Annotated in this window: 53 protein-coding genes and 1 riboswitch; of the genes, 44 read left to right on the top strand and 9 right to left on the bottom strand. The window is 72.9% G+C overall.

The window, feature by feature from the left end:
- The 6 genes from ACZ6KF_RS28520 to nusB all read left to right on the top strand — a co-directional run.
- The coding region (locus ACZ6KF_RS28520; protein ID WP_356636083.1) for a shikimate kinase at positions 1 to 138 on the top strand (138 nt) is incomplete at its 5' end.
- Complete coding sequence (gene aroB / locus ACZ6KF_RS28525; RefSeq protein ID WP_469160144.1) at positions 135 to 1,223, top strand: 3-dehydroquinate synthase; 1,089 nt, start codon at positions 135 to 137, stop codon at positions 1,221 to 1,223. The genes ACZ6KF_RS28520 and aroB, both read left to right, overlap by 4 nt.
- 132 nt (positions 1,224 to 1,355) lie before the next feature.
- Entirely contained in the window at positions 1,356 to 2,246 is an 891-nt protein-coding gene (locus ACZ6KF_RS28530; RefSeq protein WP_469160143.1) for a Pro-rich N-terminal domain-containing protein, read from the top strand.
- 102 nt (positions 2,247 to 2,348) lie between these two features.
- Positions 2,349 to 3,458: an aminopeptidase P family protein gene (locus tag ACZ6KF_RS28535; protein ID WP_469160142.1), complete on the top strand. Its 1,110-nt coding sequence runs from the start codon at positions 2,349 to 2,351 to the stop codon at positions 3,456 to 3,458.
- A gap of 58 nt (positions 3,459 to 3,516) precedes the next feature.
- A complete protein-coding gene (gene efp / locus ACZ6KF_RS28540) occupies positions 3,517 to 4,083 on the top strand; it encodes an elongation factor P (protein ID WP_043498973.1) in 567 nt (188 codons plus the stop codon).
- 2 nt (positions 4,084 to 4,085) lie between these two features.
- Positions 4,086 to 4,514, top strand: a complete 429-nt coding sequence (nusB, locus tag ACZ6KF_RS28545) for a transcription antitermination factor NusB (RefSeq protein ID WP_356636071.1) — start codon at positions 4,086 to 4,088, stop codon at positions 4,512 to 4,514.
- A 116-nt stretch (positions 4,515 to 4,630) separates the two neighbouring features.
- Here the strand turns inward: nusB and bldD are convergent, their stop codons facing one another.
- The gene (bldD, locus tag ACZ6KF_RS28550) at positions 4,631 to 5,131 is read right to left on the bottom strand and encodes a transcriptional regulator BldD (protein WP_356636069.1); all 501 of its coding nucleotides are present in this window, start codon (positions 5,129 to 5,131) and stop codon (positions 4,631 to 4,633) included.
- Positions 5,132 to 5,408: 277 nt separating this feature from the next.
- Between bldD and pyrR the strand changes: the two genes are divergently transcribed.
- The 14 genes from pyrR (at position 5,409) to ACZ6KF_RS28620 (ending at position 22,012) form a co-directional block, all read left to right on the top strand.
- Positions 5,409 to 5,981, top strand: coding sequence for a bifunctional pyr operon transcriptional regulator/uracil phosphoribosyltransferase PyrR (gene pyrR / locus ACZ6KF_RS28555; protein ID WP_356636067.1), 573 nt, complete (start codon positions 5,409 to 5,411; stop codon positions 5,979 to 5,981).
- 94 nt (positions 5,982 to 6,075) lie between these two features.
- Positions 6,076 to 7,074, top strand: a complete 999-nt coding sequence (locus tag ACZ6KF_RS28560) for an aspartate carbamoyltransferase catalytic subunit (protein WP_469240969.1) — start codon at positions 6,076 to 6,078, stop codon at positions 7,072 to 7,074.
- A 6-nt stretch (positions 7,075 to 7,080) separates the two neighbouring features.
- Positions 7,081 to 8,367 (top strand): dihydroorotase, encoded by a 1,287-nt coding sequence (locus tag ACZ6KF_RS28565; RefSeq protein WP_356636063.1) that lies wholly within the window; start codon positions 7,081 to 7,083, stop codon positions 8,365 to 8,367.
- A complete protein-coding gene (locus ACZ6KF_RS28570; protein ID WP_356636061.1) occupies positions 8,364 to 8,933 on the top strand; it encodes a PH-like domain-containing protein in 570 nt (189 codons plus the stop codon). The genes ACZ6KF_RS28565 and ACZ6KF_RS28570 overlap by 4 nt, the downstream gene beginning before the upstream one ends.
- Positions 8,930 to 10,072 carry a glutamine-hydrolyzing carbamoyl-phosphate synthase small subunit gene (carA, locus tag ACZ6KF_RS28575; protein WP_356636059.1) on the top strand — a complete coding sequence of 381 codons (1,143 nt, stop codon included), beginning with the start codon at positions 8,930 to 8,932 and terminating at the stop codon, positions 10,070 to 10,072. The genes ACZ6KF_RS28570 and carA overlap by 4 nt, the downstream gene beginning before the upstream one ends.
- Positions 10,065 to 13,373 (top strand): carbamoyl-phosphate synthase large subunit, encoded by a 3,309-nt coding sequence (gene carB, locus ACZ6KF_RS28580; protein ID WP_356636057.1) that lies wholly within the window; start codon positions 10,065 to 10,067, stop codon positions 13,371 to 13,373. Before carA ends, carB begins: the two co-directional genes overlap by 8 nt.
- A 71-nt stretch (positions 13,374 to 13,444) precedes the next feature.
- The gene (locus tag ACZ6KF_RS28585) at positions 13,445 to 14,554 is read left to right on the top strand and encodes a quinone-dependent dihydroorotate dehydrogenase (protein WP_469240972.1); all 1,110 of its coding nucleotides are present in this window, start codon (positions 13,445 to 13,447) and stop codon (positions 14,552 to 14,554) included.
- A complete protein-coding gene (pyrF, locus tag ACZ6KF_RS28590; RefSeq protein ID WP_469240974.1) occupies positions 14,551 to 15,396 on the top strand; it encodes an orotidine-5'-phosphate decarboxylase in 846 nt (281 codons plus the stop codon). Before ACZ6KF_RS28585 ends, pyrF begins: the two co-directional genes overlap by 4 nt.
- Positions 15,397 to 15,706: 310 nt before the next feature.
- A complete protein-coding gene (locus tag ACZ6KF_RS28595) occupies positions 15,707 to 16,030 on the top strand; it encodes an integration host factor (RefSeq protein WP_003977346.1) in 324 nt (107 codons plus the stop codon).
- Positions 16,031 to 16,091: 61 nt separating this feature from the next.
- The gene (gene gmk / locus ACZ6KF_RS28600; RefSeq protein ID WP_356636051.1) at positions 16,092 to 16,649 is read left to right on the top strand and encodes a guanylate kinase; all 558 of its coding nucleotides are present in this window, start codon (positions 16,092 to 16,094) and stop codon (positions 16,647 to 16,649) included.
- A 53-nt stretch (positions 16,650 to 16,702) separates the two neighbouring features.
- Positions 16,703 to 16,975: a DNA-directed RNA polymerase subunit omega gene (gene rpoZ / locus ACZ6KF_RS28605; RefSeq protein ID WP_003988945.1), complete on the top strand. Its 273-nt coding sequence runs from the start codon at positions 16,703 to 16,705 to the stop codon at positions 16,973 to 16,975.
- A 120-nt stretch (positions 16,976 to 17,095) separates the two neighbouring features.
- Positions 17,096 to 18,298 carry a bifunctional phosphopantothenoylcysteine decarboxylase/phosphopantothenate--cysteine ligase CoaBC gene (gene coaBC / locus ACZ6KF_RS28610; RefSeq protein ID WP_469240975.1) on the top strand — a complete coding sequence of 401 codons (1,203 nt, stop codon included), beginning with the start codon at positions 17,096 to 17,098 and terminating at the stop codon, positions 18,296 to 18,298.
- Positions 18,299 to 18,537: 239 nt separating this feature from the next.
- A complete protein-coding gene (gene metK / locus ACZ6KF_RS28615; RefSeq protein ID WP_356636047.1) occupies positions 18,538 to 19,746 on the top strand; it encodes a methionine adenosyltransferase in 1,209 nt (402 codons plus the stop codon).
- Positions 19,747 to 19,846: 100 nt separating this feature from the next.
- Positions 19,847 to 22,012, top strand: a complete 2,166-nt coding sequence (locus ACZ6KF_RS28620; protein ID WP_356636045.1) for a primosomal protein N' — start codon at positions 19,847 to 19,849, stop codon at positions 22,010 to 22,012.
- Positions 22,013 to 22,651: 639 nt separating this feature from the next.
- On the opposite strand, the gene ACZ6KF_RS28625 is transcribed toward ACZ6KF_RS28620, so the two are convergent.
- The gene (locus ACZ6KF_RS28625; protein WP_356636043.1) at positions 22,652 to 23,182 is read right to left on the bottom strand and encodes a hypothetical protein; all 531 of its coding nucleotides are present in this window, start codon (positions 23,180 to 23,182) and stop codon (positions 22,652 to 22,654) included.
- 193 nt (positions 23,183 to 23,375) lie between these two features.
- Here ACZ6KF_RS28625 and fmt point away from each other — a divergent pair, with 193 nt between their 5' ends.
- The 11 genes from fmt (at position 23,376) to ACZ6KF_RS28680 (ending at position 35,005) form a co-directional block, all read left to right on the top strand.
- Positions 23,376 to 24,308, top strand: coding sequence for a methionyl-tRNA formyltransferase (gene fmt / locus ACZ6KF_RS28630; RefSeq protein ID WP_469240977.1), 933 nt, complete (start codon positions 23,376 to 23,378; stop codon positions 24,306 to 24,308).
- Positions 24,309 to 24,375: 67 nt separating this feature from the next.
- Positions 24,376 to 25,794 carry an RsmB/NOP family class I SAM-dependent RNA methyltransferase gene (locus ACZ6KF_RS28635; RefSeq protein ID WP_356636039.1) on the top strand — a complete coding sequence of 473 codons (1,419 nt, stop codon included), beginning with the start codon at positions 24,376 to 24,378 and terminating at the stop codon, positions 25,792 to 25,794.
- Positions 25,795 to 25,878: 84 nt separating this feature from the next.
- Entirely contained in the window at positions 25,879 to 26,565 is a 687-nt protein-coding gene (rpe, locus tag ACZ6KF_RS28640; RefSeq protein ID WP_356636037.1) for a ribulose-phosphate 3-epimerase, read from the top strand.
- An 89-nt stretch (positions 26,566 to 26,654) separates the two neighbouring features.
- Complete coding sequence (locus tag ACZ6KF_RS28645; RefSeq protein ID WP_356636035.1) at positions 26,655 to 27,698, top strand: sugar-binding transcriptional regulator; 1,044 nt, start codon at positions 26,655 to 26,657, stop codon at positions 27,696 to 27,698.
- A 40-nt stretch (positions 27,699 to 27,738) separates the two neighbouring features.
- The gene (locus ACZ6KF_RS28650; RefSeq protein WP_356636033.1) at positions 27,739 to 28,113 is read left to right on the top strand and encodes a guanyl-specific ribonuclease; all 375 of its coding nucleotides are present in this window, start codon (positions 27,739 to 27,741) and stop codon (positions 28,111 to 28,113) included.
- Positions 28,110 to 28,463: a barstar family protein gene (locus ACZ6KF_RS28655; protein ID WP_469240980.1), complete on the top strand. Its 354-nt coding sequence runs from the start codon at positions 28,110 to 28,112 to the stop codon at positions 28,461 to 28,463. The genes ACZ6KF_RS28650 and ACZ6KF_RS28655 overlap by 4 nt, the downstream gene beginning before the upstream one ends.
- A 108-nt stretch (positions 28,464 to 28,571) precedes the next feature.
- Positions 28,572 to 30,014, top strand: a complete 1,443-nt coding sequence (locus ACZ6KF_RS28660) for a GuaB1 family IMP dehydrogenase-related protein (protein ID WP_356636081.1) — start codon at positions 28,572 to 28,574, stop codon at positions 30,012 to 30,014.
- A gap of 229 nt (positions 30,015 to 30,243) precedes the next feature.
- Positions 30,244 to 31,713, top strand: a complete 1,470-nt coding sequence (locus tag ACZ6KF_RS28665) for an amino acid permease (RefSeq protein ID WP_469240982.1) — start codon at positions 30,244 to 30,246, stop codon at positions 31,711 to 31,713.
- Between the two features lie 10 nt (positions 31,714 to 31,723).
- A complete protein-coding gene (locus ACZ6KF_RS28670) occupies positions 31,724 to 32,176 on the top strand; it encodes an Lrp/AsnC family transcriptional regulator (protein ID WP_356636027.1) in 453 nt (150 codons plus the stop codon).
- Positions 32,177 to 32,468: 292 nt separating this feature from the next.
- On the top strand, positions 32,469 to 33,257 hold the full coding sequence (locus ACZ6KF_RS28675) for a carbon-nitrogen hydrolase family protein (RefSeq protein ID WP_356636025.1): 789 nt from the start codon (positions 32,469 to 32,471) through the stop codon (positions 33,255 to 33,257).
- Positions 33,258 to 33,307: 50 nt separating this feature from the next.
- The gene (locus ACZ6KF_RS28680; protein WP_469160137.1) at positions 33,308 to 35,005 is read left to right on the top strand and encodes a flavin monoamine oxidase family protein; all 1,698 of its coding nucleotides are present in this window, start codon (positions 33,308 to 33,310) and stop codon (positions 35,003 to 35,005) included.
- On the opposite strand, the gene ACZ6KF_RS28685 is transcribed toward ACZ6KF_RS28680, so the two are convergent.
- On the bottom strand, positions 34,966 to 35,703 hold the full coding sequence (locus ACZ6KF_RS28685; protein ID WP_469160136.1) for a DUF5995 family protein: 738 nt from the start codon (positions 35,701 to 35,703) through the stop codon (positions 34,966 to 34,968). The genes ACZ6KF_RS28680 and ACZ6KF_RS28685 overlap by 40 nt on opposite strands.
- A gap of 246 nt (positions 35,704 to 35,949) precedes the next feature.
- Between ACZ6KF_RS28685 and ACZ6KF_RS28690 the strand changes: the two genes are divergently transcribed.
- A complete protein-coding gene (locus tag ACZ6KF_RS28690; protein WP_356636019.1) occupies positions 35,950 to 36,408 on the top strand; it encodes an acyl-CoA thioesterase in 459 nt (152 codons plus the stop codon).
- Here the strand turns inward: ACZ6KF_RS28690 and ACZ6KF_RS28695 are convergent.
- Complete coding sequence (locus ACZ6KF_RS28695) at positions 36,368 to 37,579, bottom strand: MFS transporter (RefSeq protein WP_469240984.1); 1,212 nt, start codon at positions 37,577 to 37,579, stop codon at positions 36,368 to 36,370. The two genes, ACZ6KF_RS28690 and ACZ6KF_RS28695, sit on opposite strands and share 41 nt — an antisense overlap.
- Positions 37,580 to 37,730: 151 nt before the next feature.
- Here ACZ6KF_RS28695 and ACZ6KF_RS28700 point away from each other — a divergent pair, with 151 nt between their 5' ends.
- Positions 37,731 to 38,918 (top strand): ROK family transcriptional regulator, encoded by a 1,188-nt coding sequence (locus tag ACZ6KF_RS28700; RefSeq protein ID WP_356636015.1) that lies wholly within the window; start codon positions 37,731 to 37,733, stop codon positions 38,916 to 38,918.
- A 354-nt stretch (positions 38,919 to 39,272) separates the two neighbouring features.
- Here the strand turns inward: ACZ6KF_RS28700 and ACZ6KF_RS28705 are convergent, their stop codons facing one another.
- The 3 genes from ACZ6KF_RS28705 to ACZ6KF_RS28715 form a co-directional block, all read right to left on the bottom strand.
- A complete protein-coding gene (locus ACZ6KF_RS28705) occupies positions 39,273 to 40,025 on the bottom strand; it encodes an SDR family oxidoreductase (RefSeq protein WP_469160133.1) in 753 nt (250 codons plus the stop codon).
- 5 nt (positions 40,026 to 40,030) lie between these two features.
- On the bottom strand, positions 40,031 to 41,002 hold the full coding sequence (locus ACZ6KF_RS28710) for an RNA polymerase sigma-70 factor (protein WP_469240986.1): 972 nt from the start codon (positions 41,000 to 41,002) through the stop codon (positions 40,031 to 40,033).
- A gap of 95 nt (positions 41,003 to 41,097) precedes the next feature.
- The gene (locus ACZ6KF_RS28715) at positions 41,098 to 43,431 is read right to left on the bottom strand and encodes a chitinase C-terminal domain-containing protein (RefSeq protein WP_469240988.1); all 2,334 of its coding nucleotides are present in this window, start codon (positions 43,429 to 43,431) and stop codon (positions 41,098 to 41,100) included.
- Positions 43,432 to 43,592: 161 nt separating this feature from the next.
- Positions 43,593 to 43,723: riboswitch (FMN riboswitch) on the top strand.
- 144 nt (positions 43,724 to 43,867) lie between these two features.
- On the opposite strand from ACZ6KF_RS28715, the gene ACZ6KF_RS28720 reads away from it, so the two are divergent.
- From ACZ6KF_RS28720 to ACZ6KF_RS28760, 9 genes are all read left to right on the top strand, one after another.
- Positions 43,868 to 44,470 (top strand): riboflavin synthase, encoded by a 603-nt coding sequence (locus ACZ6KF_RS28720; RefSeq protein ID WP_469240990.1) that lies wholly within the window; start codon positions 43,868 to 43,870, stop codon positions 44,468 to 44,470.
- On the top strand, positions 44,467 to 45,108 hold the full coding sequence (locus ACZ6KF_RS28725; protein ID WP_356636005.1) for a nicotinamide mononucleotide transporter family protein: 642 nt from the start codon (positions 44,467 to 44,469) through the stop codon (positions 45,106 to 45,108). The genes ACZ6KF_RS28720 and ACZ6KF_RS28725 overlap by 4 nt, the downstream gene beginning before the upstream one ends.
- Positions 45,105 to 46,394, top strand: a complete 1,290-nt coding sequence (locus ACZ6KF_RS28730; protein ID WP_356636003.1) for a bifunctional 3,4-dihydroxy-2-butanone-4-phosphate synthase/GTP cyclohydrolase II — start codon at positions 45,105 to 45,107, stop codon at positions 46,392 to 46,394. Before ACZ6KF_RS28725 ends, ACZ6KF_RS28730 begins: the two co-directional genes overlap by 4 nt.
- A 44-nt stretch (positions 46,395 to 46,438) precedes the next feature.
- A complete protein-coding gene (ribH, locus tag ACZ6KF_RS28735) occupies positions 46,439 to 46,924 on the top strand; it encodes a 6,7-dimethyl-8-ribityllumazine synthase (protein ID WP_356636001.1) in 486 nt (161 codons plus the stop codon).
- A 34-nt stretch (positions 46,925 to 46,958) separates the two neighbouring features.
- Entirely contained in the window at positions 46,959 to 47,231 is a 273-nt protein-coding gene (locus ACZ6KF_RS28740) for a phosphoribosyl-ATP diphosphatase (protein WP_055636932.1), read from the top strand.
- Positions 47,232 to 47,278: 47 nt separating this feature from the next.
- Positions 47,279 to 48,127 (top strand): ATP phosphoribosyltransferase, encoded by an 849-nt coding sequence (gene hisG / locus ACZ6KF_RS28745; protein ID WP_356635999.1) that lies wholly within the window; start codon positions 47,279 to 47,281, stop codon positions 48,125 to 48,127.
- Positions 48,128 to 48,141: 14 nt separating this feature from the next.
- Complete coding sequence (locus tag ACZ6KF_RS28750; protein ID WP_356635997.1) at positions 48,142 to 48,585, top strand: PH domain-containing protein; 444 nt, start codon at positions 48,142 to 48,144, stop codon at positions 48,583 to 48,585.
- 225 nt (positions 48,586 to 48,810) lie between these two features.
- Positions 48,811 to 50,145 (top strand): hemolysin family protein, encoded by a 1,335-nt coding sequence (locus tag ACZ6KF_RS28755; protein ID WP_469160126.1) that lies wholly within the window; start codon positions 48,811 to 48,813, stop codon positions 50,143 to 50,145.
- A complete protein-coding gene (locus ACZ6KF_RS28760; protein ID WP_469240993.1) occupies positions 50,142 to 51,224 on the top strand; it encodes a hemolysin family protein in 1,083 nt (360 codons plus the stop codon). The genes ACZ6KF_RS28755 and ACZ6KF_RS28760 overlap by 4 nt, the downstream gene beginning before the upstream one ends.
- A 142-nt stretch (positions 51,225 to 51,366) precedes the next feature.
- On the opposite strand, the gene ACZ6KF_RS28765 is transcribed toward ACZ6KF_RS28760, so the two are convergent.
- Positions 51,367 to 53,229, bottom strand: a complete 1,863-nt coding sequence (locus tag ACZ6KF_RS28765; RefSeq protein WP_469176347.1) for an AAA family ATPase — start codon at positions 53,227 to 53,229, stop codon at positions 51,367 to 51,369.
- A 433-nt stretch (positions 53,230 to 53,662) separates the two neighbouring features.
- On the bottom strand, positions 53,663 to 54,286 hold the full coding sequence (locus tag ACZ6KF_RS28770; RefSeq protein ID WP_469241018.1) for a uridine kinase family protein: 624 nt from the start codon (positions 54,284 to 54,286) through the stop codon (positions 53,663 to 53,665).
- Between the two features lie 233 nt (positions 54,287 to 54,519).
- Between ACZ6KF_RS28770 and ACZ6KF_RS28775 the strand changes: the two genes are divergently transcribed.
- On the top strand, positions 54,520 to 55,875 hold the full coding sequence (locus ACZ6KF_RS28775; RefSeq protein ID WP_469240994.1) for a peptidase C39 family protein: 1,356 nt from the start codon (positions 54,520 to 54,522) through the stop codon (positions 55,873 to 55,875).
- A 169-nt stretch (positions 55,876 to 56,044) separates the two neighbouring features.
- A complete protein-coding gene (locus ACZ6KF_RS28780) occupies positions 56,045 to 56,185 on the top strand; it encodes an SCO1431 family membrane protein (protein WP_356636244.1) in 141 nt (46 codons plus the stop codon).
- Positions 56,186 to 56,557: the final 372 nt, after the last annotated feature.

Raw genomic sequence — 56,557 nt, forward strand, 5'->3', positions numbered from 1 at the left:
AAGCAGTGGAGGGAGTTGATGGAGGCCCGGCGCCACCTGTACGAGGAAGTGGCCAGCGCGGTCGTATCCACCGACGGCCGCACCCCCGAAGAGGTTGTCCGAGAAGTGCTCAACGCCCTGGAGTTGAAGGAAGCATGAGCGAGACGACGCGGATCCGGGTCGGCGGCACGGCGGGCTCCGACCCCTACGACGTCCTGGTGGGCCACCGGCTGCTCGGGGAACTCGCCGGGCTGATCGGCGAGAAGGCCCAGCGGGTCGCCGTCATCCACCCCGAGGCGCTCGCGGAGACCGGCGAGGCGCTCCGCACCGACCTGGCCGATCAGGGCTTCGAGGCCGTCGCCATCCAGGTGCCCAACGCCGAGGAGGCCAAGACCGCCGAGGTCGCCGCCTACTGCTGGAAGGCGCTCGGGCAGTCCGGCTTCACCCGCACCGACGTCATCGTCGGCGTCGGCGGCGGCGCCACCACGGACCTCGCCGGGTTCGTCGCCGCGACCTGGCTGCGCGGGGTGCGCTGGATCGCCGTACCGACGACCGTGCTCGCCATGGTCGACGCGGCCGTCGGCGGCAAGACCGGCATCAACACCGCCGAGGGCAAGAACCTCGTCGGAGCCTTCCACCCGCCCGCGGGCGTGCTGTGCGACCTCGCGGCGCTCGACTCCCTCCCGGTCAACGACTACGTCTCCGGACTCGCGGAGATCATCAAGGCCGGATTCATCGCCGACCCGGTCATCCTCGAACTCATCGAGAGCGACCCCGAGGCCGCCCGCACCCCGTCCGGCCCGCACACCGCCGAGCTGATCGAGCGGTCGATCCGGGTCAAGGCCGACGTGGTCTCCAGCGACCTCAAGGAGGCCGGACTGCGGGAGATCCTCAACTACGGCCACACCCTCGGGCACGCCATCGAGAAAAACGAGCGCTACAAGTGGCGGCACGGCGCCGCCGTCGCCGTGGGCATGCACTTCGCCGCCGAACTCGGCCGCCTCGCGGGCCGGCTGGACGACGCGACCGCCGACCGGCACCGCACCATCCTGGAGGCGGTCGGCCTGCCGCTGCACTACCGCTACGACCAGTGGCCCAAGCTGCTCCAGAACATGAAGGTCGACAAGAAGTCCCGCGGCGACCTGCTGCGCTTCGTCGTCCTGGACGGCCTCGCCAAGCCCACCATCCTGGAGGGCCCCGACCCGGCCGTACTTCTCGCCGCCTACGGCGAGGTCGGCCAGTAGCCCGCGCCGCCAAGGCCGACTCCCCGGCCGCCGTTCACCAAACGGCGGCCGGGGACGGTACCGTTCGGTAGGAAGCGGGGCAGGCGCCCCGCTGCCAGCGCCAATCGCCTGTACGAGACGGAGTGGCACCGGATGCAGCACGCAGTGGGGTCTCCGCTGCCGCCGCCCCATCAGCCGGGGCACGGACCGGACGCCGGCTGGTCGCCGGCCGCACATCACCCGGACCACCGGCAGCCGGGGGCGCCGCCCGGGCCCCCGCACCCCGGCGCCGTGCCGCCTCCGCCCTCCCCGCCCGGCTTCGCCGTACCACCGCCCACCGGACCCGTCCCGCCGGTCCCGCCCGCGCCGGGGCACACCGTCGCGGCCCCGGTCCCGCAGGACGCCACCGGCCACGTACCGCTGCCGCCCGGCGGCCCCGTCGGCGTGCCGAGCGCCCCGCCCGCCGTGGCCGCCCCCGACCCGGCGACCACGACCCTCGCGGTGCTCCTGATAGGCCCGGCGGGCGCCGGCAAGACCAGCGTCGCCAAGTACTGGGCCGACCACCGCCGGGTGCCCACGGCCCACATCAGCCTGGACGACGTCCGCGAATGGGTGCGCTCCGGCTTCGCCGACCCGCAGTCCGGGTGGAACGAGAACTCCGAGGCCCAATACCGCCTCGCCCGCCGCACCTGCGGCTTCGCCGCCCGCAACTTCCTCGCCAACGGCATCTCCTGCATCCTCGACGACGCCGTCTTCCCCGACCGCCCGGTCGTCGGCCTCGGCGGCTGGAAGCGGCACGTCGGACCGGGCCTGCTCCCCGTCGTCCTGCTGCCGGGCCTCGACATCGTGCTGGAGCGCAACGCCGAGCGCAGCGGCAACCGTCGCCTCAGCGACGAGGAGGTCGCCCGGATACACGGCCGCATGGCCGGCTGGTACGGCTCCGGGCTGCCGATCATCGACAACTCCCAGCTCGACGTCGAGGGCACGGCCCGGGTCCTGGACGAGGTGCTGGCCCGGTCGATCGCCAGCCCGCCGCAGTGGTAGGAGCACGCTGACCCCGGCCGGTCCGCCGCCCGGCGTCCGGCCGCTGCTCCACTCGGCCCCTCCCGACCGGCGCGGCCCCGGCCGAGCTCTTACGCTCGGCACATGTCAGAGGTGTACGCGGCCCGCCGGACGCGGCTACGTGAGCGGTGCAACGCGGGAGGCAGCGCGGCGGCGCTGGTCTCCCGACCCGCCAACGTGCGCTACCTCGCGGGCGCCGCGCCGCACGGCGCCGCGCTGCTGCTGGGCAGGCGCGAGGACCTGCTGGTGGTCGCCGGCCCGCCCGACGACCGTACGCCGCCGCAGGGACGCCCAGACGAGAACCTGCGGGTGCACACCCTGCCCGGCCCCGGCGGCGACCCGGCCGTCGCGGCCGCCGGCCTCGCCGCGGAGCAGGGCGCCGACTCCCTCGCGGTCGAGGAGCACCACCTCACCGTGGCCAGACACCGGGCCATCGGCTCCGTCGCGCCCGCGCTGCGGCTGGCCGACCTCGGCGGCGCGGTCGAGCAGCTGAGGGTGGTCAAGGACGAGGAGGAGATCTCCTGTCTGCGCATCGGCGCGGAGATCGCCGACCAGGCCCTCGGCGAACTGCTGGAGTCCATCCTCGTCGGGCGCACCGAACGCCACCTCGCCCTCGAACTCGAACGGCGGCTGGTCGACCACGGCGCCGACGGCCGTGCCTTCCCCACCTCCGTCGCGACGGGCCCGCACTCCGGCCGGCGCGGCCACCGGCCCACCGACCGGCGGGTGGAGGAGGGCGACTTCCTCACCGTCTGCCTCGGCGCCGCCTACCGGGGCTACCGCTGCGAGATCGGCCGCACCTTCGTCATCGGCACCAGCCCCGCCGACTGGCAGATCGAGCTGTACGACCTGGTCTTCGCCGCCCAGCGCGCCGGACGCGAGTCGCTGGCGCCGGGCGCCGCCCACCGCGACGTCGACCGCGCCGCACGCCAGGTACTGGCCTCGGCGGGTTACGGAGAAGGGCTGCCGGAGCTGACCGGACACGGCGTCGGACTCGAAATCCACGAGGACCCTCGGATCGCCCCCACAGCCATGGGTAAACTGGACGCTTGCGTGCCGGTCACCGTCGAACCGGGGGTCCACCTCCCGGGCCGGGGCGGTGTCCGGATCGATGACACGCTCGTCGTGCGCCCCGAGGCGGACGGCGGACCCGAGCTACTCACCATCACGACCAAGGAGCTGCTCGCGCTCTAGCCTCGCGCTGGGCGCCTGCCCCGGGGTCGTCCACGTCAGTCCAGGAGATTCCGCAACCGTGGCTTCCACGAACGACCTCAAGAACGGCATGGTGCTCAAGCTCGAAGGCGGCCAGCTCTGGTCCGTCGTCGAGTTCCAGCACGTCAAGCCCGGCAAGGGCCCGGCATTCGTGCGCACCAAGCTCAAGAACGTGCTTTCCGGCAAGGTCGTCGACAAGACCTTCAACGCCGGCGTCAAGGTCGAGACGGCCACCGTCGACAAGCGCGACATGCAGTTCTCCTACATGGACGGCGAGTACTTCGTCTTCATGGACATGGAGACCTACGACCAGCTCATGGTCGACCGCAAGGCCGTCGGCGACGCCGCCAACTTCCTGATCGAGGGCTTCACCGCCACCGTCGCCCAGCACGAGGGCGAGGTGCTCTTCGTCGAGCTGCCGGCCGCCGTCGAACTGACCGTCCAGGAGACCGAGCCCGGCGTCCAGGGCGACCGCTCCACCGGCGGCACCAAGCCCGCCACCCTGGAGACCGGCCACCAGATCCAGGTCCCGCTCTTCATCACCACCGGCGAGAAGATCAAGGTCGACACCCGTACGAGCGACTACCTCGGCCGGGTGAACAGCTAACCGTGGCTGCCCGCAACACGGCCCGCAAGCGCGCCTTCCAGATCCTCTTCGAGGGCGACCAGCGCGGAGCCGACGTCCTCACGGTCCTCGCGGACTGGATCCGGCACTCCCGGACCGACACCCGGCAGCCGCCGGTGAGCGAGTACACGATGCAGCTGGTCGAGGGGTACGCGCAGCACGCGGGCCGCATCGACGAGCTGCTCGGCCAGTACTCGGTCGGGTGGACGCTCGACCGGATGCCGGTCGTGGACCGCAACATCCTCCGCCTCGGCGCCTACGAGCTGATCTGGGTCGACGAGACGCCGGACGCCGTCGTGCTGGACGAGATGGTGCAGCTGGCCAAGGAGTTCTCCACGGACGAGTCGCCGGCGTTCGTCAACGGCCTGCTCGGACGGCTCAAGGAACTCAAGCCGTCCCTGCGGCGGGACTAGTCCCGCCGCAGGGCCCCGGCCCGAGCGACGACGCACAGGAAACCGCCGGGGTGGTCCGGACCGAGTAGGTCCGGACCACCCCGGCGGTACGTTTCTGCGGGCTGCCCGTGTCGCGGTCAGCTGTCCTCGTGGGTCACCGCGCGGCGCGCGTCCGCGTCCAGCACGCCCCAGCTGATCAGCTGCTCGGTGAGGACCGAGGGGGACTGGTCGTAGATGACGGCGAGTGTGCGCAGGTCGTCCTGGCGGATCGAGAGGACCTTGCCGTTGTAGTCACCGCGCTGGGACTGGATCGTCGCGGCGTAGCGCTGGAGCGGGCCCGCTTTCTCGGCCGGCACCGTGGCCAGCCGCTCCAGGTCCAGGACCAGCTTCGGCGGGGGCTCGGCCGCGCCGCCGGGGGTGGTGCCCGGGAGGAGCTCCTGCACGGGAACGCCGTAGAAATCCGCCAGCTCGGCGAGTCGCTGCACGGTCACGGCGCGGTCGCCGCGCTCGTACGAACCGACCACGACGGCCTTCCAGCGTCCCTGGGACTTCTCCTCGACACCGTGGAGGGAAAGGCCCTGCTGGGTGCGGATGGCCCGGAGCTTGGCCCCGAGCTGTTTGGCGTATTCGCTGGACATATGGCTCCCCGGACACTGTGTCGACGCGGCCTGCAGTGTTGCGAGCCGCGCGGCTGGTAACTCACTGTGAGGTTACGCAGCGTTACTCTGCCGCGTCAAGCCGAATGGTCCGCACCGACGCTTCCGCGCTCCTCGGACCCCATTGCGCCGTCCGGGTGACTGGACACCGGCCCTGGGGCCCCCTGAGCGCGGCCCCGGCGGCCTGCTACCGTGGAGGACGCAATCCCGACGTCCTTTAAGGTCCGTCCCGTGAGGCGGAGAAGGAGGTCCGTTTCGTATGGACACGCAAGCGTCCGATGCCAGGCCCGTGCTCGAAGGGCCCGACATCGCGCGGGTACTGACCCGCATCGCCCACGAGATCGTCGAGCGCGCCAAGGGCGCCGACGACGTGGTGCTCCTCGGCATCCCCACCCGCGGCGTCTTCCTCGCCCAGCGGCTCGCCGTCAAGCTCGAGCAGATCACCGAGCGCAAGGTGCCCTGCGGTTCGCTGGACATCACCATGTACCGCGACGACCTGCGCATGCACCCCCCGCGCGCGCTGGCCCGCACGGACATCCCCGGCGACGGCATCGACGGCAGGCTGGTCGTCCTCGTGGACGACGTGCTCTTCTCCGGCCGCACCATCCGCGCCGCCCTCGACGCCCTGAACGACATCGGGCGACCGCGCGCCGTGCAGCTCGCGGTCCTGGTCGACCGGGGCCACCGCGAACTGCCCATCCGCGCCGACTACGTCGGCAAGAACCTCCCCACGTCGCTGCGGGAGACGGTCAAGGTCCAGCTCGCCGAGGAGGACGGTCGCGACACCGTGCTGCTCGGCGTCCAGCAGGCCGCACCGGGCGAGCGGCAGTAACACCCGAAGCGCGCGCGGCGCCGCCGCGCGCCCGTTCGGCACGCCCTCGCACGCCCGAAATCTCCTCAATGAACTGCCTTACGGAGCCTGACAGATGCAGCGTCATCTCATCTCGGCCGCCGACCTCACCCGCGACGACGCCGTCCTGATCCTCGACACCGCCGAGGAGATGTCCCGGGTGGCCGACCGGCCGATCAAGAAGCTGCCGACCCTGCGCGGCCGCACCGTCGTGAACCTCTTCTTCGAGGACTCCACCCGGACCCGGATCTCCTTCGAGGCCGCGGAGAAGCGGCTGTCGGCGGACGTCATCAACTTCTCCGCCAAGGGCTCCAGCGTGTCCAAGGGCGAATCCCTCAAGGACACCGCGCAGACCCTGGAGGCCATGGGCGTCGACGCCGTCGTCATCCGGCACGGCGCCTCCGGGGCCCCGTACCGGCTGGCGAACTCCGGCTGGATCGACGCGGCCGTCATCAACGCCGGCGACGGCACCCACCAGCACCCCACCCAGGCGCTGCTCGACGCGTTCACCATGCGCCGCCGCCTCGTCGGCCGGGACGCCGGGCTCGGCCGGGACCTCGCCGGCAAGCGCGTCACCATCGTCGGCGACGTCCTGCACAGCCGGGTCGCCCGCTCCAACGTCGACCTCCTGCACACCCTCGGCGCCGAGGTCACCCTGGTCGCCCCGCCGACCCTGGTGCCGGTCGGCATCGAGAGCTGGCCCTGCGAGGTCTCCTACGACCTCGACAGCACCCTGCCCAAGTCCGACGCGGTGATGATGCTGCGCGTCCAGCGCGAACGGATGAACGCCGCGTTCTTCCCCACCGAGCGCGAGTACTCCCGCCGCTACGGCCTCGACGGCGAGCGCATGGCGCGGATGCCCGAGCACGCCGTCGTGATGCACCCCGGCCCCATGGTCCGCGGCATGGAGATCACCGCCGAGGTCGCCGACTCCGACCGCTGCACGGTCGTCGAGCAGGTCGCCAACGGCGTCTCCATCCGCATGGCCGTCCTCTACCTGCTGCTCGGCGGCGCGGTCTTCGACTCCAGAAACGTCCCCGCCGCCACCCCCGCCCGTTCCACCGAGGAGAAGTAACCGACCATGAGCAAGATCCTGATCCGTGGTGCGCGGGTGCTCGGCGGCGAGCCGCAGGACGTCCTGATCGACGGCGAGACCATCGCGGCCGTCGGAGCCGGACTGCCCGCCGAGGACGCCGAGGTCGTCGAGGCCGGCGGCAAGGTGCTGCTGCCGGGCCTGGTCGACCTGCACACCCATCTGCGCGAGCCCGGCCGGGAGGACTCCGAGACCGTCCTCACCGGCACGCGCGCGGCGGCGAGCGGCGGTTACACCGCGGTGTTCGCCATGGCCAACACCTTCCCGGTCGCCGACACCGCCGGCGTCGTCGAGCAGGTCTGGCGGCTCGGCCGGGAACACGGCTACTGCGACGTCCAGCCCATCGGCGCCGTCACCGTCGGCCTGGACGGCCAGAAGCTCGCCGAGCTGGGCGCCATGCACGAGTCCGCGGCCGGCGTCACCGTCTTCTCCGACGACGGCAAGTGCGTCCACGACGCCGTGATCATGCGCCGCGCGCTGGAGTACGTGAAGGCCTTCGGCGGCGTCGTCGCCCAGCACGCGCAGGAGCCGCGGCTGACCGAGGGCGCCCAGATGAACGAGGGCGTCGTCTCCGCCGAGCTGGGGCTCGGGGGCTGGCCGGCCGTCGCCGAGGAGTCGGTCATCGCGCGGGACGTGCTGCTCGCCGAGCACGTCGGCTCCCGCGTGCACATCTGCCACCTGTCCACCGCCGGCTCCGTGGAGATCGTCCGCTGGGCCAAGTCCCGTGGCATCCAGGTCACCGCCGAGGTCACCCCGCACCACCTGCTGCTCACCGACGAGCTGGTGCGCACCTACAACCCCGTCTACAAGGTCAACCCGCCGCTGCGCACCGAGCGGGACGTGCGCGCGCTGCGCGAGGCCCTCGCCGACGGCACCATCGACATCGTCGCCACCGACCACGCCCCGCACCCGCACGAGGACAAGGACTGCGAGTGGGCCGCCGCCGCCATGGGCATGGTCGGCCTGGAGACCGCGCTGTCGGTGGTGCAGGAGACCATGGTCGACACCGGTCTGCTGGACTGGGCGGGCGTCGCCGACCGGATGTCCTTCAAGCCCGCCGAGATCGGCCGGGCCGCCGGACACGGCCGTCCCGTCTCGGTTGGTGAGCCCGCCAACCTCACGCTCGTGGACACGGCATACCGTGGGCCGGTGAACCCCGCGGGCTTCGCCTCGCGCAGCCGCAACACCCCCTACGAGGGTCGCGAGCTGCCGGGCCGTGTCACGCACACCTGGCTGCGGGGCAAGGCCACGCTCGTCGACGGGGAGCTCACATGACATCCGTAATCCTGCTGGCCGCCGAGAAGGAATCGGCGGAAGTGACCGACTGGGCCGCCCGCATCGGCTGGGTCGTCGGGCTCGCCCTCTTCGTCGCGCTCGTCTACTGGCTGATGCGCGAGGGCTGGAAGTGGCGCGGCACGCTCCAGAGCGACCTGCCCGAGCTGCTCACCGCGCCGGAAGAGACGGGCCCGGTGAAACTGAGCATGAGCGGCCGCTACCACGGCTCCACCACCGCCGGCCAGTGGCTCGACCGCATCGTGGCGCACGGCCTGGGCACCCGCAGCAGGGCCGAGCTCACGCTGACGGACGCGGGACTGGACGTCGTACGCCCCGGCGCGGCCGACTTCTTCGTCCCGGCCTCCGCACTGCGCGAGGCCCGGCTCGACAAGGGCATCGCCGGCAAGGTGCTCACCGAGGGCGGACTGCTCGTGGTGACGTGGGCCCACGGCGACCGGCTGATCGACTCCGGCTTCCGCTCCGACCGGGCGGCCGAGCACCCCGAGTGGGTCGCCGCGATCAACTCCATGACCAAGACCAACGACACGGAAGGCGCCGAACGATGACGACCTCCACCCGGGGAACCGCCCAGGCTCCCGCCGTACTCGTCCTGGAGGACGGCCGGATCTTCCGTGGCCGCGCCTACGGGGCCGTGGGGGAGACCTTCGGCGAGGCCGTGTTCTCCACCGGCATGACCGGCTACCAGGAGACCCTCACCGACCCCTCGTACCACCGCCAGGTCGTCGTGATGACCGCCCCGCACGTCGGCAACACCGGCGTCAACGACGAGGACGCCGAGTCGAAGCGGATCTGGGTCTCCGGCTACGTCGTGCGCGACCCCGCGCGCGTGCCCTCCAACTGGCGCTCCCGCCGCTCCCTCGACGAGGAACTGGCCGCCCAGGGCGTCGTCGGCATCAGCGGCGTCGACACCCGCGCCCTCACCCGGCACCTGCGCGAGCGCGGCGCCATGCGCGTCGGCATCTTCAGCGGCGACGCCGTCCGCGACGACGCCACCCTGCTCGCCCGCGTGCAGGAGGCGCCCGAGATGAAGGGCGCCGACCTCTCCGCCGAGGTCGCCACCACCGAGCCGTACGTCGTCCCCGCGATCGGCGAGAAGAGGTTCACCGTCGCCGCCGTCGACCTCGGCATCAAGGGCATGACCCCGCACCGCATGGCCGAGCGCGGCATCGAGGTGCACGTCCTGCCCGCCACCGCGACCGTGGACGACGTCTACGCCGTGAACCCCGACGGCGTCTTCTTCTCCAACGGCCCCGGCGACCCCGCCACCGCCGACCACCCCGTCTCCGTGATGCGGGGCGTCCTGGAGCGCGGCACGCCCCTGTTCGGCATCTGCTTCGGCAACCAGATCCTGGGCCGCGCGCTCGGCTTCGGCACCTACAAGCTGAAGTACGGCCACCGCGGCATCAACCAGCCCGTGCAGGACCGCACCACGGGCAAGGTCGAGGTCACCGCGCACAACCACGGCTTCGCCGTCGACGCCCCGCTCGACCAGGTCTCCGAGACCCCCTACGGGCGCGCCGAGGTCTCCCACGTCTGCCTCAACGACAACGTGGTGGAGGGCCTCCAACTGCTCGACAAGCCGGCTTTCAGCGTCCAGTACCACCCCGAAGCGGCAGCCGGCCCGCACGACGCCGCCTACCTGTTCGACCGCTTCGTTTCCCTGATGGAGGGCCAGCGTGCCTAAGCGCACCGATATCCAGTCCGTCCTGGTCATCGGCTCCGGCCCGATCGTCATCGGCCAGGCCGCCGAGTTCGACTACTCCGGCACCCAGGCGTGCCGCGTGCTCAAGGCCGAGGGCCTGCGCGTCATCCTGGTCAACTCCAACCCGGCGACGATCATGACCGACCCGGAGATCGCCGACGCCACCTACGTCGAGCCGATCACCCCCGAGTTCGTCGAGAAGATCATCGCCAAGGAGCGCCCCGACGCCCTGCTGCCCACCCTGGGCGGCCAGACGGCCCTGAACACCGCCATCTCGCTGCACGAGAACGGCGTCCTGGAGAAGTACGGCGTCGAACTGATCGGCGCCAACGTCGAGGCCATCCACAAGGGCGAGGACCGCGACCGGTTCAAGGAGGTCGTCGAGGAGGTCCGCAAGAAGATCGGGCACGGCGAGTCCGCCCGCTCGGTCATCTGCCACTCCATGGACGACGTCCTCGCCGGCGTCGAGACGCTCGGCGGCTACCCCGTCGTCGTCCGCCCCTCCTTCACCATGGGCGGCGCCGGCTCCGGCTTCGCCCACGACGAGGAGGAGCTGCGCCGCATCGCCGGTCAGGGCCTCACCCTCTCGCCGACCACCGAGGTCCTCCTGGAGGAGTCCATCCTCGGCTGGAAGGAGTACGAGCTGGAGCTGATGCGCGACAAGCACGACAACGTCGTGGTCGTCTGCTCCATCGAGAACTTCGACCCCATGGGCGTGCACACCGGCGACTCCATCACCGTCGCCCCGGCGATGACGCTCACCGACCGCGAGTACCAGACCCTGCGCGACATCGGCATCGCCGTCATCCGCGAGGTCGGCGTCGACACCGGCGGCTGCAACATCCAGTTCGCGGTGAACCCCGAGGACGGCCGGGTCATCGTCATCGAGATGAACCCGCGCGTGTCCCGCTCCTCGGCGCTCGCCTCCAAGGCGACCGGCTTCCCCATCGCCAAGATCGCCGCCAAGCTCGCCGTGGGCTACACCCTGGACGAGATCCCCAACGACATCACGCAGGAGACCCCGGCCTCCTTCGAGCCGACCCTCGACTACGTGGTCGTCAAGGCACCCCGCTTCGCCTTCGAGAAGTTCCCGCAGGCCGACTCCACGCTGACCACCACCATGAAGTCGGTCGGCGAGGCCATGGCCATCGGCCGCAACTTCACCGAGGCGTTCCAGAAGGCGCTGCGCTCGCTGGAGAAGAAGGGCAGCCAGTTCGCCTTCACCGGCGAGACCGGTGACAAGGAGGAGCTGCTGCGCGCCTCGGTCCGGCCGACCGACGGCCGGATCAACACCGTCATGGCGGCCATCCGCGCGGGGGCCACGCCCGAGGAGGTCTTCGCCTACACGAAGATCGACCCCTGGTTCGTGGACCAGCTGTTCCTCCTCAAGGAGATCGCCGACGAACTGGCCGAGGCGCCCGAGCTGACCGCCGAGCTGCTGGCCGAGGCCAAGCGGCACGGCTTCTCCGACCAGCAGATCGGCGAGATCCGCGGCCTGCGCGAGGACGTCGTGCGCGAGGTGCGGCATGCGCTCGGCGTCCGCCCGGTCTACAAGACGGTCGACACCTGCGCCGCCGAGTTCGCCGCGAAGACCCCGTACTTCTACTCCTCCTACGACGAGGAGACCGAGGTCGCCCCGCGCGAGAAGCCCGCCGTGATCATTCTGGGCTCCGGCCCCAACCGCATCGGCCAGGGCATCGAGTTCGACTACTCCTGCGTCCACGCCTCCTTCGCGCTGAGCGACGCCGGGTACGAGACCGTGATGGTCAACTGCAACCCCGAGACCGTCTCCACCGACTACGACACCTCCGACCGGCTGTACTTCGAGCCGCTCACCCTGGAGGACGTCCTGGAGATCGTCCACGCCGAGCGGCAGGCCGGGCCGGTCGCGGGCGTCGTCGTACAGCTCGGCGGCCAGACGCCGCTGGGCCTCGCGCAGGCGCTCAAGGACAACGGCGTGCCGATCGTGGGCACGCCCCCGGAGGCGATCCACGCCGCCGAGGACCGCGGCGCGTTCGGGCAGGTCCTCAAGGAGGCCGGGCTGCCGGCCCCCAAGCACGGCACGGCCACCACCTTCACCGAGGCAAAGGCCATCGCCGACGAGATCGGCTACCCGGTGCTGGTCCGGCCCTCCTACGTGCTCGGCGGGCGCGGCATGGAGATCGTCTACGACGAGGCCCGCCTGGAGACCTACATCGCCGAGTCGACCGAGATCAGCCCCTCCCGGCCGGTGCTCGTCGACCGCTTCCTGGACGACGCCATCGAGATCGACGTCGACGCCCTCTACGACGGCGAGGAGCTGTACCTCGGCGGCGTGATGGAGCACATCGAGGAGGCCGGCATCCACTCCGGCGACTCGGCGTGCGCGCTGCCCCCCATCACCCTGGGCGGCTTCGACATCAAGCGGCTGCGCGCCTCCACCGAGGCCATCGCGCGCGGCGTCGGGGTGCGCGGTCTGATCAACATCCAGTTCGCCATGGCGGGCGACATCCTCTACGTCCTGGAGGCCAACCCGCGCGCCTCGCGCACGGTGCCCTTCACGTCCAAGGCGACCGCGGTACCGCTCGCCAAGGCCGCCGCGCGGATCTCGCTCGGCGCCACCATCGCCGAGCTGCGCGCGGAGGGCCTGCTGCCGGCCACGGGCGACGGCGGCGAGCTGCCGCTGGACGCGCCGATCTCCGTCAAGGAGGCCGTGCTGCCCTGGAGCCGCTTCCGGGACACCTCCGGCCGCGGCGTGGACACCGTCCTCGGCCCGGAGATGCGCTCCACCGGCGAGGTCATGGGCATCGACTCGGTGTTCGGCACCGCGTACGCCAAGTCGCAGGCGGGGGCGTACGGCCCGCTGCCCACCAAGGGCCGTGCCTTCATCTCCGTCGCCAACCGCGACAAGCGGTCGATGATCTTTCCTGCGCGCGAGCTGGTGGCGCACGGCTTCGAGCTGCTCGCCACCTCCGGCACCGCCGAGGTCCTGCGCCGCAACGGCATCAACGCCACCGTCGTGCGCAAGCAGTCCGAGGGCACGGGCCCGAACGGCGAGAAGACCATCGTCCAGCTCATCCACGACGGCGAGGTCGACCTCATCGTCAACACTCCGTACGGCACGGGCGGCCGCCTCGACGGCTACGAGATCCGCACCGCGGCCGTGGCCCGCTCGGTCCCGTGCCTGACCACGGTCCAAGCGCTCGCCGCGGCGGTCCAGGGCATCGACGCCCTCAACCGCGGCGACGTGGGCGTCCGGTCGCTCCAGGAACACGCGGAACACCTGACCGCGGCCCGCAGCTAGCCCCGAGGGGGACACCGGAAACGGTGTCCCCCTCTTCATGAGGCCCCATGGGGCCCGAAGGACACCAAAAGATGTACGAGCTCTTCTTCCGCCTGGTCTTCCGGCGCATGGACCCAGAGAAGGCCCACCACCTCGCCTTCCGGTGGATCCGCCTCGCCGCCCGCGTGCCGGTGCTGCGCACCTTCGCCGCCGCCGTGCTCGCGCCCCGCTACAAGGAGCTGCGCACCGAGGCCCTCGGACTGCGGATGCACGGCCCCTTCGGGCTCGCCGCCGGCTTCGACAAGAACGCCGTCGCCGTGGACGGCATGGCCATGCTCGGCTTCGACCACGTCGAGATCGGCACCGTGACCGGGGAGCCCCAGCCGGGCAACCCCAGGAAAAGGCTGTTCCGGCTGGTGCCCGACCGGGCGCTGATCAACCGCATGGGCTTCAACAACGACGGTTCGCTCGTCGTCGCCGCCCGGCTGGCCGCCCGCGAGCCGGTCTTCCGGACGGTCGTCGGCGTCAACATCGGCAAGACGAAGGCCGTCCCCGAGGCGGAGGCCGTCGCCGACTACGTGAAGTCGGCCGAGCGCCTCGCCCCGTACGCCGGCTACCTGGTCGTCAACGTCTCCTCGCCCAACACTCCGGGGCTGCGCAACCTCCAGGCCGTCGAGCACCTGCGCCCGCTGCTGACCGCCGTGCGCGAGGCCGCCGACCGGGCGACGCCCGGCCGCCGGGTGCCGCTGCTGGTGAAGATCGCCCCGGACCTCGCGGACGAGGACGTCGACGGCGTCGCCGACCTCGCGGTGGAGCTCGGCCTGGACGGCATCATCGCCACCAACACCACCATCGCCCGCGACGGACTCGGCCTCACCTCCGACCCCGCCCTGGTGCGGGAGACCGGCGGCCTGTCCGGCGCCCCCCTCAAGGCACGCTCCCTGGAGGTGCTGCGCCGCCTGTACGCGCGCGTGGGCGACCGGATCACCCTGGTCGGCGTCGGCGGCATCGAGACCGCCGAGGACGCCTGGCAGCGCATCCTCGCCGGAGCGACCCTGGTCCAGGGCTACAGCGCCTTCGTCTACGAGGGCCCCTTCTGGGCCCGCGCGATCCACAAGGGCCTGGCCGCGCGGCTGCGCACGAGCCCGTACGCCACCCTCGCCGACGCGGTCGGCGCCGACGTGAGGAAGACGACGACATGACCTCCCTCGAGGCCTTCGGCGCCCGGCTGCGCCGCGCGATGGACGAGCGCGGCCCGCTCTGCGTCGGCATCGACCCGCACGCCTCCCTGCTCACCGAGTGGGGTCTGAACGACGACGTGGCGGGCCTGGAGCGGTTCAGCCGCACGGTCGTGGAGGCGATGGCCGACCGGGTCGCCGTGCTCAAGCCGCAGAGCGCGTTCTTCGAACGGTTCGGCTCGCGCGGCGTGGCCGTGCTGGAGACGGCGGTGCGGGAGGCGCGGGAGGCCGGCGCGCTGGTCGTCATGGACGCCAAGCGCGGCGACATCGGCTCCACCATGGCCGCGTACGCCGAGTCCTTCCTGCACAAGGACGCCCCGCTGTTCTCGGACGCGCTGACCGTCTCCCCGTACCTCGGCTACGGCTCCCTCTCCCCGGCCGTCGCGCTGGCCCGCGAGAACGGCGCCGGCCTGTTCGTGCTGGCGCTCACCTCCAACCCCGAGGGCGGAGAGGTCCAGCACGCCGTCCGCGTGGACGGCCGGAACGTCGGCGCGACCATGCTCGCCCACCTCGCCGCCGAGAACGCCGGGGAGCGGCCCCTCGGGTCCTTCGGCGCGGTCGTCGGGGCGACCCTGGGCGACCTGTCGTCGTACGACCTGGACGTCAACGGGCCGCTCCTCGCACCCGGCATCGGCGCCCAGGGGGCCACGCCCGCGGACCTTCCCCGGGTGTTCGGCGCCGCGGTGCGCAATGTCGTTCCCAACGTCAGCCGGGGGGTGCTGCGGCACGGTCCCGACGTGACGGCGCTGCGTACGGCGGCGGAGCGGTTCGCGGAGGAGATCCGGGCGGCCGTGACCGCGCGGTGAGCGCGGACGGAGGGTGACCGGGGGGCCGGGAGGGCTGCCGGGATCGGGTTCGAGGCTGGATCCATCCACGAATCCGGGGCAGTATGTCTGGAATATCCAGTCCTGACAGAGGCTGACCAGGACTTTTCCGCTGTTCTCGCTGACTCCGGCGCACTTGACCGCTAGTCTCCGTCGAGTGGGGGCACCTCCCGCGCCCCTCAAGGCAGTGGGGGAGAACGGGCAGGCGTGTTGCTCATGGCTCCCCAGGTGTGGGGCAGTAGGTTCCTCACCGGTCCGTATCCGACAGTTCGACATCCGAGGTGACGTAGGCGTGGCTCTTCCGCCCCTTACCCCCGAACAGCGCGCAGCCGCGCTCGAAAAGGCCGCCGCGGCTCGCCGGGAGCGGGCCGAGGTCAAGAATCGACTCAAGCACTCCGGCGCCTCCCTTCACGAGGTCATCAAGCAGGGCCAGGAGAACGACGTCATCGGCAAGATGAAGGTCTCCGCCCTGCTCGAGTCCCTGCCCGGCGTGGGCAAGGTCCGCGCCAAGCAGATCATGGAGCGACTCGGCATCTCCGAGAGCCGCCGCGTGCGCGGTCTCGGTTCCAACCAGATCGCCTCCCTCGAGCGCGAGTTCGGCAGCACCGGCTCCTGACCCGCCGGCCCCGGGGCCCCACTGGTCCCGGGCACTACGGGATTGCTGGAATAATCGCTGCATGAGTGAACGTCCGCGGCTGACCGTGCTCTCCGGACCCTCCGGGGTCGGCAAGAGCACGGTCGTCGCCCACATGCGCAAGCAACACCCCGAGGTCTGGCTCTCGGTGTCCGCGACGACCCGCAGGCCCCGGCCCGGCGAGAAGCACGGAGTCCACTACTTCTTCGTCACCGACGAGGAGATGGACAAGCTGATCGCCAACGGCGAGCTGCTGGAGTGGGCCGAGTTCGCCGGCAACCGGTACGGCACGCCGCGCGCGGCCGTGCTGGAGCGGCTGGAGGCGGGCGAGGCCGTGCTGCTGGAGATCGACCTCCAGGGGGCCCGGCAGGTGCGCGAGTCGATGCCGGAGGCCCAGCTGGTGTTCCTGGCCCCGCCCTCCTGGGAGGAGCTGGTGCGCAGGCTGACCGGCCGGGGCACCGAGGCGCCCGAGGTGATCGAACGGCGCCTCGCGGCGGCGAAGATCGAACTCGCCGCCGAGCCGGAGTTCGACGAAACCCTGGTCAACACCTCCGTCGAGGACGTGGCGCGTGAGCTGCTAGCCTTGATGGATGTCGTGTGATCACGGCATATGTGATCACCGCCCGTCTTTTCCCATCCATCGGAAGGTAGAGCGTGTCCTCTTCCATCTCCGCGCCCGAGGGCATCATCAACCCGCCGATCGACGAGCTCCTCGAGGCCACCGACTCGAAGTACAGCCTCGTGATCTACGCGGCCAAGCGGGCCCGCCAGATCAACGCGTACTACTCGCAGCTCGGCGAGGGCCTCCTCGAGTACGTCGGTCCGCTCGTCGACACCCACGTGCACGAGAAGCCGCTCTCGATCGCTCTGCGCGAGATCAACGCGGGGCTGCTGACCTCCGAGGCCGTTGAGGGCCCGGCGCAGTAGTATTTCCTGCTTGCAGCAGACTTATCCACAGGCCCGGCAGTACGTCTGCCGGGCCTGTGGTGTGTGATGGACCCGTGCGCAGTCCCGGCGCACGGGAGCCGACATGTGCGGGGAGAGACGGTGGACAAGCCCAAGGTCGTCCTGGGGGTGAGCGGTGGCATCGCCGCCTACAAGGCCTGTGAGCTGCTGCGCAGGCTCACCGAGTCGGGCCACGACGTCCGCGTCGTGCCCACCGCCTCCGCGCTCCACTTCGTCGGCGCCGCCACCTGGTCCGCGCTGTCCGGCCACCCCGTCGCCACCGAGGTCTGGGACGACGTCCACGAGGTCCCGCACGTCCGCATCGGCCAGCACGCCGACCTCGTCGTGGTCGCCCCGGCGACCGCCGACCTCCTCGCCAAGGCGGCGCACGGCCTCGCCGACGACCTGCTGACGAACACCCTGCTCACCGCCCGCTGCCCGGTGGTCTTCGCCCCCGCCATGCACACCGAGATGTGGGAGCACCCGGCCACCCAGGAGAACGTGGCGACGCTGCGCCGCCGCGGCGCCGTCGTCGTCGAACCGGCCGTGGGCCGGCTCACCGGCGCCGACACCGGCAAGGGGCGCCTGCCCGACCCGGCCGAGATCTTCGAGGTCTGCCGCCGGGTCCTCGCCCGCGGCGCCACCCGGCCCGACCTCGCCGGCCGCCACGTCGTGGTCAGTGCCGGCGGCACCCGCGAACCCCTCGACCCGGTCCGCTTCCTCGGCAACCGCTCCTCCGGCAAGCAGGGCTACGCCCTCGCCCGCACCGCCGCCGCGCGCGGCGCCCGCGTCACCCTGATCGCCGCCAACACCGCGCTGCCGGACCCGGCCGGCGTGGACGTCGTCCCGGTCGGCACCGCCGTGCAGTTGCGCGAGGCCGTGCTGAAGGCCGCGGCGGACGCCGACGCCGTCGTCATGGCCGCCGCCGTCGCCGACTTCCGCCCGGCGCACTACGCCACCGGCAAGATCAAGAAGAGGGACGGCCAGGACCCCGATCCCGTCGCGCTGGTCCGCAACCCCGACGTGTTGGCCGAGATCTCGGCCGACCGGCCCCGCCCCGGCCAGGTCGTCGTCGGCTTCGCCGCGGAGACCGACGACGTCCTCGTCAACGGCCGCGCCAAACTGGAGCGCAAGCGCTGCGACCTGCTCGTCGTCAACGAGGTGGGGGAGCGCAGAACGTTCGGCGCCGAGGACAACGAGGCCGTGGTGCTCGGCTCCGACGGCAGCGAGACGCCCGTGCCCCACGGGCCGAAGGAGGCGCTGGCCGACGTCGTGTGGGACCTGGTGGCGCGGCGTCTGCGCTGACGACGCCGTCCGCGCTCCCGCAAGCCCCCCGGCGCCCGCGCGTCCGGGCGCGGGGCCTGGCCAAGGCCGCCCGGCTTGGGCAGAATGCCCGTGCCGCAGGTCACAGCACTCCCGAGAAACGAGACAGTGCCCCCTGCGGAGGAGCGTGACAGATAAACTGTCTGCGGACGACGCCGAGCGCAGCTCTCGGCCCGTCCACCCATGATCAGCCAGCAGCCGCTGCAACCACAGGGAGCGTTGTGTCCCGTCGCCTGTTCACCTCGGAGTCCGTGACCGAGGGTCACCCCGACAAGATCGCTGACCAGATCAGCGACACCATTCTCGACGCGCTTCTGCGCGAGGACCCGACCTCCCGGGTCGCCGTCGAGACCCTGATCACCACCGGCCTGGTGCACGTGGCCGGAGAGGTCACCACCAAGGCCTACGCGCCCATCCCGCAGCTGGTCCGGGACAAGATCCTGGAGATCGGCTACGACTCCTCGAAGAAGGGCTTCGACGGCGCCTCCTGCGGAGTGTCGGTGTCGATCGGCGCGCAGTCCCCGGACATCGCGCAGGGTGTGGACACGGCGTACGAGACCCGTGTCGAGGGCGACGAGGACGAGCTGGACCGCCAGGGCGCCGGCGACCAGGGCCTGATGTTCGGCTACGCCTCCGACGAGACGCCCACCCTGATGCCGCTGCCGATCTTCCTGGCGCACCGCCTGTCCAAGCGCCTGTCCGAGGTCCGCAAGAACGGCACGATCCCCTACCTGCGCCCCGACGGCAAGACCCAGGTCACCATCGAGTACGACGGCGACAAGGCCGTCCGCCTCGACACGGTCGTCGTCTCCTCGCAGCACGCCAGCGACATCGACCTCGAGTCGCTGCTCGCCCCCGACATCCGCGAGTTCGTCGTCGAGCCGGAGCTGAAGGCGCTCCTGGAGGACGGCATCAAGCTCGACACCGAGGGCTACCGCCTGCTGGTCAACCCCACCGGCCGCTTCGAGATCGGCGGCCCGATGGGCGACGCCGGCCTCACCGGCCGCAAGATCATCATCGACACCTACGGCGGCTTCGCCCGGCACGGTGGCGGCGCCTTCTCCGGCAAGGACCCGTCCAAGGTGGACCGCTCGGCCGCCTACGCGATGCGCTGGGTCGCCAAGAACGTCGTCGCCGCCGGTCTCGCCGCCCGCTGCGAGGTCCAGGTCGCGTACGCGATCGGCAAGGCCGAGCCCGTCGGCCTGTTCGTGGAGACCTTCGGCACCCACAAGGTCGAGCCGGAGCGCATCGAGAAGGCGATCGACGAGGTCTTCGACCTCCGCCCGGCCGCGATCATCCGCGACCTCGACCTGCTCCGCCCGATCTACGCCCAGACCGCCGCGTACGGCCACTTCGGCCGTGAGCTGCCCGACTTCACCTGGGAGCGCACCGACCGCGTGGACGCGCTGCGCAAGGCCGCGGGCCTGTAGGCCCCCGTTCGCCCACCGAGGCCCGGTTCCCCTCGCGGGAGCCGGGCCTCGGCCGTTCCGGGCGCCGCCCGTTGTCAGTGGCGTTTGGAAGAATGCAGGCGTGAGCGGCGAGAACGGGCAGGGGGACGGCGGTGGCGCGGGGACGCCGCCGCCGGAGCAGCTCGCGCTCATCCGGGAGAGCGTGCGCAAGGCCAACGCGCCCAGGGCCAAGCCGCGCACCTGGCGGGGAGCGGCCCTGGCCGCCGAGCTGCCGGTCGCGCGGGTGCTGGTCGACAAGGGCGTGCTGCACCTCGACCGGTACTTCGACTACGCGGTGCCCGCCGAGCTGGACGCCGACGCCCAGCCCGGTGTGCGGGTGCGGGTGCGGTTCGGGGCCGGACGGCACCGGGTCCGCGAGGGGCGGCGCGAGGGCGGAGGACTGATCGACGGGTTCCTCGTCGAGCGGCGGGCCGAGTCCGACTACGCCGGGCCGCTGGCCGCGCTCGCCCAGGTGGTGTCGCCGGAGCGGGTGCTCGACGAGGAGCTGCTGGGGCTGGCCCGCGCCGTCGCCGACCGGTACGCGGGCAGCCTGGCCGACGTCCTGCAACTCGCCGTGCCGCCGCGCAACGCCCGCGCCGAGCAGCGGCCCTCGCCCCCGCCGCAGCCCCCGCCCCCGGCGCCCGCCCCCGGCACCTGGGAGCGGTACGAGCGGGGGCCCGCGTTCCTGACGGCGCTGGCCTCCGGGGCCGCCCCGCGCGCGGTGTGGAACGCCCTGCCGGGTCCCGAGTGGAGCGCGGAACTGGCCCGCGCCGTGGCCGCGACGCTCGCCTCGGGGCGGGGCGCGCTGGTCGTGGTGCCGGACGGGCGTGCCGCCGCGCGGGTGGACGCCGCACTGACCGAGCTGCTCGGCGAGGGACGGCACGCGCTGCTCACGGCCGACGCGGGGCCGGAGAAGCGGTACGGGCAGTGGCTGGCGGTGCGGCGCGGGTCCGTGCGGGCCGTGGTGGGCACCCGGGCGGCGATGTTCGCGCCGGTGCGGGACCTGGGCCTGGTGGCCGTGTGGGACGACGGGGACGACAGCCATAGCGAGCTGCACGCCCCGCAGCCGCACGCGAGGGACGTGCTGCTGCTGCGGGCCGCGCAGGACGGGTGCGCCTTCCTGCTGGGCGGCTGGAACTGCACGGTGGAGGCCGCGCAGCTGGTGGAGAGCGGCTGGGCCCGGCCCCTGGTCGCCGGGCGGGAGCAGGTGCGGGCCGCCGCTCCGCTGGTGCGCACGATCGGGGACCAGGACCTGGCGCGGGACGAGGCCGCGCGCGCCGCCCGGCTGCCCTCGCTCGCCTGGCAGGCGGCGCGCGAAGGACTGCGGCACGGTCCGGTGCTCGTCCAGGTGCCCCGGCGCGGCTACGTCCCGCGGCTGGCCTGTGCCGCCTGCCGGACGCCCGCCCGGTGCCGGCACTGTGCCGGTCCGCTGCGGGCGCGGGACGCGGGCGCGCCGTACTGCGGCTGGTGCGGGCGCGAGGAGGGGGCGTGGCACTGCCCGGAGTGCGGGGCGTTCCGGCTGCGGGCTCAGGTGGTGGGGGCCCGCCGTACGGCGGAGGAGCTGGGGCGGGCGTTTCCGGCCGTGCCGGTGCGCACCTCGGGGCGGGAGCATGTGCTGGACACGGTGCCGGGGACGCCCGCGCTGGTGGTGAGCACGCCGGGCGCGGAGCCGGTGGCCCAGGGCGGGTACGCGGCGGCGCTGCTGCTCGACGGGTGGGCGATGCTCGGGCGGCCCGATCTGCGGGCGGGCGAGGACGCGCTGCGGCGCTGGATCGCGGCCGCGGCGCTGGTCCGGCCGCAGGGGGATGGCGGCACGGTCGTCGTGGTCGCCGAGCCGACGCTCAGGCCCGTGCAGGCGCTGGTGCGCTGGGACCCGGTGGGCCACGCGGTACGGGAGCTGGCCGAGCGGGCCGAGCTGGGCTTTCCGCCGGTGTCGCGGATGGCGTCGGTGGCGGGGCCGCCCGAGGCGCTCGCGGACTTCCTGCGCTCGGTCGAACTCCCGCCCGAAGCGGAGGTGCTGGGCCCCGTGCCGCTCCCGGTCACCCCGTCGGCGGCGGCCGGCCGTCCGCGCCGCCCCGGGGAGCCTCCGCCGGGCGAACAGTGGGACCGCGCGCTGATCCGCGTGCCACCGGGCCGGGGCGCGGCCCTGGCGTCGGCGCTGAAGTCGGCGCAGGCGGCCCGGATGGCCCGGGGGAACGGGAGCGGTTCCGGGGTCCGGGTACGGATCGACCCGCCGGACATCGGCTGAGGCGGGGCGGGGGAGGGCGGGACGTGGGCTTGCCCCGGAGACGGTTTCGCCCTCCTGGTGTGGAGGGCGGGTGGCGGGGGGTGGTTTTGAGGGCTGGGCCGCGTCCGGTCGGCGTGGGGCGGCCGTGGGACGGTTCACGGAGACGGTTTCGCCCTCCTGGTGTGGAGGGCGGGCGGCGGGGGGTGGTTTTGGGGGCTGGGCCGCGCCCGGTCGGTGTGGGGCGGCCGTGGGACGGCGACGGACATGCGGCTGCCTTCCCGGTGCGGGGGCGGGGATGGTGCGGGGGCCGAGTCGCGCCCGGCCGGTGTGGGTGCTTGTGGCGCGGCGCGGGAGTTGCGCTTGTCCTCCCGGTGTCGAGGGCGGGAGGCAGGGGCGTTGTTGCGGGCCGAGTGGCGCCCGGGCGGCGGGGGCGGTCGTGGGAGGGCGACGGACGTGCCGTTGAACCTCACCCGCGTGAGGGCCGGAGTCGGGTGTGGTGTGGGAGGCCGCGGCGCCCGGGCGGCGGGGGCGTGGACGATGACGGACGTGCGGCTGCCCTCCGCGCGTGGAGGCGGGGAGGGCAGCGGTGGTGCGAGGGCCGAGCCGCGCCCGGTCGGCGTGGGGCGGTCGGCCGTGCTCGGGACGGTGACGCGGGTGCGGTCAGCCGTTGCGCGGGCCGGGGAAGGCCGTCGGACGGGTCTCGTGGCTGCCCGCCGTCGGCTGGGTCGGCATGGAACGGGCCGCGGGGACCGTCGGCACCGTGGCGACTCCGGCGCCCGTGTTCAGCGGGCGGGAGCCCGCCGGCTCGGCGCCCCGCTCGGCCTCCGCGGCGGCCTGGGCCGCGGCGCGGCGGGAGCCGTACCGGCGGTGCACCGCCTGCTTGGTGACCCCGAGCGCGGAGCCCACCGCGTCCCACGAGAAGCCGAGCGAACGGTCGAAGTCGACCGCTGCCGTGACCAGGGTCTCGACGCTGTCCCGCAGCTCCTGGGCGAGGCGGACCGTGGGTGCGGGGGCGCGTCCGTAGACGACGAAGCCCGTGGAGGGGCCGGAGCGGCGCGGGCGGTAGACGTTGCCGAGCTGGGCGGTGAGGGTCCGCAGTGCGTCCACCTGCCGGCGGACCCGCTCGATGTCCCGCACCAGCAAGTGCAGGCTGGCCCGAGCCTGGGCGTCGTGGGTTGCGTGGTCGGCCATGAACAAGCCTCTCGAACCGGCGTTGAGGAGAAAGGATCGGGCCGCTGCCGCGGCCCGCAGTGGTCAACTCTTTCTTGACCAACGCGCTTTCGCTCCGCTGGTCACGCTGCGGGGCGTAAGAACATGCCCGCGCGCCCGTCATAGACTGGTGCGCCGCCCGTCAAGACCCCCGCCCGAGAGGCCCGTACCACCCATGAAGCTGGTCTTCGCCGGTACCCCCGAGGTCGCCGTCCCCGCTCTGGACGCACTGCTCGCCGCCGAGCGGCACGAGGTGGTGGCCGTGGTCACCCGGCCGGACGCGCCGGCGGGCCGCGGTCGCAGGCTGGTGGCGTCCCCCGTGGCCGAGCGCGCCGAGGAGGCCGGCATCGAGGTGCTCAAGCCCGCCAGGCCGCGCGACCCCGAGTTCCTGGAGCGGCTGCGCGAGATCGGGCCGGACTGCTGCCCCGTCGTCGCCTACGGCGCCCTGCTCCCGCGCGCCGCCCTCGACATCCCCGCCCACGGCTGGGTCAACCTGCACTTCTCGCTGCTGCCCGCCTGGCGCGGCGCCGCCCCCGTGCAGCACGCCGTCATGGCGGGCGACGAGATCACCGGGGCGTCCACCTTCCTGATCGAGGAGGGCCTCGACTCCGGTCCCGTCTACGGCACCGTCACCGAGACCGTCCGCCCCACCGACACCAGCGGCGACCTGCTCACCCGCCTCGCCTTCGCCGGCGCCGGACTGCTCGCCGCCACCATGGACGGCATCGAGGACGGCTCCCTGAAGCCCGTGCCGCAGCCCGCCGAGGGCGTCAGCCTCGCCCCCAAGATCACCGTCGAGGACGCCCGCGTCGACTGGCGCGCCCCCGCCCTGCGCGTCGACCGGGTGGTGCGCGGCTGCACCCCCGCACCGGGCGCCTGGACCACCTTCCGCGGCGAGCGCCTCAAGCTCGTCCAGGTCGCGCCCGTCCCCGACCGCACCGACCTCGCCCCCGGCCGGCTGTCCGCCGCCAAGAACAACGTGTACGCGGGCACCGGCTCGTACGCGATCGAGCTGCTGTGGGTGCAGCCCCAGGGCAAGAAGCCGATGCGGGCCGCCGACTGGGCCCGCGGGGTGCGCATCGCCGACGGGGAGAGCCTCGGCGGGTGACGTCGCCGCGCACGGGCGGACGTAGGCTGGGCGCAGACCGTATACAGAAATCCGGAGCACCTTCTTCGTGAGCGACACCTCCCGTCGGCCCCGCAAACCCGGCAAGCCCTACCGCCGTCCCCGGAAGGACCCGGTGCGCGTCCTCGCGTTCGACGCGCTCCGGGCCGTGGACGAGCGCGACGCGTACGCCAACCTCGTGCTGCCGCCGCTGCTGCGCAAGGCCCGCGAGAGCCACGGCTTCGACGCGCGGGACGCCGCCCTCGCCACCGAACTGGTCTACGGCACGCTGCGGCGGCAGGGCACGTACGACGCGGTGATCGCGGCCTGCGTGGACCGGCCGCTGCGGGAGGTCGACCCGCCCGTGCTGGACGTGCTCAGCCTCGGCGCGCACCAGCTGCTCGGCACGCGCATCCCCACCCACGCCGCCGTGTCCGCCTCCGTCGAACTGGCGCGGGTGGTGCTCGGCGACGGACGGGCCAAGTTCGTCAACGCCGTGCTGCGCAAGGTGGCCCAGCACGACCTCGACGGCTGGCTGGAGCGGGTCGCGCCGCCCTACGACGAGGACCCCGAGGACCATCTGGCCGTGGTGCACTCGCACCCGCGCTGGGTGGTCTCCGCGCTGTGGGACTCGCTCGGCGGACCGCGCTCCGGCATCGAGGAACTGCTCGCCGCCGACAACGAACGGCCCGAGGTGACCCTGGTGGCCAGGCCCGGCCGGGCCACCACCGAGGAACTCCTCGGCGAGGAGGCGGCGCTGCCCGGACGCTGGTCGCCGTACGCGGTGCGGCTGACCGAGGGCGGCGAGCCGGGCGCCGTCGACGCCGTCCGGGAGGGGCGGGCCGGCGTGCAGGACGAGGGCAGCCAGCTCGTCGCCCTCGCCCTCGCCAACGCGCCGCTGGACGGGCCGGACGGCAGATGGCTCGACGGCTGCGCCGGGCCGGGCGGCAAGGCCGCACTGCTCGCCGCGCTCGCCGCCGAGCGGGGCGCCACCCTGCTCGCCTCCGAGAAGCAGCCGCACCGTGCCGGCCTCGTCGCCAAGGCCCTCGCCGGAAACCCCGGCCCCTACCAGGTCATCGCCGCCGACGGCACCCGCCCGCCGTGGCGGCCCGGCAGTTTCGACCGGGTCCTGATGGACGTCCCCTGCACCGGACTCGGCGCCCTGCGGCGGCGTCCCGAGGCCCGCTGGCGCCGCCGCCCCGAGGACCTCGACGGCTTCGCCCCGCTCCAGCGCGGCCTGCTGCGCACCGCCCTTGACTCCGTGCGCGTCGGCGGCGTCGTCGGCTACGCCACCTGCTCCCCGCACCTCGCCGAGACCCGCGCCGTCGTCGCGGACGTCCTCAAGCAGTTCCCGCGTGCCGAGCTGATCGACGCCCGCCCGCTGCTGCCCTCGGTGCCCGACCTCGGCGACGGTCCGGACGTACAACTGTGGCCCCACCTGCACGGCACCGACGCCATGTACCTGGCGCTCATCCGCCGGACCGGCTGACCCGGGCCGCCCGCGGCCGGTCAGCGGCGCCCACCATCCGACACCGATGCCCGCACCCCCAGCCGGGCATGGCAGTCTTGGGGCATGGCCGTGCAGATCAACCCCAGCATCCTGTCCGCCGACTTCGCCCGTCTCGCCGACGAGGCGAAGGCGGTCGAAGGGGCCGACTGGCTCCACGTCGACGTCATGGACAACCATTTCGTCCCCAACCTCACGCTCGGCGTGCCGGTCGTGGAGTCCCTGGCCCGGGCGACGGACACCCCGCTGGACTGCCATCTGATGATCGAGGACCCCGATCGCTGGGCGCCCCGGTACGTGGAGGCCGGGGCCTCCTCGGTCACCTTCCACGTCGAGGCCGCCGCCGCACCGGTCCGGCTGGCCCGGGAGATCCGAGCCAAGGGCGCCCGCGCCTCCATGGCGCTCAAGCCGGCCACGCCCATCGAGCCGTACGAGGACCTGCTCCCCGAGCTGGACATGCTGCTGATCATGACGGTCGAGCCGGGCTTCGGCGGGCAGGCGTTCCTCGACATCATGCTGCCGAAGATCCGCCGTACCCGTGAGCTGATCGGCAAGCACGGCCTCCAGCTGTGGCTGCAGGTCGACGGCGGGGTGTCGGACGCCACCATCGAGCGCTGCGCCGAGGCCGGCGCCGACGTCTTCGTGGCCGGCTCCGCGGTGTACGGCGCCGCCGATCCGGCCGAGGCGGTGCGCGCCCTGCGCGCCCGGGCCCAGGCGGTGACCGAGCACGCCACATGGGCGTGCGACCACTGAGCCACGGTTACGTGAACGGCGTCCATCGGGCACCGATCGGGGCTGAGCGACCGCGCCGGATCTGCGAGGATGAACGGCGAATCCAGAGTGTGAACAGCAGTGAGGAGAACGCCGTGTCGGGTATGTCGGCGGGCCGGTCAGCCATGCGGATGGGACCCGCTGAGCTGGTGCAGGCGGCGGCCATGGCCCGCCGCTTCTACCTCGAGGGGAAGTCCAAGATCCAGATCGCGGAGGAGTTCGGCGTCAGCCGCTTCAAGGTGGCCCGGGTCCTGGAGACCGCCCTCGAACGGGATCTCGTGCGCATCGAGATCCGAGTCCCCGCCGAACTGGACGCCGAGCGCTCCGACGCGCTGCGCGCCCGCTACGGCCTCAGGCACGCCGTCGTCGTCGAGTCCCCGGCCGACGCCGAGGAGACCCCCGACCCCGAGAACCTCGGCGAGGTGGCCGCCGACCTGCTCGGCGAGCTGCTCAGCGAGGGGGACGTCCTGGGCCTGGCCTGGGGCCGTTCCACCATCCACATGGCCGCCGCCCTCGACCGGCTGCCGCCCTGCACGGTGGTCCAGCTGACCGGCGTGTACGACGCCGGGACCGCCGAGCGCGGTTCGGTGGAGGCCGTGCGCCGGGCCGCGCAGGTGGCCGGCGGCGACGCCCACCCCATCTACGCGCCGATGCTGCTGCCGGACGCGGCCACCGCGCAGGCCCTGCGCCACCAGACCGGGATCGCCCGCGCCTTCGACTACTTCGACAAGGTCACGGTCGCCTGCGTGTCCATCGGCTCCTGGGAGCCGGGCATCTCCACCGTGCACGACATGCTCAGCGACGAGGAGCGCGCCCACTACGCCTCCCTCGGCGTCGCCGCCGAGATGTCCGCGCACCTCTTCGACTCCGACGGCCGCCGGGTCGGGCGCGACCTGGGGGAGCGGTGCATCACCGTCAAGGCCGACCAGCTCCGCCGCATCCCGGAGGTCGTCGCGATCGCGGGCGGACAGCGCAAGGCCGCCGCCATCGACGCGGTCCTGCGCTCCGGGCTGGTCACCAGCCTGGTCACGGACACCTCGGCCGCCGACTACCTGATGACGGCCGGGCCGACGCCCAAGCCGGCGCTCAACCGCGCCGACCCGGACGGAACCTGACAACAGGTCGGGGGAGGGCGGCCGTGGCAGCATCGTCGGCATGGTGCTGCGGCTCGTCCTCCGAGGGCTCCTGGGCGCCCTCCTCCTGCTCACGGGGTGCTCGTCCACCGAAGCCCCGGTCCCTTCCCGGTCCGACGGCATGGCCACCGTCCGGGAGTCCGAACTGCCCCCCGAGGCGCGCGAGACCCTGCGCCTCATCGACGCGGGCGGCCCCTTCCCCCACGACCGCGACGGCGCCGTCTTCGGCAACTTCGAAGGGCTGCTGCCCCGGCAGCCACGCGGCCACTACCGCGAGTACACCGTCCGCACCCCCGGCTCCCGCGACCGCGGGGCCCGCCGGATCGTCGCCGGGCGCGGCGGCGAGACGTACTACACCGACGACCACTACGCATCCTTCAGGGCGGTACTGAGATGACGCACGACGCGGCGGGCCGGACGGTGGTCACGCTGGACCTCGGCGAGGTCACCGACAAGGCGGGCCTGATGGACCGCTGCGCCCTCGCCCTCGACCTGCCCGACTGGTTCGGCCGCAACTGGGACGCCCTCGCCGACTGTCTCGCCGACCCGACCCTGTGGCCCGAGGGTGCCGAGGAGCGGGGCCTGCTGGTCGTGGTCGAGGGCTGGCGGGAGTACGCCGAGACGCGGCCCGAGGAGTGGCGGGTCGCCGAGGAGGTGTTCGCCGAGGCGACGGACCGCGGACCCGGCCTGTTCGTGACCCTCGGATTCGGAGGTTCCTCCAAGCAGGCCGCTGACCAGCCTGGATGATCTGCCGGGGCGGTCCGGGGGCCTCGCCATGGGACAATGAAGTACGTGCTCTTTCCCCCTGGCTGACCTGTCCGGGGGCCGCCTCTGATCGACTGGGATGTGCAGCACGTGCGTTTCCTCAACGACATCCAGCCCTCGTACGACCTCACGTACGACGACGTGTTCATGGTGCCGAACCGCAGCGCGGTCGGCTCCCGGCAGGACGTCGACCTCAGCTCCCCGGACGGCACGGGCACCACGATCCCGCTCGTCGTCGCCAACATGACCGCCATCGCCGGCCGCCGCATGGCCGAGACCGTGGCCCGGCGCGGCGGCCTCGTGGTCATCCCGCAGGACATCCCGATCGACGTCGTCACCGACGTCGTCTCCTGGGTCAAGAGCCGCCACCTGGTGCTGGACACCCCGATCGTGCTCGCCCCGCACCAGACCGTCGCCGACGCGCTCGGCCTGCTGCCCAAGCGCGCCCACAACGCCGGCGTCGTCGTCGACGAGGAGAACCGGCCCGTCGGCGTCGTCACCGACCGGGACCTGACGGGTGTCGACCGCTTCACCCAGCTCGAAGTGGTCATGTCCAAGGACCTGCTCCTGCTGGACGCCGACATCGACCCGCGCGAGGCCTTCAACACCCTCGACCACCACAACCGGCGCTACGCCCCCGCCGTCGACTCCGACGGCCGGCTCGCCGGCATCCTCACCCGCAAGGGCGCCCTGCGCGCCACCCTGTACACCCCGGCGACCGACGCCGACGGGCGGCTGCGCATCGCCGCCGCGGTCGGCATCAACGGCGACGTCGCGGGCAAGGCCAAGCAGCTGCTGGACGCGGGCGTCGACACCCTCGTCATCGACACCGCGCACGGCCACCAGGAGTCGATGATCAGCGCCGTCAAGCTGGTGCGCGCCCTCGACCCGCAGGTGCCGATCGCCGCCGGCAACATCGTCTCCGCGCAGGGCGTGCGGGACCTGATCGAAGCGGGCGCGGACATCGTCAAGGTAGGCGTGGGCCCCGGCGCCATGTGCACCACCCGGATGATGACCGGCGTGGGCCGGCCGCAGTTCTCCGCCGTGCTGGAGTGCGCCGCCGAGGCGAGGAAGCACGGCAAGCACGTCTGGGCCGACGGCGGCGTGCGCCACCCGCGCGACGTGGCCATGGCCCTCGCGGCCGGCGCCTCCAACGTGATGATCGGCTCCTGGTTCGCCGGCACCTACGAGTCCCCCGGCGACCTCCAGCACGACGCGGACGGGCGGGCCTACAAGGAGTCGTTCGGCATGGCGTCCGCGCGCGCCGTGCGCAACCGCACCTCCGAGGAGTCGGCCTACGACCGCGCCCGCAAGGGCCTGTTCGAGGAGGGCATCTCCACCTCCCGGATGTTCCTGGACCCGGCCCGCCCCGGCGTCGAGGACCTGATCGACGCGATCATCGCGGGCGTCCGCTCCTCCTGCACCTACGCCGGCGCGGGATCCCTGGAGGAGTTCGCGGAGAACGCCGTCGTCGGCATCCAGAGCGCGGCTGGCTACGCCGAGGGCAAGCCGCTGCACGCCAGCTGGAACTGACCCCGCGCAACGGTCGACAGCCCTTCCGCAACGAACACGCACCGAGCCGCGAGGAACGCAACGATCTTGCGTCCATGCGCAAGATTGCTTCATTACATGAGCAACGCCGCCCTCATAGGCTGTCGCCTCGTACGTGGCGTGGCGGGGACCCCGCTCGGTGGGTCCCTGCCCCAAGGGGCGCCACCGGGTCCCCGCCGGCCGGACCCGCAGCGACAAGGAGCCCCCGCGCGTGCTCGACCAAGGCGCACCCCCGCAGCACAGCAGCACCACCGCCCCGCCCGCCCCGGGCTTCGCCGCTCGTCTGATGCGGCGCAAGCCCGTGGAACGCCTGGTCGCGGAGGGCGGGCAGGGCGAGGGAGGGTCCCTGCGACGCTCCCTCGGCCTGTGGCAGCTCACGATGATCAGCATTGGCGCCACCCTCGGCACCGGCATCTTCGTCGTCCTCGGCGACGCCGTCCCGGAGGCGGGCCCCGCGGTCACCCTGGCCTTCGTCATCGCCGGCCTCACCGCTCTGTTCTCTGCCCTGTCCTACGCGGAACTGGCCGGCAGCATCCCGGTCGCCGGCTCCTCCTACTCGTACGCATACGCAACGATGGGTGAGCTGGTCGCCTGGGTGTGCGGCTGGTGCCTGGTGCTGGAGTACGGCGTGTCGGTGGCCGCCGTCGCCGTCGGCTGGGGCGAGTACCTCAACGAACTCCTCGACGGCACCCTCGGCGTCACCATCCCGTCGGTGCTCTCCTCCGCGCCCGGCGAGGGCGGTGTCGTCAACCTGCCCGCGCTGCTCGTCGTCCTGCTGGCGATGGTCTTCCTGCTCGGCGGCGTCCGCGAGTCCGCCCGCGCCAACACCGTCATGGTCGTCGTCAAGATCGCCGCGCTGGTGCTGTTCTGCGCGGTCGGCTTCCTGGGCTTCAAGTCGGGCAACTACGCCGACTTCATGCCGCTCGGCATGGCCGGGGTGAGCGCCGCCGGCGCCACGCTGTTCTTCTCCTACATCGGCTTCGACGCCGCCTCCACGGCCGGCGAGGAGGCGAAGGACCCCAAGCGCGACCTGCCCCGCGCGATCATGCTCTCCCTGATCATCGTCACCGCGCTGTACGTGCTGGTGGCGGCCGTCGCCGTCGGCGCCTGGAACTGGACGAGGTTCGAGGGCTCCGAGGCATCCCTCGCCGCGATCATGAACGACGTGAGCGGCCAGACGTTCTGGGGCACCCTCCTCGCCCTCGGCGCCGTCATCTCCATCGCCAGCGTCGTCCTCACCGTCCTCTACGGCCAGACCCGCATCCTGTTCGCGATGTCCCGCGACGGCCTCGTCCCCAAGGCGCTCGGCAAGGTCGACGCGAAGACCGGCGCGCCCCGCCTCAACACGGTGATCGTCTCCCTGTTCTGCGGCGTCCTCGCCGCCCTGATCCCGCTCGGCAAACTCGTCGACGCCACCAGCATCGGCACGCTGTTCGCCTTCGCCCTCGTCAACGTCGCCGTCGTGGTGCTGCGCCACCGGCGGCCGGAGCTGGAGCGCACGTTCAAGGTGCCGTTCGGGCCGGTCCTGCCGGTGCTCGGCTTCCTGTTCTGCGCGTACAACATGCTCAGCCTCGACTCGGTGACCTGGGTGGTCTTCGCGTGCTGGATGGCCGCCGGTCTCGTGTTCTACTTCCTGTACGGCTACCGCCGCTCCCGTCTGGCCGCACCCGAAGCGAAGTGAACCACCCGCAGTGCTGAACGATCTCGACGAACGCATCGTGCACGCCCTCGCCGAGGACGCCCGCCGCTCCTACGCGGACATCGGGCAGCTCGTCGGCCTGTCCGCGCCCGCCGTGAAGCGGCGCGTGGACAGGCTGCGCGCCACCGGCGCCATCACCGGCTTCACCGTCCGGGTGGACCCCTCGGCGCTGGGCTGGCACACCGAGGGGTTCGTCGAGATCTACTGCCGCAGCAATACGTCCCCGGAGACCATCCAGCGCGGCCTGGAGCGCTATCAGGAGGTCGTGGCCGCGTCCACCGTCACCGGGGACGCGGACGCGGTCGCCCAGGTCTTCGCCTCCGACATGCGGCACTTCGAGCGGGTCCTGGAGCGGATCGCGGGGGAGCCGTTCGTGGAGCGCACCAAGTCGGTGCTGGTGCTGTCGCCGCTGCTGCGGCGCTTCTCCTCCGGGTCGCCGACCTAGACCGCCGGGCCCGCGGGCCCTGGGCACCGGTCCGGTGACCCGGCGGCACCGACGCACGGCGCGGAGGGGGAAACCCGGGACTCCGGCCGCCCGGCGGCCAGTCGTGTCGGAACGCTCCGCCGCAGATCCACCTACAGCGCCGCCGGTTCGCGCAACGAATCGCCGCCGACGGCCCGACGGACGCAACGAACGGCTCACGAGCGCGCAACGGCTGCTCCTTGTCCGCCGGAGCGCCCCGACCGTACCGTCTACATGGCCCCCACACCCACTTCCGTCCCGGTGAGGAACACCCATGCGCACCGCCCTGCTCCAGAGCTCCGGCCGGCCCGGCTCGACCGTCGAGAACCTCAAGGTCCTCGACGAGGCCGCGGGCCGCGCCGCCGCGGCCGGCGCCGGGCTGCTGGTCGCTCCGGAGATGTTCCTCACCGGCTACGCCATCGGCGACGACATCGCCCGTCTCGCCGAGCCCGCCGACGGCGACTGCGCCGACGCGATCGCCGAGACCGCCGCCCGGCACCGCCTCGCCATCGCCTACGGCTACCCGGAGCGCGCCGGCGACACGGTCCACAACTCGGCCCAGCTGATCTCCGCCGCCGGCGACCGGCTCGCCAACTACCGCAAGACCCACCTCTTCGGCTGCTTCGAGCGCGACCACTTCACCCCCGGCGACCAGCAGGTCGTCCAGGCCGAGCTGAACGGCCTCACCGTCGGCCTGATGATCTGCTACGACGTGGAGTTCCCGGAGAACGTCCGCGCCCACGCCCTCGCCGGCACCGACCTGCTGCTGGTGCCGACCGCGCAGATGCACCCGTACCAGTTCGTCCCCGAGTCCGTCGTGCCGGTGCGGGCCTTCGAGAACCAGATGTACGTCGCGTACGTCAACCGCACCGGCCGCGAGGGCGAGTTCGAGTTCGTCGGCCTGTCCACCCTGGCCGGCCCCGACGGCATCGCCCGCACCCGGGCCGGCCGTGCCGAGGAACTGGTCCTCGCCGACGTGGACCCCGTCCTCCTCGCCGCGTCCCGCGAGGCGAACCCGTATCTGAAGGACCGCCGCCCCGGTCTGTACGGCTCCCTCGTCTGAGCCCCGGCATTCCCCCCTCCCAGAGTTTTCGCGCAAGGAGTCCGCACCCCATGACGTCCACGGTGCCCAACGCCGTCGAGCACACCGACGAGCAGCAGCCGCCGATCACCATGTTCGGCCCGGACTTCCCGTACGCGTACGACGACTTCCTCGCCCACCCGGCGGGCCTCGGCCAGATCCCCGCGACCGAGCACGGCGCCGAGGTCGCGGTCGTCGGCGGCGGCCTGTCCGGCATCGTCGCCGCGTACGAGCTGATGAAGATGGGCCTCAAGCCCGTCGTCTACGAGGCCGACCGGATCGGCGGCCGGCTGCGCACGGTCGGCTTCGAGGGCTGCGACCCGGAACTGACCGCCGAGATGGGCGCGATGCGCTTCCCGCCGTCCTCCACGGCCCTCCAGCACTACATCGACCTGGTGGGCCTCGAAACCCGTCCGTTCCCCAACCCGCTGGCGGAGGCGACGCCGTCGACCGTCGTCGACCTGAAGGGCGAGTCGCACTACGCCGAGACGATCGACGACCTGCCGCAGGTGTACCGGGACGTCGCCGAGGCGTGGGGCAGGTGCCTCGAAGAGGGCGCCGACTTCTCCGACATGAACCGCGCCCTGCGCGAGCGCGACGTGCCGCGCATCCGCGAGATCTGGTCGCGGCTCGTGGAGAAGCTCGACAACCAGACCTTCTACGGCTTCCTCTGCGACTCCGAGGCATTCAGGTCCTTCCGCCACCGCGAGATCTTCGGCCAGGTCGGCTTCGGCACCGGCGGCTGGGACACCGACTTCCCGAACTCCATCCTGGAGATCCTGCGGGTCGTCTACACCGAGGCCGACGACCACCACCGCGGCATCGTCGGCGGCTCCCAGCAGCTGCCGCTGCGCCTGTGGGAACGCACGCCGGAGAAGATCGTCCACTGGCCCTACGGCACCTCGCTGGCCACCCTGCACGAGGGCGGCGAGCCCCGCCCGGCGGTGACCCGCCTCCACCGCACAGCGGGCAACCGCATCACCGTCACCGACGCGAACGGCGACATCCGCACCTACCGGGCGGCGATCTTCACCGCCCAGTCCTGGATGCTGCTGTCCAAGATCGACTGCGACGACTCGCTCTTCCCGATCGATCACTGGACCGCCATCGAGCGCACCCACTACATGGAGTCCAGCAAGCTCTTCGTCCCCGTGGACAGGCCGTTCTGGCTGGACAAGGACGAGGAGACGGGGCGGGACGTCATGTCGATGACGCTCACCGACCGCATGACCCGCGGCACCTACCTCCTCGACAACGGGCCGGACCGGCCCGCCGTGATCTGCCTGTCCTACACCTGGTGCGACGACAGCCTGAAGTGGCTGCCGCTGTCCGCGAACGAGCGGATGGAGGTCATGCTCAAGTCGCTCGGCGAGATCTATCCGAAGGTCGACATCAGGAAGCACGTCATCGGCAACCCGGTGACCGTCTCCTGGGAGAACGAGCCCTACTTCATGGGCGCGTTCAAGGCCAACCTGCCGGGGCACTACCGGTACCAGCGGCGCCTGTTCACCCACTTCATGCAGGACCGGCTGCCCGAGGACAAGCGCGGCATCTTCCTCGCCGGCGACGACATCTCCTGGACGGCCGGCTGGGCCGAGGGCGCCGTGCAGACCGCGCTCAACGCCGTCTGGGGCGTCATGCACCACTTCGGCGGCGCCACCGACCCGTCCAACCCGGGCCCCGGCGACGTCTACGACGAGATCGCCCCGGTCGAACTGCCGGAGGACTGAGAGCCGTTCGGCTCGCCGGGCAGCGGAGTGAGCATCAGGCGCCCCGCGAAGCCCACCGTCGCGTCCAGCCGCTCGGCGAACTCCCCGGCGACGTCGGGCGTCCGGCGCAGCGTCCACAGGGCCCGGGCCGCCGCCCAGGCGGCGTCCCGGGCCCGCTCCAGGCTCCACGCGCCCAGCAGATGGGCGAGCGGATCGGCGATCCGGAGCAGATCGGGCCCCGGCGTCAGCTCCTCCCGGACGCGCTCCTCCAGCGTCACCAGGAGATCGCCCACCTGGTCGAACTCGTCCTCCAGTTCCGTCGGCCCGCACTCCAGCGCCCGGCAGGAGTCCACCACGGCGAGCGCCAGGTCGTGCCCGACGTGGGCGTTGAGCCCGGCGAGCGCGAACTGCAGGGGCCGTACGCCCGGATGACGGCGGAACTGGAACAGCGGGCGCCAGCAGGCGGGCGGCCGGCGCCCCTCGCCGGCCGCGTCCACCGCCGCCAGATAGCGCTCGGCGAACCGCACGTCCAGCGTGACCGCGGCCCGCGCGTCGGCGAAGGCGCCCGCCCGCAGGCGCCGGTCGACGGCCTCGGCGACCGCGAGACGGACGCGGTTGAAGACCGCGACGCCGTCCCGCGCGGGCAGGGCCGCGTCCAGCGCGCGCATCCGGCGGACGACCGCGTCCACACCTGTGGCGAACTCTTCCCACTGCGTCATGGGGGCAGGGTCCCAGCCGTGGGCCGGCCCGGGCGTCGATGGGCCGACGCTTCCCCGGAACGGGGGACCCGAGGCGTCCGACGGCGGCCGGGGGACCGGCGGGGACGTGCAGTCCGTCGTACGCCCATGAGCCGGCCGGTTGAGCCGACGGGGCCGCGTTCGTGCACGTGAGCGGCTGCTTAGGATGAGGGCGGCCGCCGATCGGTGCAGCCGCCATCCATCTCGTCCGACCCAGGAGTCCCGCCCGTGACCGCCGAAGCCCCGACCGCTCCCGCCCCGCCGTACGGCCGGCTGGTGCCCGTCACCGTCCACTTCGACGACCTCGACGCGCTCGGACTCCTGCACAACGCCCGCTACCCGCTGATGGTGGAGCGGGCCTGGACCGCGCTGTGGCAGGAGCACGGGCTGCGCTTCGAGGGCGACTGGGCCGCCGCCGGGGACGCCTGCAACGCGGTCAAGGAACTGCGGATCACCTACGAGGCGCCGGTGACCCGGCCGGGCCGGTACGCCGTCCACCTGTGGCTGGAGCGGCTCGGCACGACCGGGCTGACGTACGGCTTCCGGTTCTGCTCCGAGGACGGGTCGGCGACCTACGCGCACGGCGCCCGGGTCCTGGTCCGGCTGGACCCGGGGACGCTGCGGCCGGCGCCGTGGAGCGAGCGGTTCAGGAGCGTGGGCCGGGAACTGCTTCGCTCGGCGGACTGATCTTCGGGCGGTCGCGGTCGCCGGAGCGCAGCACGCCCGCGAAGCCGACCAGGCCGCAGGACAGGAACGTCACCAGGCCGAAGGACACCACCAGGCTGGTCGCCTGCGCGAGCGTGCCGATGGCGCTCGGCGCGACCAGGCCCGAGGTGTAGGTGATGGTGGCGACGCCGGCGATGGCCTGGCTGGCGTTGGTGCCGGTGCGGCCCGCCGCCGCGAAGCACAGCGGGACCACGACCGCGATGCCGAGGCCCATCAGGGCGAAGCCGGTCATCGCCACCGCCGGATGGTCCGCGAGGACGATCAGCAGACCGCCGCAGGCGGCCAGGACACCGCTGACGCGGACCGTGCGCACCGAGCCGAAGCGGTCCACCACCCGGTCGCCCGCGATCCGGGCGATCGCCATGGTGAGCGTGAACCCGGTGGTGCAGGCCGCCGCGACCCCGGCCGAGCTGCCCAGCTCGTCCTCCAGGTAGATGGCCGACCAGTCCAGGCTGGCGCCCTCCGCGAACACCGCGCAGAATCCGATGGCGCCGATCAGCAGGGCCGACCGGGGCGGCAGCGCGAACCGGGGCGGAGCCTCCTCGTCCTCGGCCGGCTGGAGGTCCAGCACCCAGGCGCAGGCCACCAGGCCGAGCACGGTCAGCATCCCGGCGGCGAGCGCGTGGTGCAGCCGGGCGTCCGCGCCCAGGTGGGCGGCGAGGGTGCCGCCCGCCGAGCCGATCAGCGCACCCGCGCTCCACATGCCGTGCAGCCCGGACATGATCGACCGGCCGAGACGGTTCTCCACGTCCACACCGAGCGCGTTCATCGCGACGTCGGCCATGCCCGCGGTGGCGCCGAAGACGAACAGGGACAGACACAGGGTGAGCAGCCCGGGGGAGAGGGACGGCAGGATCAGGGCCAGCGTCCACAGCGCGAGCAGCCCGCGCAGAGCCGGTCGGGCCCCGAACCGGTGGGTGATCCCGCCCGCGAGCGGCATCGCCAGGGACGCGCCGAGCGCCGGGAAGGCCAGCGCCAGCCCCAGCTGGCCGGCGCTCACCCCGGCGTGGTCCTGGATCCACGGCACACGCGTGGCGAACGAGCCGGTGACGGCGCCGTGCACGGCGAAGACGGCGGCCACGGCGTACCGGGCGCGCCTCACCTCGCGTTGCTGGTAGACCACTTCGGCCATGGTGGGGTTCCCTCCGCTGTCGTGTCACCCGCTGTGCGACTGCTCCGCGTCTCTGTCCGTGGCGTAAACTATCAGGCACCCTGCCTGATAAATAGTGGATTATCTGCCGCCGGGGCCCCGCGCAGCCCCGCCGATCTGGGAGGATCCCGGCATGCCCGCATCCCCGAGCACCGCCCGGGCCATCAACGACCGGCTCGCCCTGCGCCTGTTGCAGCAGGAGGGCCCGCTGACGGCGGGCCAGCTGAAGCAGCTGACCGGACTGTCCCGGCCCAGCGTCGCCGACCTCGTCGAGCGCCTCACCGCCTCCGGGCTGATCGCCGTCGTCGGCGAGGCGGGCGAGCAGCGCCGGGGGCCCAACGCCAAGCTCTACGGCATCGTCGCCGACCGGGCCCACCTCGCCGCGCTCGACGTGCGCACGGACGGCGTCTCCGTGGCCGTCTCCGACCTGGTCGGGCGGGTGCTCGCGGAGGCGTCCGCGCCGATCGTGACCGACGCCGGGACCGGGCCGGCGGTGGAGCGGGCGGTCGCGCTGGTCGAGCGGACGGCCAAGGAGGCGGGCGCGGACCGGCTGCACACCGTCGGGATCGGCGCGCCCGGCCTCATCGACCCGGCCACCGGGGAACTGCGGGACACCACCGGCCTGCCCGCCTGGCACCGCCGGTTCGTCGCGGCCCTCCAGGAACGGCTGCCCGAGGCCCGCGTCATCGTCGAGAACGAGACCAACCTCGCCGCCCTGGCCGAGCAGCGGGACGGGGCGGCGGGGGACCGGGACACGTTCGTCCTGCTGTGGCTCGGCCACGGCACGGGCGCGGCCGTCGTCCTGGACGGCGCCCTGCGCCGCGGGGCGTCCGGCGGCACCGGCGAGATTGGCTTCCTGCCGGTGCCGGGGACGACGGGGCTGCCGTCGGCGACGGACTGCGAGGGCGGCTTCCACTCGCTGGCGGGCTCCGCGGCCATCGCCCGCCTCGCCGGGGAGTACGGCCTGACCGGGACGCCGGCCGGGTCCGAGCCGCCGGCCGCGGCCGTCGTACGGGAGGCGGCGGCCCGGGACTTCGGCCCCGCCGCCCGCTTCCTCGACGCCCTCGCCGACCGGCTCGCCATCGGCGTCGCCTCGGTGGTCGCGGTGCTGGACCCCGGGTGCGTGGTCCTCGGCGGCGAGGTGGGCCAGGCCGGCGGCGACGCCCTCGCGCAGCGGGTCGCGGCACGCGTCCACCGCATGTCGCCGCTGCCGACCTCGGTGCGGGCGGGCGTGCTCGGCGGCGGGGCGGTCCTGCGGGGGGCGCTGCTGACGGCCCGCGACACGGCCCAGGACGAGCTGTTCGCACCGCCGGGGCGGTGAGCGTGCCGCACGGCACCGGGCCTCGGGTGTGTGCCTTGTGGCTGGGGCCAGCGTGCCGCACGGCGCCGGACCTCGGGGCGACGCTCACGGATCCCGGGCCCGCCGGGGCGGTACCGGTCGCCGCCCCCGGCGGCGGGGGCGTGGAGCGCCTCCCGGCCCGGCCGAGCCGCGGGGGGCGGTCCCCGAGCCTCCGCCCCCTCCGGCACCCCGGACGGCCACCTCGGCACCCGAGCCGCGGGGCGCCGACGCGCCCTCGCGGCCACAGGGCGCCGGGCAGCGACCGCCGGCGCACTCTCGGAGCCTCCGGCAGCGACCGCCGGCGCACCCCCCGGCGCCGCCCCGCCGCTCCCTCCCTCAGCCCCCGTTCCCCCCGAACCGCCCCGCCAGATACTCCTCGAACGTCCCCTTCCCCACCGCCCGTTCCGGCGTCAGATGACCGCCGGCCCGGAAAGCGCCGTAGGCGCGGCCCCACAGCGGCATGTTCACCAGGCGCCGGCGCCTGCCCGTGGCCCGCAGGTAGGAGCGGGCCAGCGACTCCAGCGTGCGGATCTCCGGGCCACCCATGTCCTCGACGCGCCCGGCGGGCCGCCCCGCCGCCAGCTCGGCCAGGCGGCCCGCCACCTCGGCCGCCTCCACGGGCTGGTCGCTCACCCCGGCCGGCACCGGCATGAGGGGCGCCTTCGACAGCCCCTGGAACAGGCGGGCCAGCAGGTCGTGGAACTGCGTCGCCCGCAGCACCGTCCAGCCCAGCCCCGACTCCTCGATCAGCCGCTCCACGGCCAGCTTGGACTCGTAGTAGCCGAACGGGACCCGGTCGACGCCGACGATCGAGATGTAGACCAGATGGCCCACCCCCGCCCGCCGCGCCGCCGCGATCAGATGCCCGGCCGCCTCCTCGTCGCCGCCGCGCGGCGAGCTGGCGCAGTGCACGATCGTGCCGGCGCCCTCGACGGCCGCGTCCAGCGCACCGCCGCCCTGGCGCAGGTCGACGGCGTACGGCTGGGCGCGCCTGCTGAGCACCCGCACCTCGTGCCCGTCCGCCCGCAGCCGCTGTACGACGAGCCGGCCCAGGGTTCCGGTACCGCCGGTCACCAGGATCGTGGTCATGCGCTTCAGTCCCTTCGGACGCCGTGCGCGCTCCGTTCCGGAACGCCTCTCGTCAGCTCGGACCGAGCAGCCCCGCTCGATGTGACAGTCACCTGCGTCCGCGCGAGCTGACGCCGTACGAAGTCCAGCTTGTCCGGGTTCCTCACATCGCGCAGGTCGGTGATCAGCCCGTCGCGCACGTCGAGGGTCACCACGTTCGCCACCGTGCCGTCCGTCCGGACGACCAGCGCGGGACGGCCGTTGACCTCCGCCGTGTCGACGTCCCAGGCGTCCGCCCCGCGGGCGACGCCGGCCAGGAAGCGGAGCACCTTCTCGCGCCCCACGATCGGCCGCAGCGCGGCGGTGACCCGGCCGCCGCCGTCGGACCACCAGGTCACGTCGTCGGCGAGCAGCTTCTCCAGCTCGGCCAGCGCCCCCTCGCGGGCCGCCGCGACGAACGAGACGACCAGTTCCTCCTGGCGCCGGGGCGCGGCGTCGAAGCGGCTCTCCTCGGCTTCGACCCGCGCCACCGCCCGTCGGTACAGCTGCCGGCAGTTCGCCTCGCCCAGCCCGAGCACGCCGGCGATCTCCCGGTATCCGTACCCGAACGCCTCGCGCAGCACATAGACCGCCCGTTCGGTGGGCGTGAGCCGCTCCAGCAGGACCAGCATCGCCAGCGACACGGCGTCCCGCTGCTCCGCCGAGTCCATGGGCCCGAGCGTGCCGTCGGAGGTGATCACCGGCTCCGGCAGCCAGGTCCCGACATAGCTCTCGCGCCTGACCCGGGCCGAGGTCAGCCGGTTCAGGCACAGGCGGGTGACGGTCTTGGCGAGCCAGGCGCCGGGCCGCTCGATCCGAGCCGGCCCGGCGCCGCTGAACCGCAGATACGCGTCCTGGACGATGTCCTCCGCCTCGTGGGCGGAGCCCAGCATCCGGTAGGCCAGCCCGAACAGGCGTGGCCGGTGGCTCTCGAACACCTCGGCGTGGTCCCTCGTCATGGCCCTCACCCTGCCAGAGCCCGCGGGGCGGCCATGGGGCGACCCGGCGGCGGGCAAGGGCCTTCGTCACCGCCGCCGGGCCGGTCTCAACGGGGTCAGCAGGCGCCGAGGTCCTGCCAGACCCCCCATTCGCCGGTGGTGCCGGGCTCCTCGCCCTGCGTCCACCACTTGGCCTTCCACGAGTGCCCCTTGTGGGACACCTGAGTACCGCCGCCGTACGCCGAGGTCGCGTTCCATGCCGGCGCGGTGCAGGCGCCGGGCGTCGGGGTGGGACCCGTCGGGTCCGGCGAGGGGCTCGTGCCGGAGCCCGGCTCCACCAGCGTGGTGCCGCGCGCCAGGTCCCCGGCCAGGGCGTACGTCGTGCCCGCGATGTTCACCGTCCAGTTCCAGGGGGTGGACACCGGCAGGTAGTAGTTGAAGGACAGCTCCACCGAGGCGCCGGGCGCCAGCGACTGCCAGGACGGCAGCTTCAGCGAGACGCGGTGGAAGTCGCCCTTCAGACCGCCGACGTTGGAGCCGGTGTGGTCGCTGCTGATCACCTTGGTGCCGAAGCCCGACTGGTCGGAGGCGTTGGCCGGGGCCGACGTGGAGTAGTCGAACTGGAACTCCGTGCCGCCCGGCAGCGCCGTCTTCGTGTTGTTGGTGATCTTCACCTTCGGGGTGATCGGGTAGTTGGAGTCGCCGAGCTTGAACTCGCCGAACTCCACGCCGATGTTCACGGCCTTCGTGGGCAGCGCCCGGTTGGAGACCTTCGCGCCGTAGGGCGTCGCCGACTTGAACTTGTCGTACATCAGCGAGGTGAGCGTGGAGCCGGGCTCGTACTGGCCCTTGGCGGCGTTCCACGCGTAGTCGCCCGCCAGTTCCCAGACCATCGTGCCGCCGATGCCGCGGTCCACGACGTAGTCCGCCTTGACGGCCACCGACTGCTCGTCCTCCGTGGACAGGAACACCTTCTTCTGCGCGTTCCACAGCCAGGGCGCGACCAGCGTGGAGTCGTACTTGCGGGCGTACGTGCCGGTGAGCTTCGTGTCCGCCGGGAAGCCGTAGTCCGTGACGTAGTCTCCGACGACGCCCTTCTCCAGGTTCTTCGCGTGCCACATCGGGTTGGAGCCGGCGGGCGACTCCTTGCCGTTGGAGTCCAGGTCGTGCCACAGGTTGTCGATGCCGACCGCGCCGTCACCGCACTTGGTCAGGCCCGAGCCCGCCGGGCACGTCGTCGCGGCGGCCCTGCCCCACAGCCCGTCGGTGCCGCCGGTGACGTTCTTGAAGCCGCGCGTGTAGTACGGCAGGCCGATGTTGATCCGGCCGGCCGGCATGGACCCGCGGAAGTAGTGGTAGGCCCAGTCGGTGTTGAGGTAGCCGATGCCGCCGTACTGCTGGCTGCCGTAGACGTTCGCCGCCGCCAGCTCCGCGTCCTTGCCGTCGTCGAACAGCGAGGCATTCGGGCCGACGTACTCGTTCCAGGCGCCGTGCAGGTCGTACGACATGATGTTGACGTAGTCCAGGTACTTCTGGACCTGGAAGGTCTCCATGCCGCGCAGCAGATAGCCGGACGAGGGCGCCGCCACCGTCAGCATGTAGTGCCGGCCGTCGGCCGCGCCCGCCCGGTCGAGCTTCTCCCGCAGCGTCTTCATCAGGGCCGCGTAGCCCTTGACCAGCCCGGCGCGGCGGGCGTTGGCGAAGGACCAGTCGAGCGGGTTGCCCGCGTCCTTCATCGTCGTCGGGTACTCGTAGTCGATGTCGACGCCGTTGAAGCCGTACTTGCGCAGGAAGTCCACCGTCGAGTTCGCGAACGTCTCGATGCCGGCCTGGTTGACCGAGCCGTCCGCGTTGGTGGCCATGGAGTAGAAGCCGCCGGAGTCGACGCGCTTGCCGCTCTCGTCGAAGTAGCCGCCGGTCTCCGCCCAGCCGCCCACCGAGATCAGCGTCTTGACGTCCGGGTGCTGCTTCTTGAACTTGCCGAGCAGGTTGAAGTGGCCCTTGTACGCGAACCCGGGGTCCATCTCGGCGCCCGCCACGCCCGGCCAGGTCATCCCGGTCGCCGGGTTCGCCGGGCCGTCCGCGCCGACGGAAATCTTGTTGGCCGAGTCGACGTGCGCGAAGGCGTAGTTGATGTGGGTGACCTTGTCCCACGGGATGTCCTTGGCGAGGTAGGCGGGCTTGCCGTCCTTGCCGGTGCGCCAGCCGGTGAAGTAGCCGATCACCCGGCGCTGGTGGTCGGCGCCCATCTTCTCGCGGCCGGCCGAGTCGTAGACCGAGCAGTAGGGGACGTCGACGCCGGGCGTGCGGTACAGCCCGTCGGGGCGACAGGACTCCTGGTCGGCGGCGTGCGAGACGGTGGCGGGAAGGGCGGCGAGCACCAGGCCCGCGGCCGCGGTGACCGCGGCGAACAGGGCGGGTCTGGTTCTGAGACGTGAGGGGGACAGCACAGTCGGATCCTCTCCACGGAAGTTGCGCAGACCCTAGAAAGGACTAGACCAGTGCGTCAATAGGTATGGACCAATCCGCCGGCCACGTTCTGTGAGCCACCCCACACGCATCGCCCCAATGGACGACTTCCGGACGTGGCACACTGGCCGTGTACCAGAAGCAGCGCACTCCGGGGTCGGTGAAAGTCCGAACCGGCGGTTACAGTCCGCGACCCGGTCGCCTCCAGCGGCCGGTTGACCAGGTGAAATTCCTGGACCGACGGTTAAAGTCCGGATGGGAGGCAGTGCGCGCGGGCGGGCATTCGTGCGCGCCGCCGTTGTCCGGTCCGCCCTCTCGGGCGGCCGTGTCCGGCGTCGCCCCGGTGTCCCCGTCCGTCTTTCTGTCGTTCCCGACAGCCCCGGAGTCCGTGCCCGAAGAGGCAGGAGGACCCGGGAAGTGTTCACCGGAATCGTCGAAGAGCTGGGCGAGGTCACCGCCGTGGAGTCCCTCGGCGACGCCTGTCGCTTCCGGCTGCGCGGCCCCGTCGTCACCGAGGACGCGAAACACGGCGACTCCATCGCCGTCAACGGCGTCTGCCTCACCGTCGTCGAGCACGAGGGCGACGAGTTCACCGCCGACGTGATGGCCGAGACCCTGCGGCGCTCCAGCCTCGGCGACCTCGTCGTCGGCTCCCGCGTCAACCTCGAACGCCCCACCGCGGTCGGCGCCCGCCTCGGCGGCCACATCGTCCAGGGCCACGTCGACGGCACCGGCCGGATCCTGGAGCGCACGCCCTCCGAGCACTGGGAGATCGTCGGCATCTCCCTCCCTCCCGGCCTCGCCCGCTACGTCGTCGAGAAGGGCTCCATCACCGTCGACGGCATCAGCCTCACCGTCGTGGAGGCCGGCGACGACCACTTCACCGTCAGCCTCATCCCCACCACCCTCGCCCTGACCACGCTCGGCTTCAAGCAGCCCGGCGACCCGGTCAACCTCGAGGTCGACATCGTCGCCAAGTACGTGGAGCGACTGCTCGCCGGTCGGGAGGCGGCCAAGTGAACTGGCTCAACCACGAGGCCTTCGTCCTCCTCGACCAGCGCATCCTCTGGTCCGACATGGTCGGCAACATATGCGGCCTGATCGCCCTCGCCCTCGGCTGGCGCCGCTCCCTGTGGACCTGGCCCGTGCAGTTCCTGGCCGGCCTGATCCTCTTCGGCGCGTTCTTCGGCCACCTCACCGGCAGCGCCGGCAAGCAGGCCGTGGTGATGGCCGTCGCGCTCTACGGCTGGTGGCAGTGGAACCGCGGCAAGGACAGGGGCGAGGACGGCCAGATCTCCGTCCGCTTCGCCACCTGGACCGAGCGCGCGGCCATGACCGCCGCCGCGGCGGCCGGAACCGTCGCCGTCGCCCTGCTGTTCAAGGCCTACCCCAGCCTGTCCTGGGACCCCTGGCCGGACGCCTACATCTTCGTCGGCACCATCGTCGCCATGTACGCGCAGGCCCGCGGCATGGTCGAGTTCTGGTTCGCCTGGCTGCTCGTCGACCTCGTCGGCGTGCCGCTCAACTTCGCCAACGGCTACGCCTTCTCCGGCTTCGTCTACGTCATCTACGGCGCGCTCGTCCTGTGGGGCCTGCGCGACTGGTGGCTGCGCTCGCGCCGGACCGGCCGGCCCGTCCCGGAAGGAGCGCCGGCATGACGGCGGCACACACCCTGTACCCCACCGACGGTCCCGAAGCCCTCGTCCTCGACCCCGTCGAGCAGGCGGTCGCCGACATCGCGGCCGGCCGCCCCGTCGTGGTCGTCGACGACGAGGACCGCGAGAACGAGGGCGACCTCGTCATCGCCGCCGAGAAGGCCACCCCCGAGATCGTCGCCTTCATGATGAGCGAGTGCCGCGGCCTGATCTGCGCCCCCATGGAGGGCGACGAACTCGACCGGCTCCGGCTGCCGCAGATGGTCGACGACAACACCGAGTCCATGAAGACGGCGTTCACCGTCTCCGTGGACGCCTCGCCCGCGCACGGCGTCACCACCGGCATCTCCGCCGCCGACCGCGCCACCACCCTCCGCCTCCTGGCGAGCGGCGCCGCCGAACCGGGCGACCTGGTCCGCCCAGGCCACATCTTCCCGCTGCGCGCCCGGCCCGGCGGCGTCCTCGCCCGCAACGGCCACACGGAGGCCGCCGTCGACCTCGCCCGCCTCGCGGGACTGCGCCCGGCCGGCGCCATCGTGGAGATCGCCGGCGAGGACGGCAGCATGCTGCGCCTGCCCGAGCTGATCCCGTTCGCCCGCAAGCACGGGCTGACGATCATCTCCATCGAGGACCTGGTCGCCTACCGCCGCTCCGCCGAGCCCACCGTCCGCCGCGAGGCCGAGGTGCACCTGCCGACCGCGCACGGCACCTTCACGGCGTACGGCTACCGCTCCACCGTCGACGGCGTCGAGCACGTCGCCCTGGTGCACGGCGGGATCGGCGACGGCGAGGACGTCCTCGTCCGCGTCCACTCCGAATGCCTCACCGGCGACGTCTTCGGCTCCGCCCGCTGCGACTGCGGCCCCCAGCTCGACGCCTCGCTCGAACGCATCCGGCAAGAGGGCCGGGGCGTCGTCGTCTACCTGCGCGGACACGAGGGCCGCGGCATCGGACTGCTGTCCAAGCTGCGCGCCTACGAGCTCCAGGAGCGCGGCCGGGACACCCTGGACGCCAACCTGGAACTGGGCCTGCCCGCCGACGCCCGCGACTACGGCGCCGGCGCGCAGATCCTGGCCGACCTCGGCGTGCGCAGCCTCCGCCTGATGACCAACAACCCCGAGAAGACCGACGCGCTCGCCCGCCACGGCCTGCGGGTCACCGCACGCGAGCCGATGCCCGTGACCGCGGGCGAGCACAACCTCCACTACCTGCGCACCAAGCGCGACCGGATGGGACACGACCTGCCCTGGCTGGACACGCCCGCCGTGTCCACCTGCGGCAACCAGTAGGCCGACCGGCCGACAGGCCGGCAGCACCGAGGAGAGACGAGAACGTGAGCGGCAAGGGCGCACCGGAACTGTCCGTACGCAACGTCGGCGACCTGCGGGTCGCCGTCATCGCGGCGCAGTGGCACGAAAAGGTGATGGACGGACTGGTGGACGGCGCCCTGCGCGCCCTGCACGACCTCGGCATCGACGAGCCGACCCTGCTGCGGGTCCCCGGCAGCTGGGAGCTCCCGGTCGTCGCCAAGGTCCTGGCCGGCCGGGGCTACGACGCGATCGTCGCCCTCGGCGTCGTCATCCGCGGCGGCACCCCGCACTTCGACTACGTCTGCCAGGGCGTCACCCAGGGCCTCGCCCAGGTCAGCGTCGACACCGGTGTCCCCGTCGGCTTCGGCGTGCTGACCTGCGACACCGAGGAACAGGCCCTGGACCGGGCCGGCATCGAGGGCTCCAGCGAGGACAAGGGGCACGAGGCCGTCACCGCCGCGGTCGCCACCGCGGCCACCCTGCGTTCAGTATCCGAACCCTGGCGCTGAGCGGCGCCCGGTAGCGCGTAGGGTGAGGGACACCATGTCCAAGAAGACGTTCGAGGAGCTCTTCGCCGAGCTCCAGCAGAAGGCCGCCACCGGCGACCCCGCCACTTCCCGCACCGCAGAACTGGTCGGCAAGGGCGTCCACGCCATCGGCAAGAAGGTCGTCGAAGAGGCCGCCGAGGTCTGGATGGCCGCCGAGTACGAGGGCAAGGAGGCGGCGGCCGAGGAGATCTCCCAGCTGCTGTACCACGTCCAGGTGATGATGGTCGCCCGCGGGATCTCCCTGGACGACGTCTACGCCCACCTGTGAACCGAAGCCCGCGAAACCCGCCCCCTCACACGAAGGAAGCCGACCTCATGCTGCGCATCGCCGTCCCCAACAAGGGTTCACTCTCCGGCCCTGCGGCGGACATGCTGCATGAGGCCGGCTACCAGCAGCGCCGCGAGTCCAAGGAACTGCGCATCGTCGACCCGGACAACGAGGTCGAGTTCTTCTACCTCCGCCCCCGCGACATCGCGATCTACGTCTCCGCCGGCCGCCTCGACATCGGCATCACCGGCCGCGACCTGCTGATCGACTCCGGCGCCAACGCCGAGGAGATCCTCCCCCTCGGCTTCGCCCGCTCCACCTTCCGCTACGCCACCAAGCCCGGCACCGCGAACGGCGTCGAGGACCTGAACGGCATGACGGTCGCCACCTCCTACGAGGGCATCGTGGCGGGGCACCTCGCCGACCACGGCATCGACGCCTCCGTCGTCCACCTCGACGGCGCCGTCGAGACGGCCATCGAGCTGGGCGTCGCCGAGGTCATCGCGGATGTCGTGGAGACCGGCACCTCGCTGCGCAACGCCGGGCTGGAGGTCATCGGCGAGCCGATCATGAAGTCCGAGGCGGTCGTGATCCGCCGGGTCGGCGCGGAGGCCGACGAGCCCAAGGTGCAGCAGTTCCTGCGGCGCCTCCAGGGCGTCCTGGTCGCCCGGACGTACGTGATGATGGACTACGACTGCCGGGTCGAGCAGCTGGAGAAGGCCGTGGCCCTCACCCCGGGTCTGGAGTCGCCGACCATCTCGCCGCTGCACAACGAGGGCTGGGTAGCCGTCCGCGCCATGGTGCCCGCCAAGGACGCCCAGCGGATCATGGACGACCTGTACGCCATCGGCGCGCGGGCCATCCTGACCACGGCCATCCACGCCTGCCGGCTCTGAAGGGCGCCGCACCGATGTCCGACCCGATCACCCTCCCCGTCACCTTCCGGCCGGCCCGCACCCGGGCCGTGCTGGTCGCCGCCGCCGTGGCGATCTTCCTCACGGTCGCGCTGATCGCGCTGCTGCTGCCCACCCTCAGCCCCGCCGAGCGGCTCAGCTTCATCCTCACCGGCGCCCTGCTGGCCGCGGTGGCGCTGGTGCTGGCCCGCCCCAAGGTGGTCGCCGAGGAGTCCGGCGTCACCGTCGTCAACTTCGCGAGCACCCGCAGGCTCGCGTGGGCGGAAATCGTCCAGGTGCATCTGCGGGTCGGCGACCCCTGGGTGTTCCTCGACCTCAGCGACGGCAGCAGCCTGGCCGCCATCGGCATCCAGCCCGGCATCGACAAGCAGCAGGCCATCGCCGACGCCGGCGCCCTGCGGGCGCTGGTCGAGGCCCGGACGGCGCAACATCCGGGCTGACCGAGGCCGTTCACCCTGCCACAGTCGCCCATGTCTTGATTAATCTGGTGGCGGAGGCGTTCCGGTGACGCCTCCGCCCCTGTCGTCGCCGCCCGGCGCGCAGGGGTTCCTGCTACCAGAGGAGTGACCCCCTCCGGCGATGGACGGATCGTCCTGCAGTACCTGCGCCGCCCCCTGCCGACATAGCGCGGAACCGGTCCGCGACCGGGCGGAGGCGGCGGCGACATGACCATCCCCCTGCTGCTCCTGGCAGCCGCTTTCCTGCTCATCCTCGCCAACGGCTTCTTCGTAGCGGCCGAGTTCGGCCTCGTGACGGTGGACCGCCCCGACGCCGAACGCGCCGCCGCCGAGGGCGACCGGCGCGCGCTCCGGGTCGTCGCGTCGCTGAGGGAGCTGTCCTTCCAGCTCTCCGGCACCCAGCTCGGCATCACCCTCACCTCCCTCGTCGTCGGCATGCTCGCCGAACCGGCCCTCGCCCAGCTGCTCGACGGCCCGCTCACCGCCGCCGGGCTGCCCGGGGGCGCGGTGCCCGGCGTGTCCGTGGCCGTCGGCATGCTCGCGGCCTCCGCCGTGCAGATGGTCGTCGGCGAACTGGTGCCGAAGAACTGGGCGGTGTCCCGGCCGCTCCAGGTCGCGCGCTTCGTCGCCGGCCCGCAGCACGCCTTCGCCCGGGTGTTCCGGCCGGTCATCGCCGGGCTGAACGCCGTCGCCAACCGGCTGGTGCGCGCGATGGGCGTCGAGCCGACCGAGGAACTGGCCTCGGCCCGCACCCCCGGCGAACTCGTCTCCCTGGCCCGGCACTCCGCACGGGCCGGCGCCCTGGAACAGGACACCGCCGACCTGTTCGTGCGGACCCTGTCGCTCGCCGACCTGACCGCGCAGCACGTCATGACGCCGCGCGTGAGGGTGAGCGCGCTGCAGTCCTCGGCCACCGCCGAGGACGTCGTCAACCTGACCCGGGCGACCGGCCTGTCCCGCTTCCCCGTCTACCGGGAGCGGATCGACGAAATCGTCGGCATGGTCCACCTCAAGGACGCCCTCGCGGTGCCCGCGTCCGAACGGCTGCGCACCCCCGTCGGCCGGATCGCCCGCCCGGCGCTGCTCGTCCCCGAGACGCTGCCGGTCCGACCGCTGCTGGCCCGGCTGCGCAGCGAACAGCCGATCGCGGTCGTGGTCGACGAGTACGGCGGCACGGCCGGGGTCGTCACCCTGGAGGACATCGTCGAGGAGATCGTCGGCGAGGTCCGCGACGAGCACGACGGGCAGGACCTGCCCGAGCTCGCCGCCGCTCCGCCCGAGGACGGCCGGCCCGCCTGGGACGCCGACGGAAGCTGCCGGGTCGACCTGCTGCGCGGCATCGGCCTCGACGTGCCCGAGGGCCCCTACGAGACGGTGGCCGGCCTGGTCGCCGACCTGCTCGGCCGGATCCCCGCCGTGGGCGACCGGGCCGAGCTGCCGGGCTGGCGGCTGGCCGTGCGCCGGGTGGGGCACTACCGCGCCGAGCGCGTGCGCCTGATCCGCACCGCCGACGCCCCGGCCGTCGTGGAGGCCGTGCGATGACCCTGCTCCAACTGCTGTTCGCGGCCCTGCTGGTGCTCGCCAACGGCTTCTTCGTCGGCGCCGAGTTCGCGCTGGTGTCGGTGCGCCGCAGCCAGATCGAACCGCTCGGCACGGCCCGGGCCCGCCAGGTCCTGCACGGCCTGGAGCACCTGCCGCAGATGATGGCCGCCGCCCAGTTCGGCATCACCGTCTGCTCGCTGACGCTCGGCGCGGTCGCCGAGCCGACGGTGGCGCACCTGCTGGAACCGGTCTTCGCCTTCGTCCATCTGCCGCACGCGATGATCCACCCGCTGGGCTACGTCATCGCGCTCGCCACCGTCGTCTTCTTCCACCTCGTCATCGGCGAGATGGTCCCGAAGAACCTGGCGATGGCGGCGCCGGAGAAGGCCGCGCTCTGGCTCAGCCCCGGCCTGGTCGCCTTCGCACGCCTGTGCCGGCCGATCACGGTCGCCCTCGGGGCGTGCGCGCAGGGCGTGCTGCGCCTGTTCCGCGTCGAACCCAAGGACGAGGTCGAGGCCGTCTTCACCAGCGAGCAGCTCAACCGGCTGGTGGAGGACTCCGGCCAGGCCGGCCTGCTCGACCCGGAGGAGGCCGAACGCCTGGAGGACGCCCTGGAACTGGGCTCCCGCCCGGTGACGGACGTGCTCCTGCGGCGGGAGTCCCTGGTGACGGTCGCCCCGTCGGTCACCCCGGCCCGGATCGTCGAGCTGACCGCCCGCACCGGGTACTCCCGCTTCCCGGTCGCCGCGGGCGCCGGCGCCTTCATGGGCTATCTGCACGTCAAGGACGTCCTGGACCTGGAGGACTCCGACCGTGCCGTCCCCCAGCACCTGTGGCGTCCCATGACCACCCTGCGCGCGGAACTCCCCCTGGACGACGCCCTGACGGTGATGCGCCGCGCCGGCGCCCACCTGGCGCAGGTGGCCGATGCCTCGGGCCGGGTGCTGGGCCTGGTCGCCCTGGAGGACGTACTGGAACTCCTGGTGGGCGAGGTCCACGACCCCGCCCATCACCACCCGTCGGCGCCGGCCCCGACCCTGTCGGGCCCTCGCGCGAGCGAGGAGGCGCTGGCGGGCTGAGCGGGACCCGGGCGGCGGGTTCCTCCTGGGCGGTGCGGGTCACCGCGGGGGGAGGGCCCGCCGCCGTCGGCTCCCCGGGCCGCGGCGGTGGAGTGCGGCGGGCCGGGACGGCGTGCGGTCGCAGGAACCGGGTCCGGGGACGTCAGAGCGACGACGGGTCGTGCGGGCTCCGGCCCGAGAGGACCTCGCCGTAGGCCTGCATGAGGTCGGGGAGGCGGAGGGTGGCCAGGTCCTCGCGGGACAGGGCGCCCGGGTAGGCCGACAGCCGCAGGTCGCGATAGGCGCAGCTCTTCTCGTACAGGGTGCGCAGGAAGCGGCCGTTGCCCAGTTCGTCGATCCAGCCCTGGTCCACCACGTGCCCCGCGATCGAGCGCAGCTCCTCCAGGGACTCCTCGTCCCACAAGTCGCCGTTCTCGGCCGCCAGCACCTCGCCGATGCGGGTCAGTTCCAGGGGGCGGTACGACGGGAAGTCGACGCGGGTGGTGAAACGGGAGGACAGACCGGGGTTGGCGGCGAGGAGGCGGTCCATGCCCTCGGGGTAGCCGGCGAGGATCACCACGAGGTGGTCGCGGTTGTCCTCGGCCCGCTTCAGCAGCACCTGCAGCGCCTCGTCGCCGTACGCGTCGCCCTTGCCGTAGCCGGAGTTGGACAGGGAGTACGCCTCGTCGACGAAGAGCACCCCGCCCAGCGCGGAGTCGATCAGCTCGTTGGCCTTCACCGCGGTCTGGCCCAGATACTCGCCGACCAGGTCAGCGCGCTGTGCCTCCACGAGGTGGTCGCCGCCGAGCAGTCCCAGCGCGTAGAAGACGCGGCCCAGGATGCGGGCCACCGTGGTCTTGCCGGTGCCGGACGGGCCGGAGAAGACGAAGTGCCGTTTCGGCGGCTGCACCGGCAGGCCCTGCCCGGCCCGCAGCCGCGCCATGTTCAGCTGTGCCGACAACGCCTTGACCTGGCGTTTCACCGGCTCCAGCCCCACCATGCGCTCCAGCTCGGCGAGCGCCTCCTCCAGTAACCCCGGGTCGGTGGGGCCGGTCGGCAGCGGCTGTGCGGGCCCGGACTTGGCGCGCACCGCCGGGTCGGCGGCGGCCGGCGGGGGACCGGCAGGCGGCGGCGCCGGGTCGGTCGGTCGCAGGTCCCGGCCCTCGATGCCGAACAACGGGTCGAGCGCGTCGGGGCCGTCCACGGTGTCCTGCCCGGCGCCGGTGAGCGTGATCGGGGCGAGGTCGGCCGAGTCGTCGTACCCGTCGCCCTCGGCGATCGCCGCCAGCCGGGCCGAGGTGTCCATGAACGCGGGGTCGACGCGGTGCACCGCCCGGTACAGCGGGAGCGCCGCCGCCGAGCGGCCGGTCCCCTCGTGGGCGCGGGCCAGCCAGTAACGCAGCTCCTTGCGCTGCGGCTGCTCGCTGCGGCACCGCATCAGCGCCGCCGACAGCAGCGGCTCCGCCTGCCCGTACATCTCCAGCCGGACCCGGGCCATCCCCCCGAACAGCCCCGCCTCGATGCCGAGCAGCGGATCGTCGAGCAGTGGATCGGTGTGCCGTACCAGTTGCTCCCAGTCCTTGACCAGATAGGCTCGGCACGCGTGCAGGAACCGCACCTGCTGGTCCGCGTCGACCGGCGGCAGTCCGGCGAGGGCCCGGTCCAGCTCGGGGACATGGCGGCCGTCCAGCCAGTGCGAGGCGTGCGCCAGCAGCAGATCGCGCGGGCTCTCCAGCACCGGCTGCACCCACCAGCCCAGCCAGTACCAGGAGTTGAGCGAGCGCCGGTGCCGGGCCCGCTGTTCCCCGAAGCGGTCGCGGTGCCGGAACATCCGCAGCAGCGCCGTCGTCGTGTCCACGCGCAGCGCGTGCAGCCCGAGCCAGCCGTCGGCCATCCCGGGATCCAGCCGTACCGCCGTCCGGAACTCCTCCTCCGCCTGCGGATACGCGCCCATGGTGTACGCGTCCACGCCGCGCAGCCAGGCCAGGTCGGCCGGGGCCTCGGGGCCCTGGGTGCCGAAGTCCATTCCGTCCCCCCACAAACCGTGCCCCCGCTGGTTCGCCGCCGGGCTGTCGCCCGTCGGCCGACTTGGTCGAACCGCCGTTCCGCGGGCGGGAGTTGCCCGCAGTGCGCAGAGCTGCGTCCGTAGGTCGCACCGAGGGCATCGTACCCGTCGGTCGGTGCCTGCCGAAGGGTGCCGCGAGGACGTTTGGCGAGGTCGGAGCGGGCGCGCGCGGGCCGGCGATGGTGACCGAGCGTGATCGGATCAGGCCGGGTGACGCCCGGAGAGGGCTGTCGAGCGCAGAACGAAGCCCCCGGTCACGGGGGAACAACCGGGGGCTTCGTGTCTGGGGGCGGTCTCCTGCGACCGCACATTCAGAACGTAAGACCTGTACGGCCCCCCGGTCAAGCCGAGTTGAAGCACTCGACCGACTTCCCGCGCAAGGGTCTTCACAGGTTCAGCACATTGCGGGCGGGTCGTCACCGAGGGTTACCGTGCGGTGCGGATCGGCCGTTCTCAGCGGTCCCGGGAGCACCTCGTACCCCTCCCGCAACTGACGTACCAACAGATCCGCGAAGGGCCGGGAGGGGTCCTCGGTGAAATGCCGCCGCTCCGCCCCGACCCACCCGGCCCAGAACTCCCGCTGCTCCTCCCCGTCCCGCACCCGCCCCCGCGCCCACGCCTCCTCGCGCGGCACGTCCAGCCACAGCAGGCACGCCAGGTGCGGCCGCAGGGCGCGCCGGCCGGCCCCGACGCCCTCGACGAGGACCACCGGGGCGGGCGGCAGCGGGCGCGGCGGGCCGAAGGCGCGGGCACGCCAGTCGTAGGGCGCGTAGTACGCCGTCCGGCCGTGGCGCAGCGGCTCGATCACCTCGGCGCGCAGCCGCGCCGTCCAGTCGAACAGCTCGTCGTGGCTGGCGATGTCGTCCAGGTGCAGTACCGGCGCCCCGTCCAGCGCCGCGGCCAGATGCCCGGCGAAAGTGGACTTCCCCGAGCCCGCGTGCCCGTCGACGCCGACGAGCCGGACGGGGCCGCAGGACGGCGGCAGCGCGCGCAGCCCGCGGGCCAGACGCTCCGGCACCGACCGGGCGGGGTGGGACGGCTGCGAGGACGGGGCGGCGGGAGGCGACACACCCTCATCATCCCCCGCGCGCCACCGCGTTGCGCACCGGCCGTGCCAGTGGTCACTACCAATGACGGTGGACACGGCGTGGTCCGAAGTGCTGGCAGCGGACGCCTCCGGCGGCCATAGTTGGCGCACACATCCGTGCGGACCCAGCCCGCCCCGACTCGTCCCCCGGGAGTCCTGTGCCCATGAGCAGACCCGAACAGCCGTCCCGCAGAAGCGTCCTGGCCGCGGCGGTCGCCGCCGCGGTCGCCGGCAGCACGGGCTCCGCGATGGCCCGCCCGGCGACCTCCGGCCCGTCCCCGGCGACCGCCCGCCCCGTCGACAACCGCGCCTGGACCACGTACACCGACTGGCGCGGCGGCACCGGACAGGGCACCCGCGTCGTCGCCGGCCCGCGCCCCGGCATCGCCGTCGCCGCCCCGGCCGGCACCACCGCGTACACCGACCCGCACACCGGCCGCACCGCCGACTGGGAGTACGCGACCTGGACCTCCCCGGTCCACCGGCTCACCGTCCCCGCCACGGAGGTCGTCCCCTCCTGGAACGCGCACACCCCCGAGGGCACCTGGCTCCAGGTCGAGCTGCGCGGCACGTACTCCGACGGCACGGACACCCCCTGGTACGTCATGGGCCGCTGGGCGGCCGGCGACCAGGACATCCGGCGCACCTCGGTCGACGACCAGACCGACGGCAAGAGCACCGTCTGGACGGACACCTTCGCCGTCGACGACGCGTCCACGGGCCTGCGCCTGACCTCGTACCGCCTGCGCCTGACCCTCTACCGCAGGCCGGGCACCCGCCTCACCCCCACGGTGTGGCGGCTCGGCGCGATGGGCTCCGACGTTCCCGACCGCTTCGAGGTGCCCGCCACCACGCCCGGCCTCGCCCGGGAACTCGCGGTGCCGCGTTACTCGCAGGAGATCCACAAGGGCCAGTACCCCGAGTACGACAACGGCGGCGAGGCCTGGTGCAGCCCCACCTCCTCGCAGATGATCATCGAGTACTGGGGCGGCCGGCTCACCGAGGAGCAGCTCGCGTGGGTCGACCCGGCCTTCGCCGACCCGCAGGTCTGCCACGCCGCCCGCCACACCTACGACCATCAGTACGCCGGCTGCGGCAACTGGCCGTTCAACGCCGCCTACGCCGCCACCTTCAAGGGCATCCAGGGCGTGGTCACCCGCCTCGGCTCGCTGACCGACCTGGAGCGGCTGATCGCGGCCGGCATCCCGGCCATAACGTCCCAGTCCTTCCGCGCCGAGGAGCTGACGGGCGCAGGCTACGGCACCGCCGGCCACCTGATGACCGTGATCGGTTTCACCGCCGACGGCGACGTCATCGCCAACGACCCTGCCTCGCCGAGCAACGAGGAGGTGCGGCGGGTCTACCGGCGGCGCGAGTGGGAGAACATCTGGCTGCGAACCAAGCGCCACAACGCCAGCGGCAAGGTCGTCTCCGGCACCGGCGGGGTCTGCTACCTGTACTTCCCGGCGCGTCCGACCCCGGCCCAGCGCAGGGCGCTCGCGGCGGTGGGCGTGCGCTGAGCCCCCGTGCGTCCGCGGCCCCCGGCTTTCCGGCCGGGGGCCGTCGCGCTGTCCGGCGGTCCGGCTGTGAGGAAGCTCTCTGCCGCGCACGGCGCGGACGATGGCAAGGTGGAGCAATCGGTGGGGGGACCGGGGGAGACCACTGCACGCACGAGACCAGCGAGATGCCATGACCGCGAACACCGCCACCGCCACCCGCGTCCGCACCGGCGGGCCCCGTGAGGACGGCCCCCAGATCGTCGAGCACATCATGGGCTGGACGCTCGTCGTGGTGCTGTCGATGCTGGTGACCCAGCTCGGCCTGCTCTGACCGTACGCACCATCGCCCGTCCGTTCGCCGTCCGACGGCACGGCCGCGGGCCCGGCACGGTGGCACCCTCCCGCCGCGGTCGTCCGGCGGCCCCGTGCAACCGGGCCGCCCTCGGCCCGGCCGGCATCACGCCCGGCGGTGCGGCCGGGCGGTCGGTGGACAGTGGGTCGCACCGCCCCGCGCCGGCCTCCGGCCCCGGGCCGGGACCAGCGGGCGCCTCCACGGCGCGGAGGGGCACGGGCACCCCGAAGCCGATCGGCCCGCCCCTCCCCGCGCCGCGATGCGCGGGGTCGCGCAGCGTTGCACGGGGCCGTGCCTCGCACCCCTGCCGCCCACCGCCGCCGAGGACGCCCGGCGGGACGATGCGGGCGA

It is taken from the genome of Streptomyces sp. NPDC046379 (genome assembly GCF_055587785.1).

Excerpts from the sequence above, each read along its gene's own strand:
- aroB (WP_469160144.1), top strand. The coding sequence starts at position 135 with ATGAGCGAGACGACGCGGATCCGGGTCGGCGGCACGGCGGGCTCCGAC.
- ACZ6KF_RS28530 (WP_469160143.1), top strand. The coding sequence starts at position 1,356 with ATGCAGCACGCAGTGGGGTCTCCGCTGCCGCCGCCCCATCAGCCGGGG.
- ACZ6KF_RS28535 (WP_469160142.1), top strand. The coding sequence starts at position 2,349 with ATGTCAGAGGTGTACGCGGCCCGCCGGACGCGGCTACGTGAGCGGTGC.
- bldD (WP_356636069.1), bottom strand. The coding sequence starts at position 5,131 with ATGTCCAGCGAATACGCCAAACAGCTCGGGGCCAAGCTCCGGGCCATC.
- pyrR (WP_356636067.1), top strand. The coding sequence starts at position 5,409 with ATGGACACGCAAGCGTCCGATGCCAGGCCCGTGCTCGAAGGGCCCGAC.
- ACZ6KF_RS28560 (WP_469240969.1), top strand. The coding sequence starts at position 6,076 with ATGCAGCGTCATCTCATCTCGGCCGCCGACCTCACCCGCGACGACGCC.
- ACZ6KF_RS28565 (WP_356636063.1), top strand. The coding sequence starts at position 7,081 with ATGAGCAAGATCCTGATCCGTGGTGCGCGGGTGCTCGGCGGCGAGCCG.
- ACZ6KF_RS28570 (WP_356636061.1), top strand. The coding sequence starts at position 8,364 with ATGACATCCGTAATCCTGCTGGCCGCCGAGAAGGAATCGGCGGAAGTG.
- carA (WP_356636059.1), top strand. The coding sequence starts at position 8,930 with ATGACGACCTCCACCCGGGGAACCGCCCAGGCTCCCGCCGTACTCGTC.
- ACZ6KF_RS28585 (WP_469240972.1), top strand. The coding sequence starts at position 13,445 with ATGTACGAGCTCTTCTTCCGCCTGGTCTTCCGGCGCATGGACCCAGAG.
- pyrF (WP_469240974.1), top strand. The coding sequence starts at position 14,551 with ATGACCTCCCTCGAGGCCTTCGGCGCCCGGCTGCGCCGCGCGATGGAC.
- gmk (WP_356636051.1), top strand. The coding sequence starts at position 16,092 with ATGAGTGAACGTCCGCGGCTGACCGTGCTCTCCGGACCCTCCGGGGTC.
- ACZ6KF_RS28625 (WP_356636043.1), bottom strand. The coding sequence starts at position 23,182 with ATGGCCGACCACGCAACCCACGACGCCCAGGCTCGGGCCAGCCTGCAC.
- fmt (WP_469240977.1), top strand. The coding sequence starts at position 23,376 with ATGAAGCTGGTCTTCGCCGGTACCCCCGAGGTCGCCGTCCCCGCTCTG.
- rpe (WP_356636037.1), top strand. The coding sequence starts at position 25,879 with ATGGCCGTGCAGATCAACCCCAGCATCCTGTCCGCCGACTTCGCCCGT.
- ACZ6KF_RS28650 (WP_356636033.1), top strand. The coding sequence starts at position 27,739 with ATGGTGCTGCGGCTCGTCCTCCGAGGGCTCCTGGGCGCCCTCCTCCTG.
- ACZ6KF_RS28655 (WP_469240980.1), top strand. The coding sequence starts at position 28,110 with ATGACGCACGACGCGGCGGGCCGGACGGTGGTCACGCTGGACCTCGGC.
- ACZ6KF_RS28675 (WP_356636025.1), top strand. The coding sequence starts at position 32,469 with ATGCGCACCGCCCTGCTCCAGAGCTCCGGCCGGCCCGGCTCGACCGTC.
- ACZ6KF_RS28680 (WP_469160137.1), top strand. The coding sequence starts at position 33,308 with ATGACGTCCACGGTGCCCAACGCCGTCGAGCACACCGACGAGCAGCAG.
- ACZ6KF_RS28685 (WP_469160136.1), bottom strand. The coding sequence starts at position 35,703 with ATGACGCAGTGGGAAGAGTTCGCCACAGGTGTGGACGCGGTCGTCCGC.
- ACZ6KF_RS28695 (WP_469240984.1), bottom strand. The coding sequence starts at position 37,579 with ATGGCCGAAGTGGTCTACCAGCAACGCGAGGTGAGGCGCGCCCGGTAC.
- ACZ6KF_RS28700 (WP_356636015.1), top strand. The coding sequence starts at position 37,731 with ATGCCCGCATCCCCGAGCACCGCCCGGGCCATCAACGACCGGCTCGCC.
- ACZ6KF_RS28705 (WP_469160133.1), bottom strand. The coding sequence starts at position 40,025 with ATGACCACGATCCTGGTGACCGGCGGTACCGGAACCCTGGGCCGGCTC.
- ACZ6KF_RS28710 (WP_469240986.1), bottom strand. The coding sequence starts at position 41,002 with ATGACGAGGGACCACGCCGAGGTGTTCGAGAGCCACCGGCCACGCCTG.
- ACZ6KF_RS28730 (WP_356636003.1), top strand. The coding sequence starts at position 45,105 with ATGACGGCGGCACACACCCTGTACCCCACCGACGGTCCCGAAGCCCTC.
- ACZ6KF_RS28740 (WP_055636932.1), top strand. The coding sequence starts at position 46,959 with ATGTCCAAGAAGACGTTCGAGGAGCTCTTCGCCGAGCTCCAGCAGAAG.
- hisG (WP_356635999.1), top strand. The coding sequence starts at position 47,279 with ATGCTGCGCATCGCCGTCCCCAACAAGGGTTCACTCTCCGGCCCTGCG.
- ACZ6KF_RS28750 (WP_356635997.1), top strand. The coding sequence starts at position 48,142 with ATGTCCGACCCGATCACCCTCCCCGTCACCTTCCGGCCGGCCCGCACC.
- ACZ6KF_RS28755 (WP_469160126.1), top strand. The coding sequence starts at position 48,811 with ATGACCATCCCCCTGCTGCTCCTGGCAGCCGCTTTCCTGCTCATCCTC.
- ACZ6KF_RS28760 (WP_469240993.1), top strand. The coding sequence starts at position 50,142 with ATGACCCTGCTCCAACTGCTGTTCGCGGCCCTGCTGGTGCTCGCCAAC.
- ACZ6KF_RS28765 (WP_469176347.1), bottom strand. The coding sequence starts at position 53,229 with ATGGACTTCGGCACCCAGGGCCCCGAGGCCCCGGCCGACCTGGCCTGG.
- ACZ6KF_RS28775 (WP_469240994.1), top strand. The coding sequence starts at position 54,520 with ATGAGCAGACCCGAACAGCCGTCCCGCAGAAGCGTCCTGGCCGCGGCG.
- ACZ6KF_RS28780 (WP_356636244.1), top strand. The coding sequence starts at position 56,045 with ATGACCGCGAACACCGCCACCGCCACCCGCGTCCGCACCGGCGGGCCC.